A 55,744-nucleotide genomic window follows, 5' to 3' on the forward strand; every position below is an offset into this window, starting at 1 on the left:
AATTCCTGCTCCATCTCGATGCTGAGGGAGTCGAATTTCCGGCGCTCCGCCGGGCGCACCATGTCAGGGCGCAGATGGAGCATCATCGACGTTTCGATGCCGCCGCCATGGATGCCGTGGACGATTTCGGACGGCGGGAACAGCCCGTCCGGAAGGCCCGGGCTGAACCAGCTGCAGGTCACCACGAACATCTTCAGGCGGACGCGCAGGTCGCGCGCCACGATATCCATGATCTGGGGCTGGCCGCCGTGGCTGTTGTACAGGACCAGCTTGCGGATGCCCGCGCGATGGACGCTCTCGCCCACTTCGGTCCAGAGACGGATCAGGGTTTCCGCCGACAGCGAGAGGGTTCCGGGGTAGGCTTCGTGCTCGTCGGACTTGCCGACGGGAAGCATCGGCAGGATCAGCACCGACAGATGGTCCGGTATCTGCGGCACCGCCCGCGCCATGATCCCGGTATTGATCGCGCTGTCCACCCAGACCGAGAGGTGCGGCCCGTGCTGCTCCACCGCGCCGACCGGCAGCACGGCGATGGTCCGCTCGGCATCCAGCGCCGCGAATTCCTTGGTGGTCAATTCCTGCCAGAATCGGCTGTGCGGCACCGGCATCCAGTTTTCCTCCCCGCCTGATCGGGCGGACGGCCCGATCGAAACTCCGTGTGAGATGGTTTTGCCGGCCGGTCGTCTTCAAGTAGCATGCCACACGACATTCCCTACGATGAGTGGCCGCGATGCTGATTGCCCAGATCACGGATCTTCATGTGACCGAACCAGGCGCGCTCGCCGCGGGCCGGATCGACACCGGCGCCGCCCTGGCCGCCACCGTGGCGCACCTGAACCGCCTGCGTCCCCGGCCGGACCTGGTGGTGATCACCGGCGACCTCGCCAACGGCCCCCGTCCGGCCGAGTACGAGGCGTTGGCACGGCTGCTGGCCCCGTTGGAGCCGCCCTGGTGCGCGATCCCGGGCAACCACGACGACCGGGACGCGCTCCGCGCGCTGTGCGCCGGCCAGCCTTGGCTGCCGGCCCCCGGGCCGTTCTTCAACTATGCGATCGACCACCTGCCGGTGCGGCTGATCGCCCTGGACACGGTGGTGCCCGGCGAGACCCCGGGACTGCTGTGCGACCGGCGGAGCGACTGGCTGGCCGACAGGCTCGCGGAGGCGCCGGGGCGGCCGACCGTCCTGCTTATGCACCACCCGCCCCACGAGGTCGGGGTCGGCTTCATGGACTCGCTGCGCTGCTTCGGGACGGAACGCCTGGCCCGCCTGGTGGAGAATCACCCGGCGGTCGAGCGGATCCTGTGCGGCCATGTTCATCGTCCCACCCTGGTCCGGTGGCACGGCACCGTGGTCAGCACCGCGCCGAGCGCCGCTTTCCAGTTCGCCCTCGCCCTGGAGCCGGGTTCGCCGCCGACGGTGTCGGACGAGCCGCCGGCCCTGGCCCTTCATTTGTGGCGGGCCGGACAGGGGCTGGTCAGCCATCTGCAGGCCGTCGGCTCGTGAAGCCGCTTGCCAGCGGACCAGGGCAGGCTAGATTGGCGCCATGGTAACGATCAAGAAGAAAGCCGTGTTGATCACGGGGGCCGGCAAACGCATCGGCCGGGCCATGGCGCTGGACCTTGCCTCCCATGGCTGGGGCGTCGCCGTCCATTATTTCACGTCCAAGGACGACGCCGACGCCGTGGTGACCGAGATCACCCGCGCCGGCGGCCGGGCCGCGGCCGTCCAGGCCAACCTCGGCAGCGAGGCCGACACGGTCGGGCTGGTCCCGGCGGCGGCCGAGCGGCTGGGGCCGCTGACCGCGCTGATCAACAATGCCAGCGTGTTCGAACGCGACGAGATCGGCACTGCCGACCGGGAGAGTTGGGACCGGCACATGGAAGCCAACCTGCGGGCTCCCCTGGTGCTCTCCCAGGCCTTCGCAAAGCAGCTCCCGGCGGAGGAGCGCGGCTGCATCGTCAATATCCTGGACCAGCGGGTCTGGAACCTGACGCCGCATTTCCTCTCCTACACCCTGAGCAAGGCCGGCCTGTGGACGCTGACCCAGACCCTGGCCCTGGCGCTGGCGCCGCGAATCAGGGTCAACGGCATCGGACCGGGGCCGACCCTGAAGAACGACCGCCAGACGGAAGAGCATTTCGCGGCGCAATGGGAGAACATCCCGCTCCAGCGGCCGACCTCGCCGCAGGAGATCTGCGACGGGGTCCGCTTCATCCTGGACGCTCCCGCGATGACCGGGCAGATGATCGCGCTGGACGGCGGCGAGCATCTTGGCTGGGCACAGCCGGGACGCGGATTCGTGGCAGTCGAGTAGGTCCGGACGACAGTATCCGAATACACGGAACTGTCATGGCGATAGACCTGGGGCTCAACTCCTTTCGAGTTTTGCACATCCACCGCACCCGCGGCGGTCCGTGTCTTGTCAACCCTGAAAAAGCGACCCGGCCTCATGCCGCAGCCGCTTGACAGGAAAATTTACTAATGAAATCAACATCTTGTATTTTTTGCCTCATATTTAGGCAGAGACTGGAAACGCTGAGATATACTGATTTCCCGGTGAGTCGTCCGCAGGTTATCGACATAGTTATCCACAGTTTCCGTGGATAGTCCCGAAGCACTCCAGGCTCCTGCACGGGACCGATTGAGTCGGAACCGGCACCTCCGCTCGCCGGTTGACGGCAGCGGTTGACCGACCGTGGAAAACCGCCAACATACCGCCCATCATGGCAGCAGATCAGACCGTACAGCCCACGCCCGATATCACCGAGCCCGATATCACCAAGACGGTGGAACCCGCAGCGTCCCCCGCTCCGGCGGCCCGCCGTCGCGCGAGCGCGGGCAACCTGGCGCAGGGGGCCGAGGTGATCCGGGGATATCTCCGGACGCTGCCGAACAGCCCCGGCGTCTACCGGATGATGAACGAGGCCGGCGACGTGCTGTATGTCGGCAAGGCCAAGAACCTGAAGAAGCGCGTGGTCAACTATACCCACGTGATGAAGCTGCCCAACCGTCTGCAGCGGATGGTGGCGGAGACGACGACCATGGAGTTCGTCACGACCCACACCGAGGTCGAGGCGCTGCTGCTGGAGTCGAACCTGATCAAGCGGCTGATGCCGCGCTACAACGTGCTGCTGCGGGACGACAAGTCCTTCCCCTACATCAAGATCACCCGCGACCACGACTATCCCCAGCTGACCAAGCATCGTGGGGTCCGCGACAAGGCGGCCGACTATTTCGGCCCGTTCGCGTCGGGCAGCGCGGTGAACCGGACGGTGACCGCCCTCCAGCGCGCCTTCCAGCTCCGCAACTGCGCCGACACGGTCTATGCGACCCGGACCAGGCCCTGCCTGCAATACCAGATCAAGCGCTGCACGGCGCCCTGCGTCGGCCGGGTGACGCCCGAGGAGTACCAGGCCCAGGTGGCCCAGGCGCGCGCCTTCCTGTCGGGCAAGAGCCGCGACATCCAGGCGGAGTTCGCCCGGCAGATGCAGGCCGCGGCGGAAGCGCTCGACTTCGAGACCGCCGCCCGCTACCGCGACCGCATCCGGGCCCTGACCGCCACCCAGGCGCACCAGGACATCAATGTCGAGGGGGTCGAGGACGCCGACGTGATCGCCTGCCACCAGGACGGCGGTTCCACCTGCATCCAGGTGTTCTTCTTCCGGGGCGGCAGCAACTACGGCAACCGCGCCTATTTCCCCAGCCACGACCGGAACCTGGAGCTGTCGGAGGTGCTGGGCTCCTTCATCAGCCAGTTCTACGACAACAAGCCCGCTCCCCGCCTGATCCTGGTCAGCCAGGAGCCGGCGGAGCAGGAGCTGATCGCCGAGGCGCTGAGCCTGCGCGCCGGCCACAGGATCGACCTGGTCGAGCCCAAGCGCGGCGACAAGAAGCGCCTGGTCGACCACGCGCTGGTCAATGCCAGGGAGGCGCTGGGCCGCCGGCTGTCGGAGAGCGCGTCGCAGGCCCGCCTTCTGGAAGGCGTCGCCGAGGCTTTCGGGCTGGACTCGGTGCCGGAGCGGATCGAGGTCTACGACAACAGCCACATCCAGGGCACCAACGCGATCGGCGGCATGATCGTCGCCGGGCCGGACGGCCTGATGAAGAACAGCTACCGCAAGTTCAACATCCGCTCCGACATAGCGCCGGGCGACGACTACGGCATGATGCGGGAAGTGCTGACCCGCCGCTTCTCCCGCGCGCTGAAGGAGGACCCGGAGCGCGAACGCGGCACCTGGCCCGACCTGGTGCTGATCGACGGCGGCCAGGGACAGCTGAGCGCCGCCATGGAGGTGTTCAACGACCTGGACATCACCGACCTGGCGGTCGTGTCGATCGCCAAGGGTCCCGACCGCAACGCCGGGCGGGAACGTTTCTTCATGCCCGGCCGGCCGCCGTTCGGGATGGACCCGAAGGATCCGGTGCTCTATTTCCTGCAGAGACTGCGCGACGAAGCCCACCGTTTCGCCATCGGCACCCATCGGGCACGCCGGACGAAGGCGATCGGCCAGTCGGTGATCGACGAGATTCCGGGAATCGGGCCGTCGCGCAAGAAGGCCCTGCTGCACCATTTCGGATCGGCCCGGGGCGTCGAACGGGCCGGCCTTGCCGATCTGGAGGCAGTCGAGGGGATCAACCGGACGGTGGCGAAAAAGATTTATGACCACTTCCATCCAGACGGCTAGAATGCCGCTCCAGCCGCCGGGCCGACCCAGGTCCGCCGGAACGCCGCCAATCAGAGCCTTTTGTCATGCTGACCAGCCTGCCCAATCTTCTGACACTCTCACGGATCATCGTCATCCCGATCATCATCGGGCTGTTCTTCGTCCGTGAGCACTGGGCGGCCTGGACCGCGTGCGCCCTGTTCGCCCTGGCCGCGATCACCGACTATTTCGACGGCTACCTGGCGCGGAGCTGGTCGCAGGTGTCGATCGTCGGCAAGTTCCTCGACCCGATCGCCGACAAGCTCCTGGTCGCCGCCGTGCTGTTCATGCTGGTGGCGGTGGACAAGCTGAGCGGAATCTCGGTGCTGCCGGCCGTCCTGATCCTGCTGCGGGAGGTGCTGGTCTCGGGCCTGCGCGAGTTCCTGGCCGGGATCCGCGTCGGCATGCCCGTCAGCAAGCTCGCCAAATGGAAGACCGCGATCCAGATGGTGGCCCTCGGCATCCTGATCGTCGGCAACGACGGCCCGTCCGGCGTGCCGGTCCAGGCGATCGGCGAGATGGGCCTGTGGGCCGCCGGGCTGCTGACCCTGATCACCGGCTGGGACTACATGCAGGCTGGCTGGAAGCACATGAACGAGGAACGGGAACCCGAGCCGGAAGCGGTGCCCCGCCCGGCCCAGCCGCACGGCGCCAACACGGCGCGCAGCGCGGGCTGAGACCGGAACCGGACGGCTGAAGCCACATCAGGAACGATCGCCATGAAGCTGCTCTATTTCGCCTGGCTGCGGACCAAGACCGGGATCACCCAGGAGGAGGTGGCGCCGCCCGAGCATGTGCGCGACGTGGCGTCCCTGGTCGAGTGGCTGCGCACCCGCGGCCCCCAGTTCGCGGACGCCTTCGCGAACGCCGCCGTCATCCGGGTGGCGGTCAACCAGGAGTACGCCCGCCCCGACCATCCGCTCCGCGCCGGGGACGAGGTGGCGCTCTTCCCGCCCGTGACGGGGGGCTGAAGGCATGGCGATCCGCGTCCAGCGGGAGGATTTCGACGTCGGCGCCGAACTGGCGGCCCTGACCGAAGGCAACCACGGCATCGGCGGAGTCACCAGCTTCGTCGGCCTCGTGCGCGAGATGGGCGGCGGGCCGAGCGCCATGACGCTGGAACACTATCCGGGCATGACGGAACGCCAGCTGGCCGGGATCGAGGACGAGGCGAGGCGCCGCTGGCCGCTCCAGGCGGTGCTGATCATCCATCGCTACGGCCGCCTGGAGCCCGGCGACAGGATCGTGCTGGTCGCCACCGCCAGCGCCCACCGCGAGGCCGCCTTCGAGAGCTGCCACTTCCTGATCGACTGGCTGAAGACCCGCGCGCCCTTCTGGAAGCTGGAGGAAAACTCCGAGGGCAGCCGCTGGGTAGAGGCGAAGGAGGACGACGATGCCGCGGCGGCGCGCTGGGTCCTTCGGACGGCGCCGGAGGGTGGATCGTCCTGAACCTGCCACCCGTATCCGTCCTCGGCATAGGCCATTCCTTAGAATGCGCCCGACACTTCGTATGACTGGTAATTTTGCCGCACTGACATCATATTAATTTTGAGCTAACCCTTTCGATAGAGGATCCTGGGCAGCCAACCGGGAACTTACAACAGATCGAAAGGGACCACCCATGTTCCAGCGCGATGGTGCGGGCAACAAGAGCAGCTTTTTCGGCAAGGCCGTCCAAACCGCCGCAGCCCTGGTGCTGTGCGCCGGGTTGTTCGCCGCTGGCACCGCCCGGGCCGATATCCGGATCGTCACCGGCGTCCTGCCCCCGCTGACCGACGACTCGGGGACCGACAAGGGCTTCCTGTACGACGTCGTCGAGGAGATCAAGAAGCTGGTGAAGGTTTCGGCCCCGATCGAGATGATGCTCTGGACCGACGCGTCGAAGATCGCCCAGAACGAAGCCAACATCGTGATCTTCCCGCTGACCCGGACGCCGCAGCGGGAGAACAGCTTCCGCTGGATCACCAAGATGTTCGACATGAAGCGGTCCTTCACCACCCTGCCGGGCGCGGCGCCGATCAACACGCCGGAGGAGGCCAAGAAGGTCGCCTCGATCGGCGTGCTGGAGCGCAGCTCCTCCCAGACCTTCCTGAAGGAATACGGGCTGACCAACACCGTCGAGTTCCCGTCCAACAAGGCCCTGGTGGAAGGGCTGGCCGCCGGCAAGGTCGTGTCGATCTACGGCATCAACCCGATGACCGTCAGCGAGTGGCGCGGCATCGGCCGCAAGGACCAGTTGGTGTTCGGCACCCCGGTGGAAATCACCGGCTCCTTCATCGGCACCAGCCTCAAGGGCGACCTGGTCAAGATCGAGGAGTGGCAGTCGGCCTTCGAGGTGATCCAGCAGGACGGAACCTTCGACCGGCTGCTCGCCAAGTACGGCCTGAACTGACCGCGCGCAACGACGATACCCCTTCGGTCCCCGCTCGCGCGGGGGCCGGTTTCGTTTTTACAGTTGCACCGACATAGTCTGCCGTAGGTCGGCCTCGGCCGAAGGCCGACGCCGACATCATGGCCGAAACGTCGATTTGGAGCGTCCGCGTTCGTCCTTGCGGGCGAAGGCCGATTTACGATGCTCCGGGCCGCCATGCGAAGCGCGCATCGGGACCCCGTTCAGCAGAGCCTGCCGTCCTGGTGGGTATCCATGAAGTGCCGGAGCACCAGCTTCAGGCGGGCGACGTTCCGCATGTCGCCCCGTTCCTGCGCATGCCTGATGTCGTCGAGGATGATCCCCTTGATGCAGGTCTCGCCGTCGGGCCGGTGCAGGAGATAGTTTCCCATTTCCAGGGCGATCATCTCCGGCACGTGCTCGTGCTCGGCAATGGCCAGGATTTCGTTTTCGGTCAGTTCACTGAGCGCGATGCAGTCCTCTATCGTGATCATGTCTTGGAACTCCTCCGGTATGTCGCCCCTGTTGTCCGGGGCTTTTGGATTATTCGCGTCCGCCTCGCCGTTCCTCCGCGCCGGTCTCCTCAGTGCGCCATCAGGACCGGCAGTCCGGGATGGGACAGGACGTGCCGGGTCACGCCGCCGAGGATCATCTCGCGGACCCGGCTGTGGCCGTAACCGCCCATGACCAGCAGGTCGGCCTCCAGTTCGCCGACGCGGGCGATCAGGGCGGCGCCGACCGACTCCTTCGCCGGCCGGATCGTGTCGACCATGGGCTGGATGCCGTGCCAGGCGAGATAGTCCGCCAGGCGGGCAGCCTCTTCGGCGGAGGTGACGGCGGTATCGGCCGTGACGATGCGGACCGACGCGGCCCGGATCAGGAAAGGCATGGCCGCCGCGACCGCGCGGGCGCATTCGGCCCCGCCGTTCCAGGCGATCGCGACCGTCCCGCCGATCTTGGCCGGCGGCCGTTCCGGGGCCAGCAGCAGCGGCCGGGCCGAACCGAGCAGGGTCGCTTCAAGCGTCACCGAAAGCCGGCTGTCGCCGATCCCCGCCGTCTGCGGAAAGACGACCAGATCGGCCAGCCGCGCCTCGTGGGGGATCACGTCCTCCATCACGCCGGTCACCGTCCGCATCCGGCCCGATGCCATGCCCGGACCGGGAGCGGACTGCACCAGGGCCGCCTGGGCGGCCGCGCGCGCCGCCTCGAAATGCTTCCGGGCGATCTCGGCGTCGGCGGCGAATTCCTGCTCGGCCGCCTTCATGATCTCCTCGATCATGACCCCGGACAGCCCGTCGCCCAGCATCGGAACCATGTCGCGCGGGTCGCCGCCCACATGCAGCGCCTCGACATGGGCATCGAACGTCTTGGCGACGGAGAAGCCCATCGCGAGGACCGAGCGGTCGCAGTCGCGGCCGATCAGTGGCACCAGGATTTTTCGGAGCATTCCAGTCTCTCCCTCGATCGGGGAACCCTTATGGTTAGCGCAAGACTAAGACCGTCGGCCACGCTCCACAATGATGCACATCAATTCGCGCAGACAATCTTGCCCCCGGGGCATGTATCCGTGCCGCCCTCCATTCAGTGGTAATTATACGATAATTTTCTCTATATTTGATATCACCGATCCCGTATCACCGACCGACGAGATGCGATGCCAGGTCAGCGGCTCAATTTCATAAAGAAGCTGGCGGCGCACCACGGCCTCGTCCGCGTCCGACGCATCGCCGGTCCGCAATCTCACCCGGGCCGCCAGGGTATCGGCGTCCGCCTCCAGCCAGATGCCCCGGAACGGCACGCCGGCGTCCCGCGCCGCCGCCTCCAGGTCGGTCCGCTCCTCCGGCCGGGCATTGACGGCATCGACGATAACGGCGTGCCCGGCCCGGACGATGCGCCCGGCGCGCTCCAGCAGTCCGGCATAGACCCGGCGGGTCACCTCTCCGGAATAGGCCTCGGCCGGCAGCCGCTCGGTTTCCGACACGCCGAAGAGTTGCTTCCGCAGCACGTCGCTGCGCAGGACCACCGCTCCCGGCGCCGGGCCGATGCCTGGCGCCAGGGCGCGTGCGACCGTCGTCTTGCCGGTCCCGGACAGGCCGCCGAGCGCCACCATCATGGGCTCCGGGGGTTGGATCGCCCTCACGGCATGGTCCAGGTAGGACGCGGCCTCGGCATGGGCCGCCGCCGGATCGGGCTGCGCCGCGGCGCCGCTCGCCAGCACCTTGGCCCGGACGGCCGCGCGGGCGGACAGGAACAGCGGCAGCAGCGCCAGCCCGTCGCAGTCGCCCGTCAGTTCCAGCATCCGGTTCAGCAGCGTATTGGCCAGCGGGCGGAGCCCGCGATGCTCCAGGTCCATCAGCAGGAAGGCCAGATCGTACAGCACGTCGACGACGGCGATGTCGTCGTTGAACTCCACGCAGTCGAACAGCGTCGGCCGGCCGTCGACAAGGCAGATGTTCCGCAGATGCAGGTCGCCGTGGCAGAACCGGACGAAGCCGCCATCGCGCCGCCGGTCCAGCAACCCGCCGAGCCGGTCGAGCGCGGCGGTCGAGGCCGTACCGAGTGCCCGGACACAGTCGGGCGGGAAGTCGTCCGGCCGTTCCGCCAGTTCCGCGATATTGTCCTCGACCACCCAGCGCATGGCACCGGCCCCGCCGCGGTCGGTGACCACCTCGGCCCCGGCGTGGAAGGCCGCGATCGTTTCCGCGAGATCGCGCATCAGCCCGGCGGTGAGCGCGCCGCGGTCGGCCATGCGGTCGAACAGGGTGTCCTGGTCCAGCCGAGCCATCGCCACGACCCAGTCGGCCGGGACGCCGGGTTCCGATACGGACGCCCCGATCCCGCCCAGGGCGAGCGAGCCGTCGGGCCGCCGCAGCACCGGGGCGATCCCGAGATAGACCGAGGGCGCCGTGCGCCGGTTCAGCCGCACCTCCGCCTCGCAGGCGGCGCGCCGGCGCTCGACCGTGCCATAGTCCATATAGGGAAACCGGACCGCGCGCTTCAGCTTGTAGACGCGATCACCGGCCAGGAAGACGATGCTTCCATGGGTATCGACTCGCTCGACCGCGGCGCCCCCGTGGGTGCCCGGGGCGGACAGGAACTCCACGACGGCGGCCTGGTCCGAAGGGGCGGGATCATGGGTCATGCCCCAGTCTACCAGCCGCCTCGCCCGGTATGGAAGGCGCAGGCGGGGTGGGGCGCCGGCCCTTGCCGCACCGCGGCGGGCGTTTCCATAAAGCATGGCCCTTAACCGTTGACAGGCGAATCGGTCCGACGCATCGTTCCCGTACCGCGGCGCAGCACCTTCGGCGCGCCGTCCCGCCTGGACCAAGCTTCCCCGGAAGCCCCGACCCCGGAAGCCTCGACATGGGAGAGACCGACGCCATGCCACGGCGCCCCCTCGCACCCGTTGCCGGTGCCGTCCCGGGCCGCAACCGCCCCACGAAAGCCCGCAAGATGCCTCAGGACGCCCCGGTCTCCGCCCTCGCCCCCATTCCGGACGTCCCCGTGCCGCCCGCGCCCGGCCCGGCGCCGGAACCCGGCCCGACATCGCGATCCGGCCGATCGCCCATGGCGGACCTGCGCTGGCCTCTGCTGACCGCCGACGCCTGCTTTCCCGCGGGAAGCGCATCCCCTGCCGACCTCGCCGCCCTGACGGCGGAACTGGGCGAGGCCTTGAGGCGGTTCTCCGCCGCGACCGACGACGATCCGTTCAGCAACCCGGTGCAGCGGGTGGCGCTGGAGCTGTCGCGCAAGATCGAGGACGGCTCGGTCTCCTACGCGACGCTGGAGCAGCTGATCCAATACCTGTCGGCCGACGGCTTCATCGGCCGCGCCGCCCGCCTGTCGCGCTATGTCGGGGAGATGGATCCCGAGGCCAACGCCGCGTCCCTGGCCGCCCGGATCCGCTCGCTGGCGGTACCGCCCGGCGTCGGGAAGCCGGTGCCGTTCGAGGCGTTCCGCACCCAGGTGGAGCGCGAGCTGTTCGGCATCGTCATGACCGCGCACCCGACCTTCAACCTGTCGGGCGAGCTGATGGAGCTGCTGACCACCCTGGCGTCGGGCCGGGCCGGCGACGGCACGCCGCTGTCGGACTCGACCCGCGCCGAGCTGGTCGAGCATATGGCCGGACTGGCCCACCGTCCCGACGACGACCTGAGCCTGACCCGGGAACACACCCTGTCGCTGATCGCGATCGGCAACGTCCAGGCGGCGCTGCGCCGGCTCTACGGGATCGTCTACGCCGTCGCGGAGGAGGTCTATCCCGAGCGCTGGACCGAGCTGACGCCCAAGATGATCACGGTCGCCAGCTGGGTCGGCTACGACCTGGACGGGCGGTCGGACATCCGCTGGACCGACACGCTGCGCAAGCGCCTGATCGTCCAGGTCGGCCAGCTCCGCCACTACCGGGAGGAGGTCCGCGCGGTCCGCAGCCTCGCCTCGGCCGGGGAGGAGATCCGCCACACCCTGGACCTGCTGGAATCGCGGCTGGCGCTGGCGATCAACGAGGTGACCGACGAGATCGGCGTGTTCGGCCAGGACCCCGGCGAGGCCGGCGCCCTGCCCCACATCCAGCGCATCGCCCAGCGCATGCATGACGGCATCTCGCTGCGGCTGATCGACAATTCCCAGGCGATCGGCCTGATCGACCGCATCATCCGGCTGGCTACCTCGGGCGGCACCGACCGCGACCCGGCGATCCGCCGGCTGTGCACCCTGCGGGCGGAGCTGGCGAACTACGGCCTGGGCATGGCGCACACCCATGTCCGGATCAACGCGACCCAGCTGCACAACGCGATCCGCAAGACCGTCGGGATGGAGACGGCGCCCGACGACCCGCGCTACCGCCAGTCCTACCTGGCGGCGCTGAACGAGTTGCTGGACAAGGTCAGGCCGCAGACGATCAATTTCGGCTCGATCATGTCGGAGCGGACCTCGGCCAAGCGGCTGTTCATGATCGTGGCGCAGATGCTGAAATACGCCGACGCCACCACTCCCGTCCGGTTCCTGATCGCCGAGTGCGAATCCGCCTTCACGCCTCTGACCGCGCTCTACTACGCCCGCCTGTTCGGGGTCGCGGACAAGATCGACATCAGCCCGCTGTTCGAGACCGAGAAGGCGCTGGAACTGGGCAGCCGGGTGATCGACCAGCTGCTGGAGAACCCGCACTACCGGGCCTATGTCCAGGCGCGCGGGCGGCTGTGCATCCAGACCGGCTTCTCCGACGCCGGGCGCTACCTCGGGCAGACGCCGGCCTCCGCCTCGATCGAGCGGCTGCGGCTGCGCATCGCGCGGCTGTTCCCGAAGCACGGCCTGACCGGAGTGCAGCTGGTGATCTTCGACACCCACGGCGAGTCGATCGGCCGCGGCGCCCATCCCGCCGGGTTCGAGGAGCGGCTGAGCTACACCGCGACCCCCTATTCGCTGGAGTTCCTGGCCGACAGCAAGGTGGACTTCAAACAGGAGGTCAGCTTCCAGGGCGGCGACGGCTTCCTCTATTTCGTCACGCCCGCCGGCGCCTTCGCCGTGGTCACCCGGATCCTGGAGCACATGTTCGGCGACCGGGGCGACGCCCGGAGCGACCCGTTCTACGAGGACCCGGACTACATCACCGAGTTCTTCACCACCGTGAAGGAATTCCAGGTCTCGCTGGTGAGGAACCCGGACTACGCGACGCTGCTGGGCGCCTTCGGCACCAACCTGCTGTTCCCGTCGGGCAGCCGGGCGATCAAGCGCCAGCACGACAGCGCCGACGACAGCGAGCAGGCCTCGGTCAGCCAGATCCGCGCGATCCCGCACAACGCGATCCTTCAGCAGCTGGGCCTGCCGGCCAACACGATCAGCGGCGTCGGCGAGGCGATCGGCAAGGATCCGGAGCGGTTCCGGCAGCTCTATGCCCGGTCCAGCCGGTTCCGCCAGCTGATCGGCATGGTCGAGTACGGCGCCGCGATCGCGTCGCCCGACGCGCTGCGGGCCTATGTGGACACGCTCGATCCCGGGCTGTGGCTGCTGCGCGCGGCCAAGACGCCGGACAAGGCCCGGGCGGAGGAGATGCGGCGGCTGGCGCGCTACCTGGAGGACACCCAGCTCCACGCCCGCCAGACCAAGGTCGGCCGAAGGCTGTTCGCCGACTATTGCCTGCTGCGCGACGGGCTGGGGCAGATCGAGGGCGGCGGCTGCGGGGCGCTGGTGACCCCGGCGGCGCGGGAGCAGCTGGCCATCCTGCACGCGGTCCGGATCGCGTTGATCCACGAGATCTTCCTGCTGGCGACCCATATCCCGCAGTTCAGCAGCCAGCACAACACGACCCACGCCCGGCTGATGACGCGGGTGCTCCACCTGGACATCCCGACCGCCGTCAGCCAGCTGGAACGCATATTCCCCGCGACGACCGACGCCGCGGTGACCGGCGATTTCGGGGAACGAGCAACCTATGCGAGCGACGAGAGTCAGAACTACCAGCGGGAGAACGAGAACATCTTCAAGCCGATGACCGGCCTGTACGAGCTGATGCGCCGGGTCAGCGTCGGCGTCGTCCACCGCATCGGCTTCTTCGGCTGAGGGGGCTTCCGCCGGGGGGGGTGCGGTCGGCAACTTCCCAGTCCGCCCGGCGTTGATGCGGGATCTGGTCAGCGTCGGGAGGTCCGCCATTTCCACCTCGAATCTACTGCTCGCCCTGGTGCTCCTGGCCGCCGGGCTCACGGCTCTCTACGCGCTGGCGCGCGGGCTGCTGTGGCTTGTCCGCCGGGGCGCCCAGCGGCTCCAGGGACCGGTGAGGGTGTCGCGGCACTGGGTGCGCGAACGCCCCGTGGTGACGCTGCTCGAAAGCCGCTTCCCGCGCGCGTTCCGCTTCGTCAAGGCGCGGCTGAGCACCCGCCCGTTCACGGGACTGCCGCTGACCCTGCTGGTGATCTTCGCGATCTATCTGGTGGCCCTGTTCGGCGGCCTGGTGCAGGAACTGCACGAGGCCGAGGAGCTGGTGGCGATGGACAACGCCGTGGACCGCTGGTTCGACGCCCACCGGGTCGAGCCCTTCATCGGGGCCATGGTCTGGCTGACCCTGTGGGGCCAGGGGCCGACCATCACCATCGTCGGGCTGGTTGCGTCGCTGCTGTGGTGGAGCAGCAGCCGCGGCCATCTGGTCGTCCCGTTCTGGATCTGCCTGGTCGGGGCCCAGGTGACGACCTGGACCGCCAAATACGTGATCGCGCGCGAGCGGCCCGGCGCCTGGGACCTGCTGGACGAGCACAGCCCGGCCTTCCCCAGCGGCCACGCCACCGCCGCCATCTCCGTCTACGGGTTCATCGCGTACAGTGTCTGGCGCACCATCCAGACCCAGCCGCGCGCCCGCTTCGAGGTGGTGTTCTGGGGGGCCGTGGCGATCATGCTGATCGGCTTCAGCCGGATCTATCTGAGCGTCCATTTCGTCAGCGACGTCGCCAGCGGATATCTGGTTGGCGGCTTCTGGCTGGCGGTCGCCGTGACGGTGACGGAGTGGCGTACGGCCCGGCGCGACGGCAGGCGAACTCCGAATGGTCATGGCGCCGATCGGGGATCCGATCGGGGGCCGCCCCTTGACCTGATCGGGACTTAGACCAAAGTACAGCGTTACAGTCTCGTCGGGGACGCTATTATAGCGTTCCTTACCGCGAAAAGGTGAGGCGAGTGCTGCTCGTAACATCAACCTGGAGAGGATCACGCTATGAAGTGGAAGACCCCGCGCATCGTCGAGATCGCCGTCGGCATGGAAATCAACTGCTACGCCTGCGCTGAGATCTAAGCTATCCGCCCCCGCCTGCGGTTGAAGACTGGATACGGCCGTGAAGATAGTTGTGCTGGGCTCGGCCGCCGGCGGTGGCTACCCTCAATGGAACTGCAATTGCGACACCTGCCGGCGCGCCCGCACCGGTGATCCGGCGGCCAAGCCCCGGACGCAGTCGTCGCTCGCGATCAGCGCCGACGGCGAGCGCTGGTTCCTGCTGAACGCGTCGCCCGACCTGCGCCAGCAGATCCTGAACACACCCCTGCTTCACCCGCGCCACGGCAAGCGGCACAGCCCTATCGCCGGCGTCGTCCTGACCAACGGCGACGTGGACCATATCGCGGGACTGATAAACCTCCGAGAAAGCCAGCCGCTGTCGCTCTACGCGACCTCACGCATCCAAGCGGTGCTGGCCGCCAACAGCATCTTCCAGGTTCTCAACCCGGACCTCGTCGAGCGCCGCACCCTGGCGCTGAACGATCCGGTCGAACTGGTGGGCCCCGACGGCCCCAGCGGCATCCGTGTCGAGATGTTCGCCGTGCCGGGCAAAGTGGCGCTCTACCTGGAGGACGCCGCCCCCGTGCTGGACGGCGAGACCGAGGACACCGTGGGCCTCCGCATCAGCGGCGGCGGCAGGAGCTTCTTCTACGTTCCCGGCTGCGCGAAGCTGACCCCGGCATTGGCCGACCGCCTGCGCGGGGCCGACCTGCTGCTGTTCGACGGCACCCTTTGGCGGGACGACGAGATGGTCCTGAACGGCGTCGGCAGCAAGACCGGCCGCCGCATGGGCCACATGAGCGTGTCCGGCCCCGACGGGTCGCTGGCCGCCTTCGCCGATCTAGGCATCCGGCGCAAGATCTTCATCCACATCAACAACACCAACCCCATCCTGCTGGATGACAGCCCGGAACGCGCCGCCGTCGAAGAGGCCGGCTGGGAAGTGGGGGAAGACGGACGGGAAGTTTCGCCATGACCGAACTGCTGAGCCAGGACCAGCTCGAAGAACGCCTGCGCGCCATCGGCGCCGCGCGCTATCACAGCCTCCACCCGTTCCACCAGCTGCTGCACACCGGCAAGCTGGATTTCGGCCAGGTGCAGGCCTGGGCGCTGAACCGCTACTATTACCAGTGCAATATCCCGATCAAGGATTCGGTCGTGCTGTCCCGCCTGACCAGCGTCGAGGACCGGCGGGCCTGGCGCCAGCGCATCATCGACCATGACGGCACCCAGCCTGGGGAAGGCGGCATCGCCCGCTGGCTGAAGCTGACGGAAGGGCTGAAGCTCGACACCGCCTATGTGGAGAGCTGCGTCGGCATCCTGCCCGCGACCAAGTTCGCGGTGGAAGCCTATGTCCATTTCGTGCGCGATCGGACCGTGCTGGAAGCGGTCGCCTCGTCGCTGACCGAGCTGTTTTCGCCCGGCATCATCCAGAACCGGGTCTCCGGCATGCTGGCGAACTACGATTTCGTCAGCAAGGAAACGCTGGCCTATTTCAACAACCGCCTGACCGAGGCGCCGCGTGACGCCGACTTCGCGCTGGCCTACGTCAAGCGGGAGGCCCGCCGCCCCGACCAGCAGCAGGCGGTGCTGGCGGCGCTGGAGTTCAAGTGCGACGTGCTGTGGGCGCAGCTGGACGCGCTGTACCACGCCTATGTCTCCCCCGGCCACATCCCCCCGGGCGCCTTCGTGCCCGAGCGGCGCTGAGCCATGGCGACGATCACCGAGGAAAACGTGCCGCGCCTGCCGCGGCACGTGAAGTTCCGGTTCGACCAGGCCCGCGAGGCCTGGGTCGTCCTGGCCCCGGAAAAAGTCTTCATGCCCGACGAAATCGCGGTCGAGGTCCTGAAACGCTGTGACGGCGATACCACCTTGAAGGACATCATCGACGATCTGGCGAGGACCTTCGAGGCGGAACGCGACGTGGTCGCCGCCGACGTGGTCGCCATGCTCCAGGACCTGTCCGACAAGGGGATCATCACGACATGAACGCCCTCTCGCCGTCTCCCGCGAAGGACAGCGCCGGCAAGGCTTCTCCGGCGCCGCCGCTGGCGCTTCTGGCCGAGCTGACCCACCGCTGCCCGCTGCAATGCCCCTACTGCTCCAACCCGGTGGAGCTGGAACGCTCCGGCGCGGAGCTGGACACTGCGACCTGGAAGCGGGTGCTGACGGAGGCGGCCGAGCTGGGCATCCTTCAAGTCCATTTCTCCGGCGGCGAGCCGACAGTGCGCAAGGACCTTGCGGAACTGATCCGGCACGCGGCCAAACTCGGCTGCTACACCAACCTGATCACCTCGGGCGTGCTGCTCGACGCGGCCCGGCTGAAGGAACTGTACGACGCCGGGCTGGACCATGTGCAGCTCAGCTTCCAGGACACCGACGTCGGCAGCGCCGAGCGGATCGGCAATTTCGCGGGCGCCCAGGCCCGCAAGCTGGAAGTCGCGCGCCTGATCCGCGAGGCGGACCTGCCGCTGACCGTCAACGCCGTCGTCCACCGGCACAACCTCGGCCGGCTGGAGGAGATGATCCAACTCGCCCTGGACCTGGGGGCGGAGCGGCTGGAGGTCGCCCACGTCCAGTATTACGGCTGGGCGCTGAAGAACCGGGCGGCGCTGCTGCCGACCCGCGAGCAGCTCGACCGGGCGACCGAGGTGGTGACCGAGGCGCGGGAGCGGCTGAAGGGCCGGCTGATGATCGACTATGTCATCCCGGACTATTACGCCAAGCGCCCGAAATCCTGCATGGGCGGCTGGGGCCGCCAGTTCCTCAACGTCTCGCCGGCCGGCAAGGTGCTGCCCTGCCACGCGGCCGAGAGCATCACCGGGCTGGAATTCGACCGCGTCCAGGACCGTCCGCTGGGGGATATCTGGCGAAACTCGGCCGCGTTCCAGGCCTATCGCGGCACCGACTGGATGCCGGAGACCTGCCGGACCTGCGACCGCCGGGAGATCGACTGGGGCGGCTGCCGGTGCCAGGCCTTCGCGCTGACCGGAAAGGCAGACGCGGTCGATCCGGCCTGCGGACTGTCGCCGTTCCACGAAGAGATCTTCGCCCTTGCGGAACGGGAAGCGGGCGCGGTACCCCCGCCCTTCGTCTACCGCCGGATCGGCGGGGCGTGAGTCAGGACTGCGCCGGGACCGGGCAGCGCCGTCCGGTCCAGGGCGGCGGCGCCGGGTCGGTCATGACCCCCTGGGCGCCGATGCCGGCCAGCACGATCTGGTCTTCGGCGACGAGGTCGTAGAACTGGGTATAGCCGCCCTCGAACACGATGGTGAAGCGGGTTCCCAGTTCCTTGTAGGCCGATATCGCGCGTTTCTCGTCGCCGCCGAACGTACTCCACGAGGTCTGGACGCCGTCTTCCCATTGCAGGTAGCCGATGTCGCACCGCGCGCCCCAGCGCCCGCGCAACGGGGCCGGGACGGACGGCGAGCCCGCCACCGCGCGGGCGGCCTCGAAGCGGGAGCGGGCCTCGTCGAGCCGTGACAGCGCGGTCGCGCGGTCGATCGGGTCCGGCGCCCATTCCACCCCTGGCGGCGGCTCGGCGTCGGGGCAGCGGACCAGGGTCGGCCCGCCTTCGTGCGGTCCGGTGCGGCTGCTGAAATAGGAGACCTGCCGGAGCCGGTCCGGGGCCAGCGCGCGGTAGCGCGATTCGGAGGTCCCGTCGAAGACCGTGATGTCCCCACCCTCCGTGCCGTAGAAGACCGGCCCGCCCGAGGCGAGCGCCAGCCGCGCATCGACCAGGACGCTGCTGTCCGGCTGGAAGATCAGGTAGTCGTTGGCGCAGGCCGGCGTGTCCTTCGCCCATTTGCCCAGGATCGGGGACGTGCCGGAAGCCGGTTCGGCAGGAGCCGGTTCGGCGGCCGCAGTCTCCGCCGGAGCCGGGGCCAGAGCCGGGGGCGCGGCGGCCTGGGGCAGCGCCGGCGCCAGGTTCGCGAGACGCGAAGGCTGTTCCGGCGGGCGCGGCGGCGGCCGTTCGGGCAGGTTCAGCAAGGCGGCCCCGAAGATGCCGGAAATCACGAGCCCTGCGCCGATCGCCCTGCCGGCAAGCCGCCGGCCGGGCGGCCAGAGGCGGGGCGCCGCTTTCGGGGCGGCCGCGGACCTGCCGCGGGAAAGCTTGCGCCTGGCGACCGCTCCCGGATCGTCGATCTCCGGTTCCGAACCCAGGCGGAAGGAGCGCGGGCCATCCTCGGCGGCGTCCTCCGGGGAATGCCCTTCCGGCATCGGGGTCAGGTCGAGGACATCGTCGGCATCGATCGCTTCCTGCCCTTCCTCCTCCGGCGCTTTCAGATGCTCCCAGATCACCCGCTCGGGCCTGTCGTCCAGCCCCGGGTCGAACAGCGCGAGCCGCACGCCGTCGTACGGGTACAGCGTCATCAGCGAATAGGCCATGCGCGCGGCGGCGATGTCGTCGGCCATCAGGCACAGGACCGACCACCTGCCTTTCTTCAGCGTCTCGACCGCGAACCTGAACCCGGCGACGTCCATGCCGATTTTCCACCCTTACCCGCGGCAATCCATGCGGCGAGTGTCGCATATTACCTCTATCGAACGCGCTAGAAAAATTGGCGCAGCCATCGGGGTGGCGCACATGCGGCCCGCTGCAATCCTTTATAAAGGGCTAAATTCGTCTCGAATCCCACTATCAATCTTCCCTGGTCCGGCAGACGATCAAGGGCGATTTCCATGGGTATCCGTACAGTCTTCAAGCTCGGCAATGTCTGGGACCAGGGTTTCGCGGCCGAGATCCTGGTGATCAACGACGGCCCGGAGACCGTGACCGACTGGCGTCTGTCGTTCGCAGCGCCCTGGGTCATCCAGTCCTGGTGGAACGTCACCGCGCTGCCCTCGCCGACGGGGGTGACCACCTTCGGCAATGTCGGCATGAACGGGACCCTGGCGCCCGGCCAGAGCGCCAATATCGGCTTCACGGCGCAGGGCACCCCGGCGGAGCCGGTGTTCCTGCCGTCCGCTCCCGGACAGGCCGACGCGATGCCATACCTGACGGTGACCGACGGCTTCGCGGTCGAGGGGGATGCCGGCACCGCGCCGCTGACGTTCGACCTCAGCCTGTCGCAGGCGTCGGCGACGCCGGTCACGGTGCGTTGGGAGACGGCCGCCGGCGGCGCCACCGCCGGGGCCGATTACCGGACCGCCGGCGGCACCGTGACCTTCGCCCCGGGCGAGACGAAGGCTGCCGTCCGGATCGATCTCACCGGCGACACCGCGGCCGAGCTGAACGAGACGCTGCGGCTGGTGGTCAAGTCGGCCGAGGGGGCCGTTCCGGTCCGCTGGCAGGCGACCGGAACGATCCATGACGACGACGGCCCGTCGCCCGCGGCGCCGGGCGTGGTCGCCGACGGCTTCCTGTCCACCCGCGGCAACGAGATCGTCGATGCCGCCGGCACGCCGGTCCGCCTGGCCGCCGTCAATTGGTTCGGCCTGGAGTCCCTGCGCGCCTCGCCGGACGGGCTGGATGTTCGGAACTGGCAGGACATGATGAAGCAGATGGCCGACGCGGGCTTCAACGCGATCCGCCTTCCCTTCTCGTCCGAACTGCTGGACGGCAAGCCTCCGGAAAACATCAGCGGCACCCTCAACCCGGACCTGATCGGGCTCGACGGCCTCGGAATCATCGACAAGATCGTCGAGCATGCCGGGCGGATCGGGCTGCGCATCATCCTCGACCATCACCGCAGCGCCGCCGGCGACGGTCCGAACAAGAACGGCCTGTGGTACGAGGGCGCCCATACCGACCAGGAATGGATCGACGACTGGGTGATGCTGGCCCAGCGCTACAAGGGCAACAGCACCGTGGTCGCCGCCGACCTGCACAACGAGCCGCACGGCCCGGCGACCTGGGGCGACGGCAATTCCGCCACCGACTGGGAAGCGGCGGCCGAGCGGGCCGGCGCGGCGATCCAGGCGGTCAATCCCGACTGGCTGATCCTGGTCGAGGGGATCGAGAGCTACAAGGGAAGCTGGTACTGGTGGGGCGGCAACCTGCAGGGCGTCGCCGACGACCCGGTCGAACTGCCCGTCGCCGGCAAGCTCGTCTACTCCCCCCACGACTATCCCAACTCCGTCCATCCGCAGCCGTGGTTCCAGGGCGACGGCTACGCCGCGGATCTGCAGGACCTGTTCGACACCCAATGGGGCTTCATCGCGCGGCAGAACATCGCCCCCGTGCTGCTGGGCGAGTTCGGCACCAAGCTGAACGACCCGAAGGACCTGGTCTGGCTGTCGAAGCTCACGGCGACACTGAACGGCGATCTGGACGGCGACGGCGCGACCGACGCCGGCCAGCCCACGTCCGGGCTGTCCTGGGCCTGGTGGTCTTGGAACCCGAACTCCACCGATACCGGCGGCATCCTGGACGCCGACTGGCGCACCGTCCTCCCGGAGAAGCTGGCGGCCATCGCCGCCCTCCGCGGCACCGCCTTCGCCGCCGACGACGGTGGCTCCTTCGGCGACGGCCCGGTCGGGCTGACACTTGCCGGAGGCGCCGGGGCCGACCTGCTGCGCGGCGGTGCCGGAAGCGACCTGATCCAGGGCGAGGGCGGCCACGACCGGATCTTCGGCGGTGACGGCGACGACCGCCTCTACGGCGGTACCGGCAACGACCGGCTGGAAGGCGGTGCCGGAAGCGACCTGATCGACGGCGGTCCGGGCATCGACACCGCCGTATGGACGGGTCCCCGCCGACAATACGCCGTGACCTTCGACACGGGCGGCGGAGCGGTGTCCGGGCCGGACGGTGCGGACACCGTGCGCGGGGTTGAGCATCTGGTCTTCGCCGACGGCCGCTACGTGACCGATACCGGGGACACCGCGGCGCAGGTCCACCGGCTCTACGGCGCGGCCCTGGACCGCAGGCCGGACCCCGACGGCCTGCTCGCCTGGAAGGCGGCCCTGGACGCCGGAGCGCTGACGCTCGCCCGGGCGGCCGACGGTTTCATCGGGTCCGAGGAGTTCCGGTTCCACTATGGTCCGCTGGACGACCGGGGCTTCGTGGAACAGCTCTACCGCAACGTCCTCCATCGCGAGGGCGAGGAAACGGGCGTGTCCAACTGGGCCGGCGCGCTGGGCGCCGGCCTCACCCGGGCCGAAGCACTGGTCGGCTTCTCGGAATCGGGGGAGAACGTCCAGCGGACCGCTCCCGTCATCGAGCAGGGACTCTGGCTGCGCGACGATCACGCCGCGGCGGTGGCCCGTCTCTACGACAGCGCGTTCGACCGCCTTCCCGACGCCGGAGGGCTGGTCGCCTGGACGGCGGCGGTCAAGGCCGGCATGACGCTGCACGAGGCCGCCGGAGGGTTCATCGGCTCGAACGAGTTCCAGCAACGCTACGGCGCGGTGGACAACGCGGGGTTCGTCGACCTCCTGTACCGCAACGTGCTGGACCGCCAGGGCGATCCGGACGGCCTGCGGAACTGGACCGGCGCCCTGGACGCCGGCATGACCCGGACCGAGGCGCTGGTCGGTTTCTCCGAATCGGTCGAGCACAAGATGCAGCGGGCTCCGTACATCGACGACGGGATCTGGTTCGCCTGACTGGAATCAGTGTTGTCGCACAATGATTTAGAACAATTCGCCGTAGGTCGGCCTTCGCCCGCCAGGGCGAACGCCGACGCCCTGCATCAACGCTCCGGCCATGCTGTCGGCGTCGGCCTTCGGCCGAGGCCGACCTACGGCGACCCACTCACGACCACTGTGCCGGAACACTGGCGGGATACTGCCGGAAAGACGACCTCGCCAAGCGGCGTCGCGTCACCCCCGGTCGGCCAGCCGCGCCGCCGGCTCGTCCACCAGATCGACGAAATGGCGGTGCGCCCGGGCGGCGATGCCGCGGGCCTTGGCTTCGAGCGCGTCGAAGCCGAAGCCGGCGTCATCCGCGCTTTCCGGGAAGGCGGCGCGGATCAGGGCCTGGCGCAGGCCGGCGGGGGCTTTCTCGGCGACGAACCGGCCCTCGGTGGTCAGGCGCAGGAAGCCCTGGACGCGGCGCCACAGGGACAGCGCCGCGCACAAATCGTCCGCGACCCTGCCATCCAGCACTCCGGCGCGGGCCGCGGCGCGCAGGGACGCCGCGGCGTCGCCGCTGAGGATTTCCGGGTGCTCCGAGGCGTGGCGGAGCATCAGGTACTGGGCGACGAACTCCACGTCGATGGTGCCGCCGCGGACATACTTGATGTCCCATATGTCCGTCGTGCCGAACTCCTTGTCGATCCGGGCGCGCATCTCCGACACGTCGCGCAGCAGCTTGTCGGGATCACGCGGGCGCGTCAGCACCGCGCGCACGGCGGCCTCCAGGCGCTCGACGAGGCCGGGCGGCCCATGGATCACCCGGGCGCGGGTCAGCGCCATATGCTCCCAGGTCCAGGCGTCGTTCGCCTGGTAGCGGGAGAAGCTCTCCAGGCTGATCGCCAGGGGTCCGGCATTGCCGCTGGGGCGAAGCCGCATGTCAACCTCGTAGAGGCGGCCCTCGCCGGTCGGCGCCGTCACGGCGTTGATCATGCGCTGGGTCAGCCGGATGAAATACTCGTTCGGCGCCAGCGGCTTCTCGCCGTCGGACGTGCCCAGGTCCGGCGGCACGTCGTACACCATGATCAGGTCCAGGTCGGAGCGCAGGGTCATCTGGCGGCTGCCCAGCTTGCCCAGCGCCAGGATCGCCACCCCATGCCCGTCGAACCGGCCGTGGCGGCGGGCGAACTCCTCCGTCACGCGCGGCTCCAGGGCCGCCAGCCCGAGGTCGGCGACGTCGGACAGGAAGGGTCCGCAGCGCTCGCCGTCGGTGATGTTGCGCAGGATATGGATGCCGGCCCAGACGATCTGGTCGTTGGTCCAGCGCCGGGTGATGTTCAGCACATCCTCGAAATCGCGCGCCTGGCGCAGCAGCAGGCCGAGCTGCTCGGCCAGCGCATCGCGGGCCGGCAGCCCGTCGAAGAAGCCCGGCGTCAGGACCGCGTCGAGCCGGTTGGGGTTGCGGCTGAGCACTCCCGCGAGGCGCGGGGCGCTGCCCATGATCTCGGCCACCAGGTTCAGCAGGTTGGGGTTGCTGTAGAACATCGAGAAGAGCTGCACGCCGGCCGGCAGTCTTGCCAGGAACTCGTCGAAGCGGTTGAACGCGTCGTCCGGGTTCGCCGTGTCGCCCAGCGCCCGCAGCAGGGTCGGCGCCAGTTCGGTCAGCAGTTCCCGCGACCGGGTGCTTCGCGTCGCGCGGTAACGGCCATGGTGCCAGGCCCGAACCGCGGCGGCGACGGCGGACGGGTTGCCGAAGCCCATGGCGCGGAGCGTCGCCAGGGTGTCCGGATCGTCCTCGGTCCCGGTGAACACGAGGTTGCCCGCGCCGGCCAGGGGCGGCGCCTCCTCGAACAGGGCCGCGTAATGGTCCTCCACCAGGTCCAGCGTGCCGAGCAGGTCGGCGCGGAACGGCTCCGGCCCATCGTAGCCCATGAAGGCGGCCAGCGCCGCGATCCCGCCGTCGTCCGCCGGAAGCGTATGGGTCTGGCGGTCGTCCCTCATCTGGACTCGATGCTCGACCTTGCGCAGGAAGGCATAGGACCGGATCAGGTCGTCGGCGACCGAACGATCGATCCGTCCGGCCGCGACCAGCGCCAGCAGGCTCTCCACCGTGCCCGATGTCCGAAGGGTCGGGTCGCGGCCGCCGAAGATCAGCTGCTGGGTCTGGGCGAAGAACTCGATCTCCCGGATGCCGCCGCGGCCCAGCTTGACGTTGTGGCCGTTGACCGCGGTCGTCCGGTAGCCCCGGTGGGCGTTGATCTGGCGCTTGATCGAGTGGATGTCCTGGATCGCCGCGAAATCCAGGCTGCGGCGCCAGATGAAGGGGACCAGGAAGCGCAGGAAATGCGCCCCCGCCTCCAGGTCGCCGGCGACCGCGCGGGCCTTGATCATGGCCGCGCGCTCCCAGTTCTGGCCCAGGCTGCCGTAGTAGGATTCCGCCGCCGAGACCGAAACCGCCAGAGGCGTGGCGCCCGGATCCGGGCGCAAACGGAGATCCGTGCGGAAGACGTAGCCGTCCCGCGTACGTTCCTCCATAATGCGGACAAGATCGCGGGCGAGACGTACGAAGGTCCGGGCCATGTTGTCCGGCTGGGTAGTCTGGACGACATGATCGTCATAGAGGACGATCAGATCGATATCACTGGAATAATTGAGCTCTCGCGCCCCGAACTTGCCCATGGCCAGAACGATCAAACCGCTCCCGACCGACGGCCGCTCCGGTTCGGGAAGGATCAGCGCCCCGCCCGCCGCCGCTTTCGACAGCAGATGGTCGCAGGCCAGCCGGAGCGCGTCCTCCGCGAAGCTGCTGAGCGCCCCGGTCACGCGGGCAAGGTCCCAACCTCCGGCCATGTCGGCCAGCGCGGTGACCAGCGATACCCGGCGCTTGGCGACCCGCAGCCTCGCCATCAGGCGCGCCATGTCGCGTTCGCCGGCCAGTTCGGCGCCGACGGCTTCCAGTTCGGCCTCGAAACTGGCATCCCATCCCTCCGTCAGCATGCGCCGGGCGAAGGGCAGGTCCATCACCATGGCCTGGGTCAGGAAGGGGGAGTTTCCGAACACCGCCTCCAGCAGCCGGCGGCCGGCCGGGTCCTCGGCATATGCGCGGGCGAACGCGGCGGCCTCGGCGTCGGGGCAGCGGGCGGCCTGCTCAGCCCAGCGTTCCATCCCGAGGGAGGTCGCGTTGGGGTCGGCCGGCTTCGGCAGGGATGCTGGGTCGAAAAGGGCGTCGGCGGCTGTCATGGCGGCTGAACTGTTCGCTGCGGAGGTCCGGCGCGGGCCGGGGATGGGGTCGAGACTGCGCGCCGGAAGCGTGCGGGTCAACCGTGGCGCCGGGAACGGTGCCTGTATTTTCGCCAGGGGGACAGTCATCGGGATGGACGCGTCGAGGTGATCCGGAAGGCGGGACGATTTACCGGCCTCGTGCTGATCGAGGCCGTCAGCGCCGTCCTGATCGGGCTGACGGTCGTGGTGGCGCTGTTCCTGTGGCGTCTGTCCGGCGGTCCGATCCAGGTCGATTTCCTGACTCCGGTGATCGAGCAGACGCTGAACGACTCCCGGATGGGCGTCCGGGTCGACATCGGCGAGACCGTGCTGAACTGGGGCGGCACGGGGACCGAGGACGGGGAACACGCGTTCGACTTCCAGGCATTCGACATCCGCGCCCGCGATGTCCGGATCTACGGCCCGACCGGCGCGCTGATCGCGGCGGTGCCGGCGCTGGGCATCAGCTTCGACATGCGCGAACTGGTGCAGGGCCATGTCCAGCCGACCGTGCTCCGGGTTTTCCAGCCGGACATCCAGCTCCAACGCGCGGCGGACGGGACGGTCGACGTCGACGTCCGCACCGGCGACCTGCCGGTCGAGCATGGCGAGGTCGACGTGGTCGAGGAGGTGCTGGACGCGCTGCAGCAGCCGCCCGGCACCAGGCCCGGCCCGCTGTCGCGCCTGTCCGAGGTGCGGATTTCCGGTGCGCGCCTGACCCTGGACGACCGGCTGCTCGGCCAGGTCTGGCAGGCGCCGCGGGGCGACGTCATCCTTCGGCGCGACGAGGCGGGCCTGGGCGGCGACGCCCGGCTCGACGTGGAGATGGGCAACCGCGTCGTCCGGCTGGATGCCCGGCTCCGGTTCCGCAGCGCCGACGGGATCACCGAGGTGACGGGACGGTTCGGCAACCTGTCGCCGGCCGACCTGGCCGACCGGGCGCCCGCGCTGGCGGCACTGTCGGGCGTCGCCATGGTGCTGGACGGCAAGGCAGAGCTTCGCCTCGACCGCGCCTTCATCCCGATGGAGGCGCAGGTCGACGTCTCCGGCCGCGACGGTACCCTCACCCTGCCCGACTTTTATGCCGAACCGCTGAAACTGGCGGACGCGCGGCTGCGAGCCTCGTTCGACAGCCTGAAGCGCCGCGTCGTGGTGGACGAATTCACCGCGGCCCTCGGCCCGGATCGGAGCGGGCCGACCATCTCGCTGAACGCCGTCGCGGTCGATCTCGGCAACCGCAGGCTCGACGTGACCGGAACCGTCCAAGCCGCGGGCGTGCCGATCGACGAACTGCGCCGGCTGTGGCCCCGGGGCGTCGCCGTCAACCCGCGCACCTGGATCACCGAGAACCTGTCGGCCGGGCGCGCCGAGCAGGCCCGAGCGACCGCCCATGCGGTGATCGACCTGGACGCGCCCGACATGTCCAAGCTGGAATCCCTGGACAGCGAGATTCGGGTCAAGGGCGTGCAGGTCCGCTATTTCAAGGAGCTGCCGCCGGTCACCGGGGTGGACGGGGTGGTCCGGATCTCCCCGAGCACCCTGACCGTGGACGCCGAGGGCGGGCAGCTCCGCGACATGGCCGTGGGAGCATCGAAGGTCGTGATCACCGGGCTGGACCGCAAGGACCAGGCGATCGACATCGCGACCCCGGTCTCCGGCCCGCTGCGGACCGCGCTGGAGGTGCTCAACCACAAGCCGCTCGGCTTCCCCGACAAGCTGGGGCTGAAGCCGTCGTCGGTCGGCGGATCGGCCAGCGCGCGGCTGACCTTCAAGTTCCCGTTGTTCAACCGCCTGACGGTGGACGACATCGTGTTCGGCGCGAAGGGCAAGCTGTCGGACGTGTCGGTCAGCGGCCTGCTGCCCCGCCTGCCGGTGACGAGGGCGGACGGCGAGCTGGCGCTCGACCCGCAGAAGCTCGTGATCACCGGCAAGGCGAGGGTCAACGGCATTCCGGCCGATTTCAGCTGGATGGAAAGCTTCTCGTCCAAGGCCGACGTCCTGACCCGGATCACCGCGCGCGGCGAGGTGGGCGACGCCGACCGCGAGCGGCTGGGCTTTCCCACCCGGCCCTACCTGACCGGGCCGGTCGGCCTGGACGCCGTCTATACCGTCGCGAAGCCGGGTCAGGGCAGGCTCGCGGCCAACCTGGACCTGCGGGATGCCGGCATGGCGGTCGAACTCCTGGACTGGGCCAAGCGGCCGGGAACGCCAGGCACCGCCCGCGCGACGCTGGAACTGGCCAAGGGCGACGCCGTCCGCCTTTCCGACATCGCCGTGGACACGTCGGGGCTCAAGGCGACCGGTGCCGTGGACCTGGCGCCGGACGGCGCGGTCCGGGGCGTGACCATGGCCGGCCTGTCGCTTGGGGCGACGCGCCTTGCGGGCGACGCGGCGCCGATGGCGGGGGGCGGCTGGAAGGTGAACCTTTCCGGGCAGAGCCTGGACCTGCGCCCGCTCCACGGCGGGGAGAAGGGCAAGCCCGGGGACGGAGAGGACAAGGTTCCGCTCGAAGTGACGGCGGCACTGGGCCAGGTCGTCCTGGGCGAAGGGCGGAGCCTGCGCGAAGTCTCGGCGAATCTCCGGCGCGGCCAAGAGGGATGGACCGCGGCCCAGGTCAATGCCCGGGTCGGCCAGTCCGGTTCCCATCTGGTTCTCCAGTACGCGCCCGAGGCGGCTGGCCGCCGGCTGGTGCTGGAGACCGGCGACGCCGGCGCGATGCTGTACGCCCTGGACCTGTTCGACAATATCCGCGGCGGCAGCCTGACCATCGTCGGACACACAGACCCGTCCAAACCGGGCAGCCCGCTGGCCGGACGGATCGAGATGAACGATTATTCCATGGTCAACGCGCCGGTGCTGGCCCGGCTGCTCAACGCGGTGTCGCCCAGCGGCTTCGCCGAGCTCGTGGAGGGCCGCGGCCTGAACTTCGCCAAGCTGAACGGCGAGTTCAGCTGGGAGGAGCGGCAGGAGAAGGTGCGCTTCGACGACGTGCGCACCTCCGGATCGGCGCTGGGCCTGACCATGGAGGGAACCGTCGATGTCGGAGCCGAGCAGGCGGACCTTCAGGGCACCATCGTGCCGATCTATGGCCTGAACCGCCTGTTGGGCTCCATCCCCGTGCTGGGCGATATCCTGACCGGCGGCGAGGGCCAGGGGATCTTCGCCGCCACTTACCAGATCCAGGGGCCGCTGAACGACCCATCGGTCCGCGTCAATCCGCTGGCCGTGCTGGCACCGGGGTTCCTGCGCAACTTGTTCTTCCTGGACCACGATGCCGGCTCGGACAAGAAGAGCCCGTGGGTCTACGAGTATCCCGAGAGCGACTGAACCGGAGGGGAGGAGCGGACCGCCGGCTCACACCGCCTTGACCAGGGCGTGGCGCTTCTTGCCAGCCGACAGCTTCAGCACGCCTTCGGCGTTGAGGTCGCCCGTGCCGGTCACCTGCGTCTCCTCGACCACGACGGCGTCGTTCAGGCGGGCGCCGCCGCCCTTGATCAGGCGCTTGGCCTCGCCCTTCGACGCCGCGAGGTCGGCGCGGACCAGCAGGTCGATCACCGGGATGCCGGCATCGAGCTCGGCGCGGGCGATCCCGACCGTCGGCAGTCCCTCGGCCAGCCCGCCCTGCTCGAAGGTGCGCCGGGCGGTCTCGGCCGCTTCCTGCGCCGCGGCCTCGCCATGACACATCCGGGTCGTCTCGAACGCCAGGCGCTTCTTGGCCTCGTTGATCCCGGCCCCCTCCAGCCGCTCCAGGTCGGCGATCTCTTCCAGCGGCAGTTCGGTGAAGAGGCGCAGGAACCGGCCGACGTCGGCGTCCTCGGTATTGCGCCAGAACTGCCAGTAGTCGTACGGCGACAGCCGGTCGGCGTTGAGCCAGACGGCCCCGCCCAGGCTCTTGCCCATCTTGGTGCCCGACGCGGTCGTCATCAGCGGGGTGGTCAGGCCGAACAGGCCGGCCTGGTCGACCCGGCGGCCCAGCTCGACGCCGTTGACGATGTTGCCCCACTGGTCGGAGCCGCCCATCTGGAGCCGGCAGCCGACGCGGCGGTGCAGTTCCAGGAAGTCGTAGGCCTGGAGGATCATGTAGTTGAATTCCAGGAAGGTCATGGGCTGCTCACGCTCCAGCCGCAGCTTGACGCTGTCGAAGGTCAGCATGCGGTTGACCGTGAAATGCACGCCCATGTCGCGCAGGAACGTGATGTAGCCGAGCTTCTCCAGCCAGTCGGCGTTGTTGACCATGACGGCGTGGGTCGGCCCGTCGCCGAAGGTCAGGAACTGCCCGAACACCCGCTTGATGCCGTCCATGTTGGCCGAGATCTGCTCGTCGGTCAGCATCTTGCGGCTCTCGTCGCGGCCCGTCGGATCGCCGATCTTGGTGGTCCCGCCGCCCATCAGGACGATCGGCTTGTGCCCGCAGCGCTGCAGCCAGCGCAGCATCATGATCGACACCAGATGACCGACATGCAGGCTGTCCGCCGTGCAGTCGAAGCCGATATAGGCGGTCACGATCCCCTCGGAGGCCAGCGCGTCCAGGCCTTCCAGATCGGTGCACTGATGGATGAATCCGCGCGTGGTCAGGATGCGCAGGAATTCCGAACGGAGATCGCTCATCTCTAGGGTCCAGGTCTTGAAGGATGGTTCCGAGGGCGGCGTCTGTTAGCACAAACCGCCGGACCGGGCCAGCGGGGCTTGCGCGCCTTAGCCTTCCCATGGGAAACAGGGCGGCACCCGCCCTTCTTTTCCAGCACCATAGCAGCCATCATGACGCTTAACCCCGTTCGGACCGCCCTGGGCCTGATGAGCGGCACGTCGCTCGACGGCATCGACGCCGCGGTGATCCGCACCGACGGCCTCACCCATGTCGAAACCGGCGATTTCATCACCGTTCCCTACGAGGACGGTTTCCGCGAGCGGCTGCGCGCCTGCCTCGGCGGCCGGGGTCCCGTCGGGGAGGTCGAGCGCGAACTGACGGAACTGCATGCCGGCGTGGTCCGCCGGCTGGCGGAACGGACCGGTCCGATCGATCTGATCGGGTTCCACGGCCACACCATCCTGCACGCCCCCGAGCGCCGCCGTACATGGCAGATCGGCGACGGCGCGCTGCTGGCCTCGCTGACCGGCATTCCCGTGGTCCACGACTTCCGCAGCGCCGACGTGGCCGCCGGCGGCCAGGGGGCTCCCCTGGTCCCGCTGTACCACCAGGCGCTCTCGGCGGATCTGGACCGGCCCCTGGCGGTGCTGAACATCGGCGGCGTGGCCAACGTGACGTGGCTGGGCCGGCGTGGCGGCAAGGACGTGCTGGCTTTCGACACCGGCCCCGGCAACGCCCTGATCGACGACTGGGTCCTGTCCCGCACCGGCCGGCCGTTCGACGCCGACGGTGCCCTGGCGGCATCCGGCACCATCGACCAGGGCGTCCTGGCCCGCCTTCTGGCAGCACCCTATTTCAAGAAGCAGCCGCCGAAATCGCTCGACCGCGACGGTTTCGACGTTTCGCCGGTCGAGGCGCTGAACGCCGCCGACGGCGCCGCCACCCTGACCGCCTTCACCGCGGGCGCGGTCGCCCGCTCGGCGGCCCTGCTGCCCCAGCCGCCGCTGCGCTGGCTGGTGACCGGCGGCGGTCGCCTGAACGGCTTCCTGATGGACCTGCTGCGGGACATGCTGGGCGTGCCGGTCGAGCCGGTGGACAGCGTCGGCTGGCAGGGCGACGCGTTGGAGGCGCAAGCCTTCGCCTATCTGGCGGTCCGAAGCCGCGCCGGCCTGTCGCTCAGCGTGCCGGGCACCACCGGCGTTCCCCGCCCCCTCACCGGCGGGCGCTTCAACGAGCCCTAAGCGGGACGGTTTTCCGTACCAACCCACGTGCTGGTATGGCTTGATGTACCAATGCCACCCCCCGAGGGCGGCTGAGTACGTAAAACCATACCATGGCTACACTCCGGTACGGGATCGTCACCTACAAGGGCCTGCATGCCGGAACCCTTACCGAGGAACCGGCGGGCGGAACGCGTTTCGAGTATGCCGACGGGTTCCGCGAAACCATCGGCTTCGCCCTCCCGGCCGCTCGGCCGAGCCACGATGATCCCCACGGTCTCATCCCGTTCTTCGCCCATCTCGGTCCGGAAGGATGGCTGAGGCAGCGCCAGAGCGCCTATGCGGAAATCGACGGTGCGGACGATTTCGGCATCCTCCTGGCCTACGTCCGCGACTGCGTCGGCGCGGTCGGGATAGAAGACCCTGCCGGACATCCCGCAAGCAACGCTCCCAAGGTGGCGGCGGCGTCTCTGGATCGCGCCGCGACATCGGTCGAACTGGACCAGCCGCTCGGCCTGCCCGAGGAGCAGGCCGCGGCCTATCGGGGGACGGTGCGCGAAGCCTGGAGGAGGCTCTATGGATAAGCTTCCCTCGCTGCGCCGCATCGGCCGGATGGCCCGGGAACGACGGGTCGCGGAGCGGCTGTCGCAGAAGGAGCTTGCCGAACTGGCCGGCGTCCACCACGCCACCGTCGTCGCGCTGGAGAAGGGCGAAGGCACCCTGCGCCTGGTCAATGCCTGGCGCGTGCTCGGCGTGCTGGGGCTGGCGGAGGCCGGCCCGGGCGGAGAGGACCCGGAAAGCTGACGGCCGCCTATTCGGCGACCGCCGCCATGCGGCTTCCCAGGGCGCCGTCCAGGTAGTCGTCCACGTGCTTGTCGAGCGCTTCCACATGGTTGGAGAACAGGTGGGTGGCGCCGTCCACGACCTTGTACTCGATCCGGATGTCGCGCTGGTGCGACAGCTTGTTGACCAGCTTGTGGACCGAGTTCTCCGGCACCAGCTCGTCCTTGTTGCCGTGGACGATCAGCCCCGAGGACGGGCACGGCGCGAGGAAGCTGAAGTCGAACGAATTGGCCGGCGGAGCGACCGAGATGAAGCCGTCGATTTCCGGGCGGCGCATCAGGAGCTGCATGCCGATCCAGGCGCCGAACGAATGCCCGGCGATCCAGCAGGCCGACGCGTTGGGATTGAAGGTCTGGAGCCAGTCGAGCGCCGAGGCCGCGTCGCTCAGTTCCCCCTCGCCCCGGTCGTAGCTGCCCTGGCTTCGCCCGACACCCCGGAAATTGAACCGCAGCGTCGAGAAGCCGCGCCGGCCGAACGCATGGAACAGGGTGTAGACCACCCGGTTGTTCATGGTTCCGCCGTGATGGGGATGGGGGTGCAGGAACAGCGCGACGGGAGCGTTGGGCTGCTTGCCGTGAACATACCGGCCTTCGATCCGTCCGGCCGGTCCATTGATCATTACTTCGGGCATTGCGGTGTGGGTCCCGGCGAAAACAGGTTGTCCCATACCTGGCGGCATGGGCGGCGGGGCTCGAGAAAAATCCCGGCCAGGGAAAGACCGAGGCGGAGGGTAGGATATTCACCAGAGCATGAGAAGATCCCGCCGTTGCAATACTTGACCACTCCACTGGGTCATCATATATCGGAAGATACTTCCAACGTCATCAAGCGGGTATCGCCTAGACGTTGGTCATACCAGTCCGACAAGACCGCCGACTATATCACAGCGAGTAACCGAGTGATCAAGCATCTTCGCAAGCAAATCCATGGCGGGATCACCGGGACATCGCGGGGGTAGTGCCGATGCACCGCCCGGGAACAGGAACAGGGAGGCCGACGTGAGACTGAGCACCAAGGGGCGGTATGCCGTGATGGCGATGGTCGATCTTGCAAGCAGCAGCCGCGGCGGCCCGATCGCGCTTGCGGACATCGCCGAGCGCCAGGAGATCTCGCTCTCATACCTGGAGCAGCTGTTCGCCAAGCTGCGCAAGGGCGGCCTCGTCAAGAGCGTCCGCGGTCCCGGCGGCGGTTATCTCCTGGCCCATCCGGCCGACGCGATGCGGATCTCCGACATCATCCTGGCGGTCGACGAGCCGATCCGCGCCACCCGCTGCGCCGCCGGGTCCCCGGCCGGCTGCAGGACCAACCGCAGCCGCTGCCTGACCCACGACCTGTGGGAGGAGTTGGGCAACCAGATCCATCTTTATCTCAGCAGCGTCACCGTCGCCGACGTCTGCCAGCGCCGCATCCTCGGCTCGTCCCACGTCATGCTGCCGGAAGCGGTCAGCGAGCCCCGGGCGGCGGCGGCCGAATAGGAACCCGGCAGCTGAAGAGTCCGACCCAGATGCCCGACACCGCCTATCTCGACTACAACGCGACCGCACCCATCCTGCCCGCCGTGCGCGAAGCCGTGATGGCGGCGCTGGAAGTCGCCGGCAACCCTTCCTCCGTCCATGGTTTCGGCCGGCGCGCGCGCCGGCTGGTGGAGGATGCGCGGGCCGAGGTGGCGGCGCTGGCCGGCGTCGCCCCGGCGCGAGTCGTGTTCACGTCGGGCGGGACCGAGGCGAACACGGCGGCGTTGGCCACGGCATCCGCGAGGGGGAGCGGCCGCCGCGTGCTGGTGTCGGCGATCGAGCATGACTCGGTGCTGGAGACCGTTCCCGATGCGGAGCGGATCCCGGTCACGCCGGACGGCACGGTCGACCTCGCGGCGCTCGACCGGATGCTGGCGCGGGGCGGCGGTACGGCCCTGGTCTCGGTCATGCTGGTCAACAACGAGACCGGCGTGATCCAGCCGGTTGCCGAGGCGTCGCGCCTCGCCCGCGCCCACGGCGCGCTGTTCCATTGCGACGCGGTGCAGGGGGCCGGCCGCGTCGCCATCGACGCCGACCCGCTGGGAATCGACCTGATGACCCTGTCGGCCCACAAGCTGGGCGGTCCCCACGGCGTGGGCGCCCTGGTGGTGCGGGACGGCATTCCGATCACCCCCGTGCTCCGCGGCGGCGGGCAGGAACAGCGCCGCCGGGCCGGCACCGAGAATGTCGCCGGGATCGCCGGGTTCGGCGTCGCCGCCAGGATCGCCCGGAACGCCGCGGACGGGACGGACCGGCTGGGTCGGCTGCGCGACGGGCTGGAGCGAAGCATCGCCGGAGCGGCGGAGGCTGCCGGCGTGCCGATGATGATCCATGGCAGGGCAGCACCGCGGGTGGCGAACACCACCTGCGTGTCGATGCCGGGCATCCCCAGCGAAACGCAGATCATGGCGCTGGACCTGGCCGGCGTGGCGGTCAGCGCCGGCTCGGCCTGCTCCAGCGGCAAGGTCAAGCCGTCGCACGTGCTGACCGCGATGGGCGTGGATGCCGGCGGGGCGTCCTCCGCCATCCGGGTCAGCCTGGGTTGGGCGACGAAGCCGGAGGACGTCGACCGTTTCGTGGATGCCTGGAGCGCGCTGTGCCGCCGCCGGGCGCGCGCCCTGGCCGGGCCCTGACGGTTTGCCAAACGGTCTGGCCGCGACGTATGGCGTTGCCCGGAAGGCACCTTATCTGTAAAGACGCAGGATCTGTAAAGACGCAGGCCAGCCCGCGGGGTACGGGTTCCGTCACCGCGGGCACAGGCTCCATGACATTCAAAAGCGATGCGGCATGATTGAACGCAAGGGCGGCGGGCCACGCGGCGGCTCGGGAAAAGGCAGGATCGGCGGCGGGCCTGGAACGGTGGCGGGAGACCTGGTCCCGTGCTGGCTCTGCTCGCATTCGGTCTCGCCGCGCGCGCTGTTCTGCCACAACTGCGGCACGGTGCAGCCGCCGCGCTCGATCGATCCGTTCACGCGGCTGGGGCTGCCGGTCCGCTTCGACCTCGACCCCGCGGCGCTGGAGCGGCAGTTCGCCGGCTTCCGCCGGACCCTCGCGCCGGAACGGTTCGAGAGCAAGGGCCCGCGGGAGAAATCCAACGCGCGGGCGCAATTCGACACCTTCAGGCACGCCTACGACACGCTGCGCGATCCGATCCGCCGCGCCCGGTTCCTGCTCGACATCGCCCATGGCGCCGGCGCCGCGCAGCCGCCCCCCGCCGATCCGGAGATTGACGGGATGGAGGCGGCCCTGGCGGATGCCGGCGACACGGCGGAACTGGACAGGGTGGCCAACCAAGCCGCGCGCGGCACGGAGCAATGCATCCACGACCTGTCGTCCGCGTTCCGCGCCGAGGACCTGGACGCCGCTGCACGCATCGTCCACCGGCTGGAACGGCTCGAAGCGCTCGCTGGCGCGGCGCGGCAGCGGCGTCCCGGCCTGCGCGGCGACGCTCCCTGAGACGGTCCGCGGGGAGACACGCCGGAAGGACACGCGGGGGAATTCGGTGGAAATAATGAAGGATTCGCTTGACGGGGCGATAGGTCGAACCTTTAGTCCCGCGTCTCGGGTTTTCGACCGGTAAGAGAAGAACGACGGAGTTGTGGCATCATGCCGAAGATCACATTCATCGACACCGAGGGCAACAAGCGCGACGTGGATGCGCCCCTGGGCCTGTCGGTGCTGGAAATCGCCCATCGCAACGACATCGACCTGGAAGGGGCGTGCGAGGGCTCGTTGGCCTGCTCGACCTGCCACGTGATCGTCGAACCCGAATGGTACGACCTGCTGACCGACGCGTCCGAGGACGAGGAGGATATGCTGGACCTCGCCTTCGGCCTGACCAAGACCTCCCGCCTGGGCTGCCAGATCATCATGTCCGAGGAGCTTGACGGCCTGACCGTCCGGCTGCCGTCCGGCACGCGCAACATGATGGGCTGACGCCCGATGGCCGCACGCCTGTTCGACCGCCTGAAGGAGGCGGCGGGACCGGAATGGACGGGCTATACCCGCCACGAGTTCGTCCGCCGGCTGGGCGACGGCAGCCTGCCCGAAGCCTCGTTCCGCCATTACCTGATCCAGGATTACCTGTTCCTGATCCATTTCGCCCGCGCCTACGCGCTGGCGGTCTACAAGAGCGACACCCTGGCCGACATGCGGCAGGCGGGCGCGTCGCTCTCGGCGATCCTGGACCTGGAAATGGGGCTGCACGTCCGGTTCTGCGCCGGATGGGGCCTGGACGAAGCGGCCATGGCGGCCTCTCCCGAGGCGACCGGCACCTTGGCCTATACCCGCTACGTGCTGGAACGCGGCACGGCCGGCGACCTGCTCGACCTGCACGTGGCGCTGGCGCCCTGCATCGTCGGCTACGCGGAGATCGCGGCGGAACTGACGGCCGATCCGGCGACGCGCCTGGAGGGAAACCCCTACCGCGCCTGGATCGAGATGTATGCCGGCGAGGAATACCGGTCGGTCGCGGCCGCCGAGGTCGCCCAGCTCGACGGCCTGTACGGGCGGCGCGGCGGGGAGGCGCGGTTCCCCGATCTGGCCCGCACCTTCACGACCGCGAGCCGGCTGGAGGCCGGATTCTGGGAGATGGGCCTGAAGCTGCTGCCCTGAGCGTGCCGCAGTTGGCGGCAATCTTGATTAACCGCGTCTTCACCATATTGGGCCAGGGTCGGGGCATCCTTTCCCCTGGCCCTCCCTCCGGTGAGTCTCCATGACCTTCCATGACCGGCCGATCGGCATCTTCGACAGCGGTGTCGGCGGCCTGACCGTGCTGCGGGCGCTCCGCGAGCGGCTGCCGACCGAGCAGCTGCTCTACCTGGGCGACACCGCCCGCCTGCCCTACGGCACCAAGAGCCCCGAGACGATCGCCCGCTACGCGGTCCAGGCGGCGGGGCTGCTGGTCGGGCGCGGCGTCAAGCTGCTGGTAATCGCCTGCAACACCGCGTCGGCCCACGCGCTCGACGCGCTCCGCGACGCCTATCCCCAGATCGAGGTGACCGGCGTGATCGAGCCGGGCGCCGAGGCGGCCTGCGCCGCATCGGCCAGCGGGCGGATCGCGGTGATCGCGACCGAGAGCACGGCGCGGGCCGGCGCCTACGAGGCGGCGATCCGCCGGATCCGGGGCGACGCCGACGTCGCCACCCAGGCCTGCTCGGTGTTCGTGGCGCTCGCGGAGGAAGGCTGGCTCGACGGGCCGGTGGCCGAAGCCGCCGCGCGGCGCTATCTGGCGCCCCTGTTCGCGGACAAGGACGCCGGCTCCAGGCCGGATACCCTGGTGCTGGGCTGCACCCATTTCCCGCTTCTGAGTCCCGTGCTGGAGACGGTGGTCGGCCCCGGCGTGGCCCTGGTGGACAGCGCCCGCACAACCGCCGACAGGGTCGCCCTGATGCTGGAGCGCGCAGGGGTCGCCTCCCGCAGCTTGCATTTCCCGGCGGAGATCCGCCTGCTGGCGACCGACGCTCCCGACCGCTTCGCCCGCGTCGCCGCGAACTTCCTGCCCTTCCCGATCACGCCGGCCATGGTGGAGCTGGTCGACCTGCAGCAGGCTTCCCCAATGACCGGACCTGCCCTGCCGTCCCGGCCGCTGGAAGTTTGATTTCGGGGTCCCCTCGGCTTGACTTCTCCGGATGGCCTGCCTATAAACCCGCTTCCGCCGGGCGGAGGTGCCGTCCGGACCTGGTTTTTGTGTTCACAGAGTTAAGGACCTGTCCGATGGCACGACGTTGCGCCGTGACCGGCAAGGGCGTGATGTTTGGCAACAACGTCAGCCACGCCAACAACAAGAATCGCCGCCGCTTTCATCCGAACCTGCAGGAAACCTCGCTGCTGAGCGACGCTCTGGGCAGCATGGTCCGCCTGCGCCTGTCGACCAACGCGATCCGCACGATCGAGCACAAGGGCGGCCTCGACGCCTTCCTGCTCGACACCAAGGACGCGACCCTGAGCCTCGAAGCGCGCCGCATCAAGCGCCGCATCGCTGCCAAGGTCGAGCAGCAGCAGACCGCCGCCTGACCGGCCGGACGGTTCCCCGGCGAGGGAGCCGGCACCGGGATCGGCAGCATTGAGTTCGTTGGATTGGAGCCGGCCGCGCAAGCGTGCCGGCTCCAGTCTTTTCCGGCCCGTGGCGTCCGGGACTTCGCCGGCCGCGACCCAGCCCATAACCGCCCTTTCTCGCTCCGTTTCCGCGCGCTATTCTGCCGCAGTCCATTTGACCGATTCGTTCCAACAGCTTCGGAAAAGCCCGCCCCATGCAGACACATCCCGACTTTCCGAACCTGTTCATCCTGAGCCATCCGCTGATCCAGCATAAACTCAGCCATATGCGCGACCGGAACCGCTCGACCATGGGGTTCCGTGCCCTCCTGAAGGAGATCGCGCTGCTGATGGGTTATGAGATCACCCGCGACCTGCCCATGACGACGGAGCGGATCGAGACTCCGCTGGCGCCGATGGATGCCCCGGTGCTGGCCGGCAAGAAGCTCGCCATCGTGCCGATCCTGCGCGCCGGCCTGGGCATGGCCCAGGGCCTGCACGAGTTGGTGCCGTCCGCGCGCGAGGGCCATATCGGCCTTTACCGCGACCACGAGACGAAGCAGCCGGTGGAGTATCTGGTCAAGCTGCCGGAGCCCGAGGGCCGCATCTTCGTCCTGGTCGACCCCATGCTGGCGACCGGCAACTCCGCCGCCTATGCCTGCGACGTGCTGAACCGCCACGGCGTCGAGGACCGCAACATCCGCTTCATGGCCCTGGTCGCGGCGCCGGAAGGCGTGCGCGTGTTCCAGAAGTCGCACCCCGACGTGGCGGTCTTCACCGCGGCGCTCGACAGCCACCTGGACGAGAACGCCTATATCGTCCCTGGCCTGGGCGACGCCGGCGACCGGATGTTCGGCACCAAGTAGCCCCGCTCCCGGCGCGGACCTGCCCCGAACCGGGGCGGGTGCGTCGATCTTGTCATTGCGACTTATTAGCAGCATATGGAACGATAGCGGTTTCCCGGTGAACCCCGTTCCAGCGAAGTCGAATCCTTGACCCTCAACGCCCTGAGCACCGCCGCCGACCGAGTCCGCCATCGCCTGCTGCCGAGCGGCTGGACGGCCGCCACCCTGCTGATCGCCTGCCTTGTGGCCCTTCCGGTGGTGGTGGTGGTGAGTCGTATCTTCATCCCGACCGACGGCGTATGGTCCCACCTCGCCTCAACGGTGCTGCCCTATTACCTGGGCAACACGGTGAAGCTGGTCCTGGGCGTCGGGGCCGGCACGCTGGTGATCGGCGTCGGAACGGCCTGGCTGGTAACCATGTGCCGGTTTCCCGGCAGCCGCGTGCTGGAATGGGCGCTCCTGCTGCCCATGGCGGTTCCGGCCTATGTCATGGCCTATGTCTATACCGACCTGCTGCAGTTCGTAGGACCGGTGCAGACGACGCTGCGCGAGCTGACCGGCTGGACCCGCCACGACTACTGGTTCCCCAACATCCGATCGCTGGGTGGCGCCGTCGCGATGCTGACGCTGGTGCTGTACCCCTACGTCTATCTGCTGTCGCGCGCCGCCTTCCTGGAACAGTCGGTCTGCGTGCTGGAGGTCAGCCGGACCCTGGGGCGAGGCCCCTACCGCAGCTTCTTCGGCGTGGCGCTGCCCCTGGCGCGGCCGGCCATCGTCGCGGGGCTGGCGCTGGTCCTGATGGAAGTGCTGGCCGACTTCGGCACGGTACAGTACTTCGCCGTGGACACCTTCACCACCGGCATCTACCGGACCTGGTTCGCCATGGGCCAGCCGGTCGCGGCGGCGCAGCTCGCCTCCGTGCTGATGCTGTTCGTGCTGGTGCTGATGCTGATGGAGCGCTGGTCGCGGGGGGCCGCCAAGTTCCACCACACCACCAGCCGGTACCGCCGCCTGCCCAGCTATCGCCTGCGCGGCCTGCGTGGCGCCGCGGCGCTGGCGGCCTGCACGCTGCCGCTGCTGCTGGGCTTCTTCGTGCCCGCGGCGGCGCTGCTGGACTTCACCTTCGAGGAAGGCGACGCGCTGCTGGGGCGGATGTTCTGGACCCTGGCGACCAACAGCATCGTGCTGGCGGCGCTGACCTCCGTCCTGGCGGTCACCCTGGCCGTCGTCCTCGCCTACGGGCTGCGGCTCCGCCCCTCCCCCGTCCTGAAAGGCGCCGTGCGGGTCGCCTCGATGGGCTACGCGGTGCCGGGCTCGGTGATCGCCATCGGCGTGCTGATCCCGTTCGCCCGGCTGGACAACGCGCTCGACGCCTTCATGGTGGAGCATTTCGGCATCTCCACCGGCCTGCTGCTGAGCGGCACGATCGCGGCGCTGGTGTTCGCCTATCTGGTCCGCTTCCTGGCCGTGTCGTTCAACACGATCGAGGCCAGCCTGGGCAAGATCCGGCCCAACATGGACCAGGCCTCCCGCGTGCTGGGCCAGACCCCGTCGCGCACGCTGGTCAAGGTCCACGCGCCGCTGATGCTGGGCAGCCTGCTGACGGCGGGCCTGCTGGTGTTCGTCGACGTGATGAAGGAGCTGCCCGCGACCCTGATCGTCCGCCCCTTCAACTTCGACACGCTGGCGGTGCGCACATACCAGTTGGCCGCCGACGAGCGCCTGGCCGAAGCGTCGGCCCCGGCGCTGGCGATCGTCGCCGTCGGCATCCTGCCGGTGATCCTGCTGAGCATCGCCATCACCCGCTCGCGGCCCGGCCACGCGGAGGATTGAGGCGGATCGGAACGCCCCTTCAATAAATCCCCGGCACCCACCGCTGATCCGACTTCGCCGGGCGCTTGTATCCCGTGTCCTCCTGCCGCGGCGGCAGTTCCAGCGCTTCGGGCAGCAGGTCCTTGTAGGGGATCTGGCGGAGCAGGTGGGCGATGCAGTTCAGGCGGGCGCGCTTCTTGTTGTCGGCGTCGACGATGTACCAGGGCGTGCGCTTCAGGTCGGTGTGCTTCAGCATGACGTCCTTGGCCTGGGAGTACTCGACCCAGTGCTTGCGCGACTCCAGGTCCATCGGGCTCAGCTTCCAGCGCTTGATCGGGTTGGTGGTGCGCTCGATGAAGCGGCGCTCCTGCTCCTCGTCGCTGACCGAGAACCAGTACTTGATCAGGATGATGCCGGACTCCACCAGCATCTCCTCGAACAGCGGGCAGGAGCGCAGGAACTCCTTGTATTCGTCGTCGGTGCAGAAGCCCATCACCTTCTCGACGCCGGCGCGGTTGTACCAGCTGCGGTCGAACAGGACGATCTCTCCCTTGGCGGGCAGCTGGGCGGCGTAGCGCTGGAAGTACCATTGCCCCCGCTCCTTCTCGGTCGGGGTGCCCAGCGCCACGATTCGGCAGACGCGCGGGTTCAGACTCTCGGCGATGCGCTTGATCACGCCGCCCTTGCCGGCCGCGTCGCGTCCCTCGAAGATGATGCAGACCTTCAGCCCCTCGACCCGCACCCATTCCTGGAGCTTGATCAGCTCGAACTGCAGCTTCGCCAGCTCGTCGACGTACTTGTACTTCTTCACCGGTTTGCCCGGCACGTGACCGGTCGCCATGTCGTGCCAGTGGGCCTCGACCGCGGCGACCTCCCGGGCGTCGCGCAGCACCTCCCCCGCCAGTTCCAGGACCGCCTTCTTCTTTTTCTTCCCGCCCGTCTTCACGTCGCCCATGGCCGCATCCACCCGGTGGCTGGTTCCAATCATGTCAACAGTATTACAACCGAATCGACTGACGGGAGGATGGGACACATTACCGCTGCCGCGGAACAGCGGGCGGCATGGCGCTAAAAGGTATCTTTACCGTTACCGGGATATACCCCGCTCATCGGTTATGGGGTGCCTGGGAACTTCGCTGTGATCATGAACGTGCTGGAAGTCGCGGTTTTCGCGATGGTCGCCCTGGGTCCACACCAGCAGCCCTTCACCTGCGAAGTCTCGATCGGCGGCGTCCGGTGCTCGCACGGGATCGCCGCCTTCCGCGACGGCGCCAACGACATCATCATGTCCGACGGCGTCAAGGTGGCGAAGTCGCCCAAGGGCGAGCTTCTGTTCTCCAACGGGATCCAGGCCCACATGGACTCGCTCGGCTGGGTCCAGTTCTCCAACGGAACCGCGGTGCGGCGCGAAGGGACGGAGAAGTTCCGCTTCAGCACCGGCATGGTCTGCCGCTACACGGCGGTGGGCCGGGTCAGCTGCGCCCGGGAATGAGGGTGCCGAAGGCATCCGCCGCGGTCGCGATCTCCCGCAGCTTGGCGTGCCATGCGGACCAGTCGTCCGCCTCGGCGATCGGCGCCCATAGGGCTTCGATCTCCTCGATCAGAAGCGTGCAGGGCTCGCCCCTGAAGTAGGGATGCGACAGGTTGGCGGCCGGCGTCGGCCGCCGTTCCACCAGGCCGGCGCGGACCGGGGCGAAATCGTCCCCGGCATAGAGTTCGGCGACCGGGCTTTCCCCGGCGCGCCGCTCGCTCTCCGGGCCGCCGCGCCAGTCGAAGAAGAAGCGTTCGAACGGCACCCGGCTCGACGCCATGAAGCCGTACAGCGCACTGACGAAATCAAGGTCCGCGGCAGGCTCGCCGTGCTCCAGCGCCAGCCGGTCCAGGGTCGCCCGGGCCAGCGCCCCGGCGAACAGGGCGTCGAATCCGTTGACCGCGAGTTCCAGCTTGGCCGGCGACGTGAAGGGAAGCAGGCATTCGGCCAGCCGGCACAGGTTCCAGCGCAGCGCGTTGGGCTGGCGGCCGAAGGCGTACAGCCCGGCCTGATCGAAATAGGCCGCGACGAATTTGGGATCGTACACCGGCAGGAAACGGTAGGGACCATAGTCGAAGCTCTCGCCCGTCATGGTCACGTTGTCGGTGTTGATGACACCGTGGACGAAACCGGCGGCGGTCCATTCCGCGCCCATGCGGGCGACGTTCGCGCAGGCGCGCTCGAAGAAGGCCAGGGTCCGCGCGCCCTCGTCCTCGCTCCAGGCGTCCGGCATGTAATGACGGATGCCATGGTCCACCAGCCGCCGCAGGCTGGTCTGGTCGCCCAGATAGGCCAGGCGCTGGAAGGTGCCGATCCGGAGGTGGGAATGGCTGAGCCGGACTAGCACGGACGAGCGGGTCGGTGACGGCTCGTCGCCCCGGAACAGGTTCTCGCCGGTCTCGATCAGGCTGAAGCTTTTGGAGGTGTTGACGCCGCGGGCCTCCAGCAGCTCGGTCGCCAGGACCTCCCGGATGCCGCCCTTCAGCGTCAGGCGGCCGTCCGCCCCGCGCGACCACGGCGTCTCGCCGCTGCCCTTGGTGCCGAGGTCGAGCAGGCGTCCGTCCACCGGGTCGCGGAGCTGGGCGAACAGGAAGCCCCGGCCGTCGCCGAGCTGCGGATTGTAGTTGCGGAACTGATGGCCGTGGTAGCGCAGCGCCAGCGGCCGTTCCAGGCTGCCGGGCAGCGGTTCGAAGCGGCCGAAATGCGCGATCCACTCGGTCTCGGTCAGATTTCCCAGTCCGACCCGGTCGGCCCAGCGGTCGTTGCGCCAGCGCAGGACATGCTTGGGGAAATCCGCGGGCTCCACCGCGTCGAAGAAGGCGTCCCCCAACTCCTCGTGGTGACGGGCGGGAAGAAATCCGGCTGGGTCCGGTTCGGCCATGGGTGATCCCCGATCAGAATGGTTTCGCCAAGGTGCCGCAACGATACGGCACCGGCACCTGTACCAAGGCCAACATGCGCCACGGATAACCATCACGATACGCCGGTTCCGCGGACAAGTAATAAAATCCAATCCATTCCAGTGATATATTGCATTAACGCCGATGTGATATTCGGAAAGGCGTCGAGCGTCGCCCACCTGGAGAGCTTCTGAATGAGTTCGGCCGATCTAATCGGACAGATCATGGAAAAACCGGCGGAGTTCGCTCCGTCCACCTTCGCCCAGCGGGGGGTGGCGGTCGACTTCACCACGCCGTTGCTCGTCCAGGCGCGCATCAGGCAGGCGAACGGCGACGCCGTGGAACTTATCCTGCCGAATCTCGCCGGGGGCCGGGGCTCTTATATATTGGCTTGGCGCTCCCTGGTGCAGTTCGCCACGATCACCATGCACGACCACGCGCTCTACGAGTCCGTGCTGCGCGTCGAGCGGATCGATCCCGCCACCGTGCGCACCGCGACGCTCGGAGTCGCGGCGGAAGGGCTGGCCGGCCGTGACGCCATGCGCCGCGCCCAGGCCCTTCTCGGCCAGGAGAAGGAGGAGGCGCTGCTGACCAACTTCCTGCTGGTCGTCGACCTGCTCAAGCTGGCCGGCATCTCGGCCCAGGAACTCATGACGGGCCGTCCCGGCGAGGATACCGAAGCCCGCATGAAGCGGGCGATCTTCCAGGTCTCGGGGGCGCTCAACATCTCGCCGGAGATCCTCTACCAGCGGATCGAGAGCCTGACCCGGTCGACCTTCTCGGTCGGGCTGCCCTGGGCGCCGGCGCCCGGCCGGCTTCGGCGCCTGCTGCTCGACCTGGACTCGTTCCAGGAGACCGTGTCCCAATGGCAGAGCCGGGACATCTCCGGCGCCGCCGAGGTGGGCCGGTTCGCCGTCCAGGTCGCGATCCACACCACCACGATGGCGCGACTCGCCCTGGTGGAAACGGACGCGATGCTCCGCAACGTGCTGAGCATCATGCGCAACTGGGACCGCGATTCCAAGATAGTCAGCGGCCAGATGTCGCGCCTCGCGTGGCTGCTGGACGGGTGGTCCTACATCGTATCATTGTGGAGTTCGGTCGCGAACGAGCCGCACGAGCGGCAGCGCGACGTTATCCTGGACCTCGCGAGGCTCATCCCGGTGATGCCCAAGGAGGTTTCGGAATGGAGCGAAAGCGGGCTCGAGCAGGAAGCCCGGACGATCCAGCGCAAGTGGGTGCGGCTGAACCAGGATTGGCGCACCGGCAGGAACCTCCGTGACCAGGTCGTCCGGAACGAGTTGCTGAAGGGAGCCATGCGATGACGCTGAACTGGGCCGAACTGCAGCAACTGAGCGTCGCGATCGCCCAGGCGTCGGACGAGAAGCTGGTCCAGATCGTCAGGATGGTGGACACGCTGCCGGAACGGACGCAGCTGGACGACGCGATCGCCAAGGTCCGCCACCGGCTCTTCTGGCTGAAGCCCCCGCGCCCGCTGTCCATGGCCCGGATCCTGTTCTCCCCGGTGGAGGACCTGCTGGACACGCCGCTCCGCTACCGGCGCGGCACCCGGCGGTTCAACCGCGCCATCATCCGCCCGGTGGTCGACCTGGTCGAAGGCGGCCTGGGCGCCCAGAAGGCCGCCGCGATCAGGGCCGAGCTGACGGGCAAGACGACCCTGGACACGACCTTCATGCTGGCCCTGGGGGAGCGCCTGTGGCCGGTGGCGGCCGGGATCCTGGCGGATTTCGTCAAGCGGGCCCAGCTCGACGGGCGCCTCCGGATCGAACGGATCGGGCGCGACGACGACGTGCTGGTGCAGATCGCCGAGATGAGCGGCTTCCTGCAGCTCGGCGCGCAGATCGAGCGCATGAAGGCCGATCTGCCGCCCAAGCCGTTCGACGACCTCCAGGCACACCATGTCCAGCTGATCGAGGAAGCCTTCGTCACCCTGCCGACCCCCGAGGACGTCTCGCTGCTGACCCGCATCCTGCTGTCCCTGTCGGGAGAGCCGGCGAAGATCCTGGAGCTTCTGGAGCGGGTGAAGCTCCAGGCGACCCAGCGGCAGCGCGACATGCTGGTCGGCGACCTGACCCAGTCGGTGATCGACCGGCTGGGCGACGATGCGGAACGGCTGATCGACATCCCGGAGACCGACATCCAGGTGGCGGCCAAGGTCGCCAGCCGGCTGGTCAGCAGTCTGGACAGCCTGGGCCGCAAGCGCCAGTGGGGAACGGCCAACATCGACAACCGCACGCTCGACCGGACGCGCCGGGCGATCGGAGACTTCGTGATGGACAACCTGGACCGCACCGCCGGAAAAGCGGCGGCCTCCCGCGCGGCGGTCGCGACCAATCCCGGCACCTCCAGCGACGCCGAGGTGGCGGAGGCCGAGGACCGCGCCTCGGCGCTCCGCCAGTTCAGGGACCTGTCGCGCTCGCTCAAGATCGAGCACCAGACCAAGGCCAAGTTCGACTCCATCACCAGATCGATGGAGGCGGAGGCGATCGAGCAGATCCGGTCCGCGGTCAGGTGCGGACTGCCCCGCGCCGATATCAACCAGATCATCGTGGATCGGCTGCGGCTGTGCGACATCGTCGAAGGCTACGATCGAGTGAAGGAGCTGAAGGCCAAGCTGCTCGCCGCCGCGGGGTGAGCCGGCCCCGATGCCCCGTCACGCGGTCGGCCGCTCCGCCTCGGCGTCCGCGCGCGGCGCCTGCTTCCGCTGCCCGGTCGGACAGAGGTCGAGCAGGACGCAGCGGCCGCAGGCCGGATTCCGGAAATAGCAGCAGCGCTGGCCGTGCAGCATCATGACTTCGTGGTTATCGTAGATCTGCTGCGCGGTCCATTCCTCCGGCAGTTGGGCAGACAGGACGGCATGGGCGGGACCGACGGCGAGGGTGGCCGGGATCATGCCGGTGCGGACGGCGACCCGATGATGATGGCTGTCCACCGGCAGGGCCGGCCGCCGCAGCGTGCTGAAGCTAAGCACGGCGGCGCTGGTCTTGGGACCGACGCCGGACAGGGCCTCCAGCCAGGCTCTCGCCTCGGTGACCGGCAGGTCCGCCAGGAAGTCGAGCGACAGCTCGCCCCCTCGCCGCTCGGTGATTCCGCGCAGGATCTGCTGCAGGCGCGGAGCCTTCTGTTCCGGCCAGGTCACTCCGGAGATCACCTGCTGGATCTCGTCCGTCGGCGCATCGCGCACCGCCGTCCAGTCCGGATAGGCCGCCCGCAGCGCCTTGAAGGCCCGGCCCGAATCGGCATTGCGGGTCCGATGGGACAGCAGGGACGACACCAGCTCGCTGAGCGGGTCCAGGCTGTGGAAATAGGCCACCGGACAGTCGTAGGCGACGCAGAGCCTGTGGTGGATCTCCAGCACCTTCGCGGTCAGATCGTCCAGCTTCCCGGTCATCGGCAACCTCCTGTCGCAGAAACAGTGACTTAGGACGAACGGCTTCTCAGAAAAGCCCATGCAGCAGGGTCCGGCGGGAACGCCGGACCGTCACAACCAGTCCGGCGGCCCGACGCTGGATGTCCTGGCAACGGAAAGGATCGGCGCGGCGACCCGATTCGGCGAAGTCGCCGCCGCTGACCGCCTCGAACAGGCCGATCAGGTCGGCGTCCGCGTCGAACCGGAACACCCAGCTCTCGCGGTCGAGCAGGTCGAGCCACAGCTCGATCCGGCGCTGCAGGCCGAGGATCTCGGCGCGCAGGCGGACCCCCTCGACGCCCAGTTCGGCGGCCGGCAGGCTCCAGGTGCGTACGCCGGCCTCGGCGAAGCGCTCGATGTCGCGGCAGAGATCGTCGATCCGCGCCGACAGGTCGCCGCTGCGCAGGCCCATGCGGTTCAATGCGGTATTGGTCAGCGCCGTCAGCATCGCGCCGCCCAGCGCGCCGCCGAGGAGGCTGCCCAGGAACGCCTTGTCCTCCCACATGGATTCGCCCCCGAGCCATAGTTTGCAAACGGATGTTCTATGTTTGTTCACTATAACCGCGAGTTGGTCCGGAGCCAAGGGGCGGCTCGACGGTCGGAGGACTTTATTCCAGGGAGTCGGAGGGCAGCGGCAGCCCGAGGATGTAGGATTCGATCGCCAGCTTCGTGCGGCGATACTCCCCGTCCGCTTCTATGACGATACGGCGGGCGAGGTCTTCGCGCGAAAAACCTGCGGTGTCGAGAGTAGCGAAAACCTCCTGGAGCCACGCCATGGAATAGGACGGACCACCTATTCTCACCACCACCGTGTCCCCCCGCCGCAGGGCCGGGACCAGCAGGTCGTCGCGGAACGCCTCGGCGCTATGGGGGCCGCCGCTGCGATGGCGGCCGCCCGTGACCAGGGAAAAATCCCTGCCGATGTCGATCAAGGTCATCGCGTCCTCCGGCGTGGCGGCGATCGATCCGCGCCGGTGACATTAGCGAAAATTTCCGGATTCTTCGAGGGGCGTCTTGCTCAGGACCCGGTCAGGCCGCAGCTCCATTTGCGGACACGGTACTTGGGATGGGCTTCGGCCCACTGCACGGCGAGCCGCTGGCCCTCGAACATGCAGGCGTGCATGCTCATCTGGCTCGATTCGAAGGGAGGCCATTCCTTGTGGCACTTGGTCGGGTCGGACGCGAGGCAGACGAGCAGAACCAACTCAATCATTTGAATCTCTCTCCACTTGGCTCTTTACGCGATAGCCGGACCTTGATCCCGTGCTGGGGATCATCGGCGGGGCAGCCTGATGAAACTGTCAACGGTTTCGCGGATTGCCAGTGCCACCCGATTCGATCGACTTCCTCTGCCGATTCGCCCTGGACATTTTGTTTCTCGCAACAGTTTTCATGTTGCGTCGCCGAAGAATAATGCTGCACCGCCGCGGAAACGTTTCAGTAAATTTGCTAAAACTTAGTTTCATTCGCCTTTTAGTACGAACTAATGTGTCGGCAACCCATCAAAAGATCTTACGCCAGAGCGATAGGTGCACGCAGTTTCAACGCTTTAGGGTCATTCCGACTGGTGCCTTCTAAAGTCTTATTGTCCGCCTCCGGGAGAGGCGTTACGGTGATCTTCTAAAAATCTGCCCATTACCACGGAGGCGGAAAAACGGTCGGCAAGGGAACGCCGATCGATCACAAAGTCGGTTGCGTCAGAGAAAACGAACTCGGGAGGAGACAGATATGCGGCGGATGAGAATCCTGCTGACCACGGTTGCCCTTATCACCGCGGGAACGGCATACGCCAACGACGAAGTGATGAAGCTGCAGAAGGACCCGAACAACTGGGCAATGCAGCTCGGCGACTACTCTGGCAAGCGCTACAGCCCGCTCGACCAGATCAATACCCAGAACGTCAAGAACCTGCGGGTCGACTGGAGCTTCTCCACCGGCGTCCTGCGCGGCCACGAGGGCGGCCCGCTGGTCATCGGCGACGTCATGTACGTCCACACCCCCTTCCCCAACATCGTCTATGCCCTCTCCATTCCCGAGAAAGGCAAGATCCTGTGGAAGTACGAGCCGCGCCAGGATCCCAACGTGATTCCGGTGATGTGCTGCGACACGGTCAACCGCGGCGTGACCTATGCCGACGGCAAGATCTTCCTGGCCCAGGCCGACAACACGCTGGTGGCACTCGATGCCAAGACCGGCGAGGAAGTCTGGAAGGTCAAGAACGGTGACCACACCAAGGGCGAGACCCTCACCGCCAACCCCGTGGTCGTCAAGGACAAGATCTTCGTCGGCATCTCCGGCGGCGAGTTCGGCGTCCGCGGCCACCTGACCGCCTACAACATCAAGGACGGCAAGCAGATCTGGCGGGCCTACTCGACCGGTCCCGACGCCGACGTCAAGATCGACCCCCAGAAGACCACCATGCTCGGCAAGCCGATCGGCGACCGCGACCTGGGCGTGTCGACCTGGAACGGCGACGAGTGGAAGATCGGCGGCGGCACCACCTGGGGCTGGTACACCTACGATCCCGAGCTGAACCTCATATATTACGGCACCGGCAACCCGGGCACCTGGAATCCGGCCCAGCGCGCCAAGGACGGCAAGCGGGAAGGCAGCGACAACAAGTGGTCGATGTCGATCTTCGCCCGCGACGCGGACACCGGCGAAGTCAAGTGGGTGTTCCAGAAGACCCCGTTCGACGAGTGGGACTATGACGGCGTCAACGAGAACATCCTCGCGGACATCACCGTCAAGGGCAAGCCCGTCAAGGCCCTGGTCAACTTCGACCGCAACGGCTTCGTCTACACGCTCGACCGCGTGACCGGCGAACTGCTCGTCGCCGAGAAGTACGACCCGACCGTCAACTGGGCGACCCACGTCGACATGAAGACCGGCCGCCCGGCCGTGAACGAGAAGTACAGCACCTTCGCCAACGGTCCGGACACCAACTCCGAAGGCATCTGCCCGGCGGCGCTGGGGACCAAGGACCAGCAGCCGGCGTCGTTCTCGCCGGACACCGGCCTGTTCTACGTGCCGACCAACCACATCTGCATGGACTACGAGCCGTTCGAGGTCGCCTACAGCGCCGGCCAGCCCTACGTGGGTGCCACGCTGTCGATGTACCCGGCCCCGAACTCGCACGGCGGCATGGGCAACTTCATCGCCTATGACGCGGCCCAGGGCAAGATCGTCTGGTCGAAGCCCGAGGCGTTCGCGGTGTGGAGCGGCGCGCTGACCACCAAGGGCGGCGTCGCCTTCTACGGCACGCTCGAAGGCTTCCTGGTGGCGGTCGACATGAAGGACGGCAAGGAGCTGTACCGCTTCAAGACCCCGTCCGGCATCATCGGCAACGTCAACACCTTCGTGGCGAACGGCAAGCAGCACATCGCGGTGCTGTCGGGCATCGGCGGCTGGGCCGGCATCGGTCTGGCGGCGGGCTTGAACGACCCGCACGCCGGTCTGGGCGCCGTCGGCGCGCACGCCTCCCTCGGCCAGTACACCAACCTGGGCGGCGTGCTGACCGTCTTCACGCTGCCGGACTGATCGGTCCCCAGGCACTGAGAACTAAGTACCGATAAATACTCCCGGTGTTTCCGCTCCGCGAGGGGCGGAAACACCGGCTCGTTTCACTGGAAATCGAACGCCATGAATCTGTCTTTCCTGACGCGGGTCGCGACTGCCGGCGCCGCTTTCTTTTTCCTCGCAGCCGGAACTCCACACGCCCAGGACGCCGAAACGGATCCCTACGAGAAGCCCTATATCGTCGAGGACGGCAAGGTCGATCAGGGAACCTACAACGGGTTTCGGCGCTATCACTCCTCCTGCCACGTCTGCCACGGCCCCGACGGCCTGGGCGGCTCCTTCGCGCCGGCCCTGGTGGACTCGGTCAAGAGGCTGGACTACGACCAGTTCGCCGAGATCATCGCGAACGGCAAGCAGGAGTCCGGCGCCTCGGGGCAGCGGGTCATGCCGTCGTTCGGGACCGATCAGAACGTCATGCTCTACGTCGCCGACATCTACGGGTACCTGAAGGCCCGGTCCGACGGGAAGATCGACCGCGGCCGCCCCGAACGTATCAAGAAGTAACGGATCGGCAAACAACGCACCGGGAAGTGACGCTGCCGTCACGGAGATCTGACATGCTGGCACGAATCTCGATGCTGGTCGCCGCCGCCCTGCTGGCGGCCGGCACGGCCTCGGCGGTCGAACTGCCGAAGCGCGACGCGCTTCGGGTCTGCGCCGACCCGAACCTCCTGCCCTTCTCCAACGACAAGCTGGAAGGGTTCGAGAACAAGATCGCCGCCATGATCGGCGAGGAACTGGGCGTCCCCGTAGTCTATACGTGGTGGCCCCAGACCATCGGCTTCGTCCGCAACACGCTCCGCGCCCGCAAATGCGACATCGTCATGGGAGCGGCATCGGGCGAGGGGCTGATGCAGAACACCAACCCCTATTACCGCTCGGTCTACTCCCTGGTGTACCGCGAAAATTCCGGGTCGAAGATCACGGCCATGAACGATCCGGCCCTGCGCGACATGCGCATGGGCGTCGTCGCCCAGACGCCGGGCGCCACGCTCGCCACCATGAACCGGATCAACAACCTGGAGCCCTACCAGCTCGACGTCGATACCCGGGTCGACAACCCGGCGCGCCGCGCGGTGGAGGACGTCGCGTCCGGCAAGATCGACGCGACGGTGCTCTGGGGGCCGATCGCGGGCTACTTCGCCGCCCAGCAGCCGACCAAGCTGACGGTCGTGCCGCTGGTCGGCGATCAGGGAACCCGCGTCGAGTTTCCGATCACCATGGGCATCCGCGTGGAAGAACCGGAATGGAAGCACTGGCTGAACGACTTCATCCAGCGCCGCCAGCGCGACATCGACGCCGTGCTGGCCCAGTACCACGTTCCGCTGCTGACCTCGAACGGTCAGCTCCAGTCCGCCGCCGTCGCCCGGTGATCAGGCGGACCGTCGCCGCCGCGCTGGTCGCGGCGGCGATGCTTTCTCCGCCGGTCGCCGCGGCGGATCCCAAGGCGGCGGATTTCAGGATGTCCGACTACCGGGCACCGACGCCCGACTCCGTTCCCGGCGCCGCCACGGTCGGCACCGGACGGGTCCAGGAGATGGCGAAATCCGGCGAGGCCGTGCTGATCGACGTCTACCCCGCCCCGCCCCGCCCGGCCACTCTCCCCGCCGACGCGGTCTGGATGCCCAAGGCCAGGCGCACCGTCCCCGGCGCGGTCTGGCTGCCCAATGTCGGGTACGGCGCCCTGGCCGACGACATGGACCGCCATTTCCGGGACAGCCTGGAACGCCTGACCGGAGGGGACCCCGGCCGGCCGATCGTGTTCTTCTGCGAGCCGGACTGCTGGATGTCCTGGAACGCGGCGCTCCGCGCCGTCGGGTACGGCTACGGAGCCGTGCATTACTACCCCGAGGGGGCCGGCGGCTGGGCCTTGGCGGGATTGCCGCTGGAACCGGTCCAGCCCGAGCCCGGACCTGCCCCGGCAGGGTCCGGCGGCTCCCCGTAGGGTGGCATCACTCCATATGGTTGGCGATGGTCCGGGCCAGCTGGCCCACCCGCCGCTCGACGATGGCGGGCTGCTCGCACAGGGCGCCCAGCGAGCGGTGCCGCTCCTCGATGATCCGGCGTTGCCACGCCAGTTGCTCGCCGAGCTCGCGGATGCGCGCCTCGTCGCGAGGCTCCGCCGCACGAGCCTTGTCGAGCTCGCCGACCGTCTTCGTCATGTTGGCGAGCATGCCCTTCTGTGCCCGGTCGAACTTGCGGATGGCATCGACCGCCCTGCTCCGCATGCGGTTCGCTTCGTCGAAGACGCCCGCGAACAGGAGCGTCAGCGTCTCGTTCCGGTCGCCCTGGATGCTCCCGGCGAACCGGTCGATCGCCGCGTTGGCTTCGTCGTCGGGAACCGCGCGGGAGACGACCCGGGTCGCGAGCGAGGCGATCTCGCGGTTGTCCGGCCATGCCTTCAGGTAATCCTCGACCGGCGGACCGGCCCAGATCGTCGCGGCGGAGAGGGTCGGCACGAAGACCTGGACGCACGGCCAGTCGGGAGGGGTATCGACCCGCGGCTGGGCGTGCGCCGAGGCCGCGGACATCGCGGCGAGACCCGCCCCGAGCAGCGCGGCTTTCAGGCTCATCTGTACGGAATTCCGGAAACGCATGTCTCTCCCTCTGGTCGCTCTTCGTTCTTGATCGTTTTCAAAGGAAGCATACACCGATGTCACGGCTGATTCCGCTGCTGATCGCACTCCTGACGGCGGCCATGCCGGCCGTCGCGGCACCCTTGCCCGCCGCGGTCTTCGAGTTCGAGCTGGTCGATACCAGCGGCGAAGGACGATCGCCGGCCCAGGAGCAGCGGATCGTTGCCACGACCGAGGCGCTGCGCCGCGAACTTGCCGAGACCGGCCTCTATGCTCCGCTGGACCTCGCTCCCGCGGCCGGCCGGATCGACGATCACCTGTCCTGCGAACAGTGCCTGCTGGATATCGCGCGGGACATGGGCGGCCAAGTGGCGGTCATCGGCAAGGTCAACAAGATCAGCACGCTGATCCTCAGCATGGACATCGTCGTGCGCGACCTCGCGGACGGCAAGGTGATCGCCCGCGGCACCGCGGACATCCGGGGTGACAACGACCGCGCTTGGCTGCGCGGCATGCAATGGCTGGTGGAGCACAGGATCGCCCCCCAAGGGGCCGTCGGGGAGGAGCGTGCGCCCCGATGAGGTCGGGGCGCAGCCGGATCCTCGGACTACTGCTTGGCTCCCCCCTGGGGGGTCGCTTCCGGCGGACGCTCCTGGGATCCGATGGCACCCTGGCGCTGGGCCGCGAGCGAGTTGGAATCGGCATCCTTCGGACCGAACTGGAGGCTGCCTTCGGTGCCGCCCCCGGTCGCCGCCTTGGCCTCGCTCTCGGCTCCGCTGCCCGACAGGTTGCCGGACTGGTCGGCGGGCTTCGCGGGCTGCTGCTGGTTGCCCATGGCGCCCTGCCGTTCCTGCATCAGGGTTCCGTTGGGATTGGTCTGCTGAGCGACCGCTACGGATGCGCTCCCCAGGGCCAGCGCCAGAACGGCGGCGACCGTGGAAACCTTCGTCACTTCCATGAACATCCTCCAGTCTTATTGTTGATTCACGATGGGTCCACCACCGTCGAAAACCATCAACACTGGACGGATCGTTTCATCACGAACGGACGACTGCGCCGACGGTGCCGGTACTGGTATAACCGCGGCAGATAAAGAGGGAGGACCATCAGATGAAGGCTGCGATCATCGTGCTGGCGACGGCACTTTCCATCGGCGGCGCCAACGCCCAGACGGCCGATTCCGCCGCCGGCGCCACCACCGATCCCCATGACTACCCGACCTCCGCGCGGGTCGATTACGTGATCGGGTGCATGGCGACCAACGGGCAGACCCAGGAGGTCATGGAGCGCTGCTCGTGCAGCATCGACCACATCGCCCGGACGATCCCCTACAACAGCTTCGTCCAGCTGGAGACCATCCGCAGGATGCAGGACCAGCCGGGCGAGCGGGCGATGCTGTTCCGCGGCGTCGGATGGGTCAAGGACCTGCAGGAACGCTTCCGGCTGACCCAGGTGGAAGCCGACCTGGAATGCTTCCCGCAGTGAGCCGGCCGGCGGACCGGACGCTCAGCTCGCCGGCTGCGGCGTGACCTGCCAATCCCCGGTATAGACCTGGTCCTTGCTGTCGGTCACCCTGACGTCCAGTTCCCCGGGCCCCTTCGGCTGGAACGTGAAGTGCAGGCTCGGGTCCTCGCTCAGCGAGATGTCGGTCTCCACGTCCATCACGGGCTTGCCGTCATAGCTGACCTTGATCGACCGGACGAAATAGGGCGGCACGTAGGTGCGCGAGATCTGGTCGAACTGCATGCCGCTGTGGTTCGGATGGCTGACCAGGAGCTGAGCCGTCACCGGCGAGTCCGCCGGGACCGACTGCGGCAGGTTCAGCTTCATCCTGCCCAGCCGGGCCAGCGCCTGCTGGGGGTCCTTCATGGCCGGAGCCGAGCAGCCCCCCGCCGCCTTGACGTAGCGTTCCGCGCTCAGCAGGCGGCCGTCGCTGGTCTCGGCCACGGCATGGATCAGGGTGTATTCGTTGACCCGGACCCGCGTGCTGATCTCCAGCGCCTTGCGGTCGTCGTACAGGTGGAACTTGCCGGCCAGCGGCACGGGGTTGCCGTCGATCAGCAGGGTCAGCGTCCGGATCGACCAGCCGGCATCCTCCGGGATCGAAGCCTTCATGGTGATCGGGACGAGCGCCGCGTCCTGCGCCCGGTACGGCGCCTCCAGCGACAGGAACGCGCTGCCGTCCTCGATCTTACGGTCGGGAAAATAGACTTCCCTCACGCTCTCCCAGCGGGCGTAATCG

54 protein-coding genes (2 of these 54 cut by a window edge) are annotated in these 55,744 nt (G+C 68.2%); 37 read left to right on the forward strand and 17 right to left on the reverse strand.

Annotation, left to right across the window (positions count from 1 at the left end):
- A protein-coding gene (locus JL101_RS19770; RefSeq protein WP_203097688.1) for a creatininase family protein crosses the window boundary here: on the reverse strand, positions 1-608 show its 5' portion. Its footprint begins 199 nt before the window's first position; 608 of the gene's 807 nt are visible here — the first part of the coding sequence; it begins with the start codon at positions 606-608; the stop codon falls past the left edge of the window.
- 152 nt (positions 609-760) lie between these two features.
- Between JL101_RS19770 and JL101_RS19775 the strand changes: the two genes are divergently transcribed.
- From JL101_RS19775 to JL101_RS19805, 7 genes are all read left to right on the forward strand, one after another.
- Positions 761-1,504, forward strand: coding sequence for a phosphodiesterase (locus JL101_RS19775; RefSeq protein ID WP_407697338.1), 744 nt, complete (start codon positions 761-763; stop codon positions 1,502-1,504).
- Between the two features lie 40 nt (positions 1,505-1,544).
- The gene (locus JL101_RS19780) at positions 1,545-2,315 is read left to right on the forward strand and encodes an SDR family oxidoreductase (protein WP_203097686.1); all 771 of its coding nucleotides are present in this window, start codon (positions 1,545-1,547) and stop codon (positions 2,313-2,315) included.
- 409 nt (positions 2,316-2,724) lie between these two features.
- Positions 2,725-4,686: an excinuclease ABC subunit UvrC gene (gene uvrC / locus JL101_RS19785; protein WP_203097685.1), complete on the forward strand. Its 1,962-nt coding sequence runs from the start codon at positions 2,725-2,727 to the stop codon at positions 4,684-4,686.
- Positions 4,687-4,751: 65 nt separating this feature from the next.
- Positions 4,752-5,381: a CDP-diacylglycerol--glycerol-3-phosphate 3-phosphatidyltransferase gene (gene pgsA, locus JL101_RS19790; protein ID WP_203097684.1), complete on the forward strand. Its 630-nt coding sequence runs from the start codon at positions 4,752-4,754 to the stop codon at positions 5,379-5,381.
- 42 nt (positions 5,382-5,423) lie between these two features.
- Positions 5,424-5,675: a molybdopterin converting factor subunit 1 gene (gene moaD, locus JL101_RS19795; protein WP_203097683.1), complete on the forward strand. Its 252-nt coding sequence runs from the start codon at positions 5,424-5,426 to the stop codon at positions 5,673-5,675.
- A 4-nt stretch (positions 5,676-5,679) separates the two neighbouring features.
- Positions 5,680-6,153: a molybdenum cofactor biosynthesis protein MoaE gene (locus JL101_RS19800; RefSeq protein WP_203097682.1), complete on the forward strand. Its 474-nt coding sequence runs from the start codon at positions 5,680-5,682 to the stop codon at positions 6,151-6,153.
- A gap of 172 nt (positions 6,154-6,325) precedes the next feature.
- Positions 6,326-7,096 (forward strand): substrate-binding periplasmic protein, encoded by a 771-nt coding sequence (locus JL101_RS19805; RefSeq protein ID WP_203097681.1) that lies wholly within the window; start codon positions 6,326-6,328, stop codon positions 7,094-7,096.
- A 221-nt stretch (positions 7,097-7,317) separates the two neighbouring features.
- Here the strand turns inward: JL101_RS19805 and JL101_RS19810 are convergent, their stop codons facing one another.
- From JL101_RS19810 to JL101_RS19820, 3 genes are all read right to left on the reverse strand, one after another.
- Complete coding sequence (locus tag JL101_RS19810) at positions 7,318-7,587, reverse strand: hypothetical protein (RefSeq protein WP_203097680.1); 270 nt, start codon at positions 7,585-7,587, stop codon at positions 7,318-7,320.
- An 89-nt stretch (positions 7,588-7,676) separates the two neighbouring features.
- Positions 7,677-8,540: a universal stress protein gene (locus JL101_RS19815; RefSeq protein ID WP_203097679.1), complete on the reverse strand. Its 864-nt coding sequence runs from the start codon at positions 8,538-8,540 to the stop codon at positions 7,677-7,679.
- A 144-nt stretch (positions 8,541-8,684) separates the two neighbouring features.
- Entirely contained in the window at positions 8,685-10,235 is a 1,551-nt protein-coding gene (locus JL101_RS19820) for a bifunctional aminoglycoside phosphotransferase/ATP-binding protein (protein WP_203097678.1), read from the reverse strand.
- A gap of 311 nt (positions 10,236-10,546) precedes the next feature.
- On the opposite strand from JL101_RS19820, the gene JL101_RS19825 reads away from it, so the two are divergent.
- The 7 genes from JL101_RS19825 (at position 10,547) to pqqE (ending at position 17,968) form a co-directional block, all read left to right on the forward strand.
- Positions 10,547-13,651 carry a phosphoenolpyruvate carboxylase gene (locus JL101_RS19825; protein ID WP_203097677.1) on the forward strand — a complete coding sequence of 1,035 codons (3,105 nt, stop codon included), beginning with the start codon at positions 10,547-10,549 and terminating at the stop codon, positions 13,649-13,651.
- Positions 13,652-13,706: 55 nt separating this feature from the next.
- Complete coding sequence (locus JL101_RS19830) at positions 13,707-14,684, forward strand: phosphatase PAP2 family protein (RefSeq protein WP_203097676.1); 978 nt, start codon at positions 13,707-13,709, stop codon at positions 14,682-14,684.
- A gap of 108 nt (positions 14,685-14,792) precedes the next feature.
- A complete protein-coding gene (pqqA, locus tag JL101_RS19835; RefSeq protein ID WP_084165078.1) occupies positions 14,793-14,870 on the forward strand; it encodes a pyrroloquinoline quinone precursor peptide PqqA in 78 nt (25 codons plus the stop codon).
- 40 nt (positions 14,871-14,910) lie between these two features.
- Entirely contained in the window at positions 14,911-15,825 is a 915-nt protein-coding gene (pqqB, locus tag JL101_RS19840; protein ID WP_203097675.1) for a pyrroloquinoline quinone biosynthesis protein PqqB, read from the forward strand.
- Positions 15,822-16,556: a pyrroloquinoline-quinone synthase PqqC gene (gene pqqC, locus JL101_RS19845; protein ID WP_203097674.1), complete on the forward strand. Its 735-nt coding sequence runs from the start codon at positions 15,822-15,824 to the stop codon at positions 16,554-16,556. Before pqqB ends, pqqC begins: the two co-directional genes overlap by 4 nt.
- Before the next feature lie 3 nt (positions 16,557-16,559).
- Positions 16,560-16,838, forward strand: a complete 279-nt coding sequence (gene pqqD / locus JL101_RS19850; RefSeq protein WP_203097673.1) for a pyrroloquinoline quinone biosynthesis peptide chaperone PqqD — start codon at positions 16,560-16,562, stop codon at positions 16,836-16,838.
- Entirely contained in the window at positions 16,835-17,968 is a 1,134-nt protein-coding gene (gene pqqE / locus JL101_RS19855) for a pyrroloquinoline quinone biosynthesis protein PqqE (protein ID WP_203097672.1), read from the forward strand. Before pqqD ends, pqqE begins: the two co-directional genes overlap by 4 nt.
- A 1-nt stretch (position 17,969) precedes the next feature.
- On the opposite strand, the gene JL101_RS19860 is transcribed toward pqqE, so the two are convergent.
- A complete protein-coding gene (locus JL101_RS19860) occupies positions 17,970-19,334 on the reverse strand; it encodes a hypothetical protein (RefSeq protein WP_203097671.1) in 1,365 nt (454 codons plus the stop codon).
- A gap of 198 nt (positions 19,335-19,532) precedes the next feature.
- Between JL101_RS19860 and JL101_RS19865 the strand changes: the two genes are divergently transcribed.
- The gene (locus JL101_RS19865; protein ID WP_203097670.1) at positions 19,533-22,400 is read left to right on the forward strand and encodes a DUF4214 domain-containing protein; all 2,868 of its coding nucleotides are present in this window, start codon (positions 19,533-19,535) and stop codon (positions 22,398-22,400) included.
- Positions 22,401-22,616: 216 nt separating this feature from the next.
- On the opposite strand, the gene JL101_RS19870 is transcribed toward JL101_RS19865, so the two are convergent.
- A complete protein-coding gene (locus tag JL101_RS19870; protein WP_203097669.1) occupies positions 22,617-25,607 on the reverse strand; it encodes a bifunctional [glutamine synthetase] adenylyltransferase/[glutamine synthetase]-adenylyl-L-tyrosine phosphorylase in 2,991 nt (996 codons plus the stop codon).
- A gap of 147 nt (positions 25,608-25,754) precedes the next feature.
- Between JL101_RS19870 and JL101_RS19875 the strand changes: the two genes are divergently transcribed.
- Positions 25,755-28,955: a YhdP family protein gene (locus JL101_RS19875; RefSeq protein ID WP_203097668.1), complete on the forward strand. Its 3,201-nt coding sequence runs from the start codon at positions 25,755-25,757 to the stop codon at positions 28,953-28,955.
- 27 nt (positions 28,956-28,982) lie between these two features.
- On the opposite strand, the gene tyrS is transcribed toward JL101_RS19875, so the two are convergent.
- Positions 28,983-30,236 (reverse strand): tyrosine--tRNA ligase, encoded by a 1,254-nt coding sequence (gene tyrS / locus JL101_RS19880; RefSeq protein WP_203097667.1) that lies wholly within the window; start codon positions 30,234-30,236, stop codon positions 28,983-28,985.
- A gap of 150 nt (positions 30,237-30,386) precedes the next feature.
- On the opposite strand from tyrS, the gene JL101_RS19885 reads away from it, so the two are divergent.
- The 3 genes from JL101_RS19885 (at position 30,387) to JL101_RS19895 (ending at position 32,240) form a co-directional block, all read left to right on the forward strand.
- On the forward strand, positions 30,387-31,457 hold the full coding sequence (locus JL101_RS19885; protein ID WP_203097666.1) for an anhydro-N-acetylmuramic acid kinase: 1,071 nt from the start codon (positions 30,387-30,389) through the stop codon (positions 31,455-31,457).
- Between the two features lie 92 nt (positions 31,458-31,549).
- Complete coding sequence (locus tag JL101_RS19890) at positions 31,550-32,020, forward strand: HipA N-terminal domain-containing protein (RefSeq protein WP_203097665.1); 471 nt, start codon at positions 31,550-31,552, stop codon at positions 32,018-32,020.
- Complete coding sequence (locus JL101_RS19895; RefSeq protein WP_203097664.1) at positions 32,013-32,240, forward strand: helix-turn-helix transcriptional regulator; 228 nt, start codon at positions 32,013-32,015, stop codon at positions 32,238-32,240. Before JL101_RS19890 ends, JL101_RS19895 begins: the two co-directional genes overlap by 8 nt.
- Positions 32,241-32,247: 7 nt before the next feature.
- Here the strand turns inward: JL101_RS19895 and JL101_RS19900 are convergent, their stop codons facing one another.
- The gene (locus JL101_RS19900) at positions 32,248-32,910 is read right to left on the reverse strand and encodes an alpha/beta hydrolase (protein ID WP_203097663.1); all 663 of its coding nucleotides are present in this window, start codon (positions 32,908-32,910) and stop codon (positions 32,248-32,250) included.
- Between the two features lie 367 nt (positions 32,911-33,277).
- On the opposite strand from JL101_RS19900, the gene JL101_RS19905 reads away from it, so the two are divergent.
- From JL101_RS19905 to JL101_RS19945, 9 genes are all read left to right on the forward strand, one after another.
- Positions 33,278-33,754 carry an Rrf2 family transcriptional regulator gene (locus JL101_RS19905; protein ID WP_203097662.1) on the forward strand — a complete coding sequence of 159 codons (477 nt, stop codon included), beginning with the start codon at positions 33,278-33,280 and terminating at the stop codon, positions 33,752-33,754.
- Positions 33,755-33,783: 29 nt separating this feature from the next.
- Positions 33,784-34,926 (forward strand): cysteine desulfurase family protein, encoded by a 1,143-nt coding sequence (locus JL101_RS19910; RefSeq protein ID WP_203097661.1) that lies wholly within the window; start codon positions 33,784-33,786, stop codon positions 34,924-34,926.
- A gap of 154 nt (positions 34,927-35,080) precedes the next feature.
- Entirely contained in the window at positions 35,081-35,749 is a 669-nt protein-coding gene (locus JL101_RS19915; protein ID WP_203097660.1) for a molecular chaperone DnaJ, read from the forward strand.
- 150 nt (positions 35,750-35,899) lie between these two features.
- Positions 35,900-36,229 carry a ferredoxin family 2Fe-2S iron-sulfur cluster binding protein gene (locus JL101_RS19920; protein ID WP_158046668.1) on the forward strand — a complete coding sequence of 110 codons (330 nt, stop codon included), beginning with the start codon at positions 35,900-35,902 and terminating at the stop codon, positions 36,227-36,229.
- Between the two features lie 6 nt (positions 36,230-36,235).
- The gene (tenA, locus tag JL101_RS19925; RefSeq protein WP_203097659.1) at positions 36,236-36,907 is read left to right on the forward strand and encodes a thiaminase II; all 672 of its coding nucleotides are present in this window, start codon (positions 36,236-36,238) and stop codon (positions 36,905-36,907) included.
- A gap of 100 nt (positions 36,908-37,007) precedes the next feature.
- Positions 37,008-37,892: a glutamate racemase gene (gene murI / locus JL101_RS19930; protein WP_203097658.1), complete on the forward strand. Its 885-nt coding sequence runs from the start codon at positions 37,008-37,010 to the stop codon at positions 37,890-37,892.
- Between the two features lie 116 nt (positions 37,893-38,008).
- Complete coding sequence (gene rpmB / locus JL101_RS19935) at positions 38,009-38,308, forward strand: 50S ribosomal protein L28 (RefSeq protein ID WP_203097657.1); 300 nt, start codon at positions 38,009-38,011, stop codon at positions 38,306-38,308.
- Positions 38,309-38,544: 236 nt separating this feature from the next.
- Positions 38,545-39,195 (forward strand): uracil phosphoribosyltransferase, encoded by a 651-nt coding sequence (gene upp, locus JL101_RS19940; protein ID WP_158046673.1) that lies wholly within the window; start codon positions 38,545-38,547, stop codon positions 39,193-39,195.
- 126 nt (positions 39,196-39,321) lie between these two features.
- Positions 39,322-41,007: an ABC transporter permease gene (locus JL101_RS19945; protein WP_203097656.1), complete on the forward strand. Its 1,686-nt coding sequence runs from the start codon at positions 39,322-39,324 to the stop codon at positions 41,005-41,007.
- A gap of 19 nt (positions 41,008-41,026) precedes the next feature.
- Here the strand turns inward: JL101_RS19945 and ppk2 are convergent, their stop codons facing one another.
- Positions 41,027-41,974, reverse strand: a complete 948-nt coding sequence (gene ppk2, locus JL101_RS19950) for a polyphosphate kinase 2 (protein WP_228434990.1) — start codon at positions 41,972-41,974, stop codon at positions 41,027-41,029.
- A gap of 156 nt (positions 41,975-42,130) precedes the next feature.
- Between ppk2 and JL101_RS19955 the strand changes: the two genes are divergently transcribed.
- Positions 42,131-42,478 carry a hypothetical protein gene (locus JL101_RS19955; RefSeq protein ID WP_203097655.1) on the forward strand — a complete coding sequence of 116 codons (348 nt, stop codon included), beginning with the start codon at positions 42,131-42,133 and terminating at the stop codon, positions 42,476-42,478.
- Here the strand turns inward: JL101_RS19955 and JL101_RS19960 are convergent.
- On the reverse strand, positions 42,459-43,898 hold the full coding sequence (locus JL101_RS19960; RefSeq protein WP_203097654.1) for a protein adenylyltransferase SelO: 1,440 nt from the start codon (positions 43,896-43,898) through the stop codon (positions 42,459-42,461). The two genes, JL101_RS19955 and JL101_RS19960, sit on opposite strands and share 20 nt — an antisense overlap.
- A 243-nt stretch (positions 43,899-44,141) precedes the next feature.
- Between JL101_RS19960 and JL101_RS19965 the strand changes: the two genes are divergently transcribed.
- Entirely contained in the window at positions 44,142-45,242 is a 1,101-nt protein-coding gene (locus JL101_RS19965; RefSeq protein WP_203097653.1) for a hypothetical protein, read from the forward strand.
- Positions 45,239-46,573: a hypothetical protein gene (locus JL101_RS19970; RefSeq protein WP_203097652.1), complete on the forward strand. Its 1,335-nt coding sequence runs from the start codon at positions 45,239-45,241 to the stop codon at positions 46,571-46,573. The genes JL101_RS19965 and JL101_RS19970 overlap by 4 nt, the downstream gene beginning before the upstream one ends.
- Before the next feature lie 18 nt (positions 46,574-46,591).
- Here JL101_RS19970 and JL101_RS19975 read toward each other — a convergent pair whose 3' ends face one another.
- The 4 genes from JL101_RS19975 to JL101_RS19990 all read right to left on the reverse strand — a co-directional run bounded on the left by JL101_RS19975 (position 46,592) and on the right by JL101_RS19990 (position 48,560).
- The gene (locus tag JL101_RS19975; RefSeq protein WP_203097651.1) at positions 46,592-47,329 is read right to left on the reverse strand and encodes an endonuclease III domain-containing protein; all 738 of its coding nucleotides are present in this window, start codon (positions 47,327-47,329) and stop codon (positions 46,592-46,594) included.
- Positions 47,330-47,375: 46 nt separating this feature from the next.
- Positions 47,376-47,852 carry a hypothetical protein gene (locus JL101_RS19980; protein ID WP_203097650.1) on the reverse strand — a complete coding sequence of 159 codons (477 nt, stop codon included), beginning with the start codon at positions 47,850-47,852 and terminating at the stop codon, positions 47,376-47,378.
- A gap of 103 nt (positions 47,853-47,955) precedes the next feature.
- Positions 47,956-48,285: a hypothetical protein gene (locus tag JL101_RS19985; protein WP_203097649.1), complete on the reverse strand. Its 330-nt coding sequence runs from the start codon at positions 48,283-48,285 to the stop codon at positions 47,956-47,958.
- Between the two features lie 80 nt (positions 48,286-48,365).
- Positions 48,366-48,560 (reverse strand): hypothetical protein, encoded by a 195-nt coding sequence (locus JL101_RS19990; protein WP_201078192.1) that lies wholly within the window; start codon positions 48,558-48,560, stop codon positions 48,366-48,368.
- 515 nt (positions 48,561-49,075) lie between these two features.
- On the opposite strand from JL101_RS19990, the gene JL101_RS19995 reads away from it, so the two are divergent.
- The 4 genes from JL101_RS19995 to JL101_RS20010 all read left to right on the forward strand — a co-directional run bounded on the left by JL101_RS19995 (position 49,076) and on the right by JL101_RS20010 (position 52,871).
- Positions 49,076-50,887, forward strand: coding sequence for a methanol/ethanol family PQQ-dependent dehydrogenase (locus tag JL101_RS19995; protein ID WP_203097648.1), 1,812 nt, complete (start codon positions 49,076-49,078; stop codon positions 50,885-50,887).
- Positions 50,888-50,989: 102 nt separating this feature from the next.
- On the forward strand, positions 50,990-51,430 hold the full coding sequence (locus JL101_RS20000; RefSeq protein ID WP_203097647.1) for a c-type cytochrome: 441 nt from the start codon (positions 50,990-50,992) through the stop codon (positions 51,428-51,430).
- A 53-nt stretch (positions 51,431-51,483) separates the two neighbouring features.
- The gene (locus JL101_RS20005; protein ID WP_203097646.1) at positions 51,484-52,299 is read left to right on the forward strand and encodes a quinoprotein dehydrogenase-associated putative ABC transporter substrate-binding protein; all 816 of its coding nucleotides are present in this window, start codon (positions 51,484-51,486) and stop codon (positions 52,297-52,299) included.
- Entirely contained in the window at positions 52,296-52,871 is a 576-nt protein-coding gene (locus JL101_RS20010; protein ID WP_228434992.1) for a rhodanese-like domain-containing protein, read from the forward strand. Before JL101_RS20005 ends, JL101_RS20010 begins: the two co-directional genes overlap by 4 nt.
- Before the next feature lie 7 nt (positions 52,872-52,878).
- Here JL101_RS20010 and JL101_RS20015 read toward each other — a convergent pair whose 3' ends face one another.
- Positions 52,879-53,499, reverse strand: a complete 621-nt coding sequence (locus JL101_RS20015; RefSeq protein ID WP_203097645.1) for a hypothetical protein — start codon at positions 53,497-53,499, stop codon at positions 52,879-52,881.
- Between the two features lie 80 nt (positions 53,500-53,579).
- Here JL101_RS20015 and JL101_RS20020 point away from each other — a divergent pair, with 80 nt between their 5' ends.
- Complete coding sequence (locus JL101_RS20020) at positions 53,580-54,083, forward strand: DUF3280 domain-containing protein (protein WP_203097644.1); 504 nt, start codon at positions 53,580-53,582, stop codon at positions 54,081-54,083.
- Positions 54,084-54,109: 26 nt separating this feature from the next.
- On the opposite strand, the gene JL101_RS20025 is transcribed toward JL101_RS20020, so the two are convergent.
- Complete coding sequence (locus JL101_RS20025; protein ID WP_203097643.1) at positions 54,110-54,460, reverse strand: hypothetical protein; 351 nt, start codon at positions 54,458-54,460, stop codon at positions 54,110-54,112.
- A 152-nt stretch (positions 54,461-54,612) separates the two neighbouring features.
- On the opposite strand from JL101_RS20025, the gene JL101_RS20030 reads away from it, so the two are divergent.
- Entirely contained in the window at positions 54,613-54,987 is a 375-nt protein-coding gene (locus JL101_RS20030) for a hypothetical protein (RefSeq protein WP_203097642.1), read from the forward strand.
- Between the two features lie 21 nt (positions 54,988-55,008).
- On the opposite strand, the gene JL101_RS20035 is transcribed toward JL101_RS20030, so the two are convergent.
- Positions 55,009-55,744, reverse strand: partial view of a quinoprotein dehydrogenase-associated SoxYZ-like carrier gene (locus JL101_RS20035; protein ID WP_203097641.1) — the 3' portion only. 113 nt of this gene lie beyond the right edge of the window; 736 of the gene's 849 nt are visible here — the last part of the coding sequence; its start codon lies beyond the right edge, outside the window; it ends in the stop codon at positions 55,009-55,011.

The organism is Skermanella rosea, assembly GCF_016806835.2.
In the GTDB taxonomy this organism is placed as follows: Bacteria; Pseudomonadota; Alphaproteobacteria; order Azospirillales; family Azospirillaceae; genus Skermanella; species Skermanella rosea.

Bases quoted from the DNA above. Each gene is read 5' to 3' on its own strand.
- JL101_RS19780 (WP_203097686.1), top strand. From the start codon at position 1,545: ATGGTAACGATCAAGAAGAAAGCCGTGTTGATCACGGGGGCCGGCAAA.
- uvrC (WP_203097685.1), top strand. From the start codon at position 2,725: ATGGCAGCAGATCAGACCGTACAGCCCACGCCCGATATCACCGAGCCC.
- pgsA (WP_203097684.1), top strand. From the start codon at position 4,752: ATGCTGACCAGCCTGCCCAATCTTCTGACACTCTCACGGATCATCGTC.
- moaD (WP_203097683.1), top strand. From the start codon at position 5,424: ATGAAGCTGCTCTATTTCGCCTGGCTGCGGACCAAGACCGGGATCACC.
- JL101_RS19800 (WP_203097682.1), top strand. From the start codon at position 5,680: ATGGCGATCCGCGTCCAGCGGGAGGATTTCGACGTCGGCGCCGAACTG.
- JL101_RS19805 (WP_203097681.1), top strand. From the start codon at position 6,326: ATGTTCCAGCGCGATGGTGCGGGCAACAAGAGCAGCTTTTTCGGCAAG.
- JL101_RS19810 (WP_203097680.1), bottom strand. From the start codon at position 7,587: ATGATCACGATAGAGGACTGCATCGCGCTCAGTGAACTGACCGAAAAC.
- JL101_RS19815 (WP_203097679.1), bottom strand. From the start codon at position 8,540: ATGCTCCGAAAAATCCTGGTGCCACTGATCGGCCGCGACTGCGACCGC.
- JL101_RS19820 (WP_203097678.1), bottom strand. From the start codon at position 10,235: ATGACCCATGATCCCGCCCCTTCGGACCAGGCCGCCGTCGTGGAGTTC.
- JL101_RS19825 (WP_203097677.1), top strand. From the start codon at position 10,547: ATGCCTCAGGACGCCCCGGTCTCCGCCCTCGCCCCCATTCCGGACGTC.
- JL101_RS19830 (WP_203097676.1), top strand. From the start codon at position 13,707: ATGCGGGATCTGGTCAGCGTCGGGAGGTCCGCCATTTCCACCTCGAAT.
- pqqA (WP_084165078.1), top strand. From the start codon at position 14,793: ATGAAGTGGAAGACCCCGCGCATCGTCGAGATCGCCGTCGGCATGGAA.
- pqqC (WP_203097674.1), top strand. From the start codon at position 15,822: ATGACCGAACTGCTGAGCCAGGACCAGCTCGAAGAACGCCTGCGCGCC.
- pqqD (WP_203097673.1), top strand. From the start codon at position 16,560: ATGGCGACGATCACCGAGGAAAACGTGCCGCGCCTGCCGCGGCACGTG.
- pqqE (WP_203097672.1), top strand. From the start codon at position 16,835: ATGAACGCCCTCTCGCCGTCTCCCGCGAAGGACAGCGCCGGCAAGGCT.
- JL101_RS19860 (WP_203097671.1), bottom strand. From the start codon at position 19,334: ATGGACGTCGCCGGGTTCAGGTTCGCGGTCGAGACGCTGAAGAAAGGC.
- JL101_RS19865 (WP_203097670.1), top strand. From the start codon at position 19,533: ATGGGTATCCGTACAGTCTTCAAGCTCGGCAATGTCTGGGACCAGGGT.
- JL101_RS19870 (WP_203097669.1), bottom strand. From the start codon at position 25,607: ATGACAGCCGCCGACGCCCTTTTCGACCCAGCATCCCTGCCGAAGCCG.
- tyrS (WP_203097667.1), bottom strand. From the start codon at position 30,236: ATGAGCGATCTCCGTTCGGAATTCCTGCGCATCCTGACCACGCGCGGA.
- JL101_RS19885 (WP_203097666.1), top strand. From the start codon at position 30,387: ATGACGCTTAACCCCGTTCGGACCGCCCTGGGCCTGATGAGCGGCACG.
- JL101_RS19890 (WP_203097665.1), top strand. From the start codon at position 31,550: ATGGCTACACTCCGGTACGGGATCGTCACCTACAAGGGCCTGCATGCC.
- JL101_RS19895 (WP_203097664.1), top strand. From the start codon at position 32,013: ATGGATAAGCTTCCCTCGCTGCGCCGCATCGGCCGGATGGCCCGGGAA.
- JL101_RS19900 (WP_203097663.1), bottom strand. From the start codon at position 32,910: ATGCCCGAAGTAATGATCAATGGACCGGCCGGACGGATCGAAGGCCGG.
- JL101_RS19910 (WP_203097661.1), top strand. From the start codon at position 33,784: ATGCCCGACACCGCCTATCTCGACTACAACGCGACCGCACCCATCCTG.
- JL101_RS19915 (WP_203097660.1), top strand. From the start codon at position 35,081: ATGATTGAACGCAAGGGCGGCGGGCCACGCGGCGGCTCGGGAAAAGGC.
- JL101_RS19920 (WP_158046668.1), top strand. From the start codon at position 35,900: ATGCCGAAGATCACATTCATCGACACCGAGGGCAACAAGCGCGACGTG.
- tenA (WP_203097659.1), top strand. From the start codon at position 36,236: ATGGCCGCACGCCTGTTCGACCGCCTGAAGGAGGCGGCGGGACCGGAA.
- murI (WP_203097658.1), top strand. From the start codon at position 37,008: ATGACCTTCCATGACCGGCCGATCGGCATCTTCGACAGCGGTGTCGGC.
- rpmB (WP_203097657.1), top strand. From the start codon at position 38,009: ATGGCACGACGTTGCGCCGTGACCGGCAAGGGCGTGATGTTTGGCAAC.
- upp (WP_158046673.1), top strand. From the start codon at position 38,545: ATGCAGACACATCCCGACTTTCCGAACCTGTTCATCCTGAGCCATCCG.
- ppk2 (WP_228434990.1), bottom strand. From the start codon at position 41,974: ATGATTGGAACCAGCCACCGGGTGGATGCGGCCATGGGCGACGTGAAG.
- JL101_RS19955 (WP_203097655.1), top strand. From the start codon at position 42,131: ATGAACGTGCTGGAAGTCGCGGTTTTCGCGATGGTCGCCCTGGGTCCA.
- JL101_RS19960 (WP_203097654.1), bottom strand. From the start codon at position 43,898: ATGGCCGAACCGGACCCAGCCGGATTTCTTCCCGCCCGTCACCACGAG.
- JL101_RS19965 (WP_203097653.1), top strand. From the start codon at position 44,142: ATGGAAAAACCGGCGGAGTTCGCTCCGTCCACCTTCGCCCAGCGGGGG.
- JL101_RS19970 (WP_203097652.1), top strand. From the start codon at position 45,239: ATGACGCTGAACTGGGCCGAACTGCAGCAACTGAGCGTCGCGATCGCC.
- JL101_RS19975 (WP_203097651.1), bottom strand. From the start codon at position 47,329: ATGACCGGGAAGCTGGACGATCTGACCGCGAAGGTGCTGGAGATCCAC.
- JL101_RS19980 (WP_203097650.1), bottom strand. From the start codon at position 47,852: ATGTGGGAGGACAAGGCGTTCCTGGGCAGCCTCCTCGGCGGCGCGCTG.
- JL101_RS19985 (WP_203097649.1), bottom strand. From the start codon at position 48,285: ATGACCTTGATCGACATCGGCAGGGATTTTTCCCTGGTCACGGGCGGC.
- JL101_RS19990 (WP_201078192.1), bottom strand. From the start codon at position 48,560: ATGATTGAGTTGGTTCTGCTCGTCTGCCTCGCGTCCGACCCGACCAAG.
- JL101_RS19995 (WP_203097648.1), top strand. From the start codon at position 49,076: ATGCGGCGGATGAGAATCCTGCTGACCACGGTTGCCCTTATCACCGCG.
- JL101_RS20000 (WP_203097647.1), top strand. From the start codon at position 50,990: ATGAATCTGTCTTTCCTGACGCGGGTCGCGACTGCCGGCGCCGCTTTC.
- JL101_RS20005 (WP_203097646.1), top strand. From the start codon at position 51,484: ATGCTGGCACGAATCTCGATGCTGGTCGCCGCCGCCCTGCTGGCGGCC.
- JL101_RS20015 (WP_203097645.1), bottom strand. From the start codon at position 53,499: ATGAGCCTGAAAGCCGCGCTGCTCGGGGCGGGTCTCGCCGCGATGTCC.
- JL101_RS20020 (WP_203097644.1), top strand. From the start codon at position 53,580: ATGTCACGGCTGATTCCGCTGCTGATCGCACTCCTGACGGCGGCCATG.
- JL101_RS20025 (WP_203097643.1), bottom strand. From the start codon at position 54,460: ATGGAAGTGACGAAGGTTTCCACGGTCGCCGCCGTTCTGGCGCTGGCC.
- JL101_RS20030 (WP_203097642.1), top strand. From the start codon at position 54,613: ATGAAGGCTGCGATCATCGTGCTGGCGACGGCACTTTCCATCGGCGGC.